Raw genomic sequence first — 52,817 nt, 5'->3', positions numbered from 1 at the left:
CGGCGAGATGCCACCATTGGCAGGCGCACAAGCTCGGCAACCATCACCGCCACGCCTCCGAACCGCAGTATCTCTTCTGCGCTGTCGAGGACTCCATCCTCGTTCTCACTGTGCACGAATGTCACCCGGCCCATACAGAGCCCTGCCTGCGCAATGGCGGGGGCGAACAGATCATCTCGCACCACGCACCACAGCACTGGCCCTGTGGTGCGTCCAGCTATCCCGGCAGCGAACACAGGTGCAGTAGCGCCAGTTACCGCGTCGATGCCGCCGCCCGCTATCTCGTGCGTCGAGCCGAAAGCTAGGCCGCCGTTCAAGCGGTCATCGATCTCAGGAATGCCAAAAGGCAAGCGTTTCCGTTTCCGAGCATGACCGCCGGCAATCTTGTCGATCTGCTCTTGAAGCTCGGCGATAACGGCCGCGTTCTGCCGCATCCTATGCGCCTTTCTCGTCAGGCGACCTATTCCGATCGGCCTGGGGACGCCAGCCCCTCGTGAAGCCCCGGCTCATCGCCTTGTCGGCAAGCTCGACCTGTTGGCGCAAATGTCCACAGTCGGCCAACAGGGTCTCGATAGTGGCTCTAGCGTCTCCATCGTGCCAGGCGAGCGCCTCATCAATCGGATTTGCGGTGTCATTTCCTCGTTCGAGCGGGCGCAATTCGTCATTCTCCTGTGTCGTGCCACAGCAGGCATCAAGTTCCCTGATTGTCAGATTGGCGTCCGCATCGCCGGTTCGTTCTTAGTATGTTCCGAGCGAGAGAAGAGTCAATGCCTCATCGAAAGCACGAGGTCCACTCTTAGTGAGGCATCAGAATATTTTCGCTGCGACTGATACGCTACCACACTCTCATCCGTGCCCCCGACCCTTTGGCAAGCCTATGAAATGCAAAGTCCATGCGAAGGTGGACACCAGCACATCCACTCAAGACATAATGCGTCGCCACGATGGGTCGCTTAGAAAAGTCAGCCTAAAGCAGCGGACATGCATATTAACCGCCCGCATTAATATTAATACGAGGCGATCAGGCGCTAAACTTTCCTTGAATACAGAGCGCATACTAAAGATAGCTTGTCGATGACAACCAGTAGCAACGCATCGCGACAGGCGAATAAAGACTCTGAAGAAAAACGTGAATGGGGGTTCACATGATGAAAAATGCGCTCCTGGTCTCTTTCGAAATCGGTTGGGGGCAGTCAATTCAGGAAAGGGAGGATTATAACCGGATATATTCCGCATGCGAAAAGGCCATACAGTCGGGTATTGGTCCTGCCGACTATTGGAATGAGAACACAACATTTGTTGTTGTCAGAAGCAAAGAAGACGCCGCGGAGTTTCTTGCACGCGTGTGGCATGCGGCAGGCATGCGTCGCGACAAGGATCGGTTGATCGTTCTGGACAATGCCAAGGACACTGGGCAAGTGCGTGGCGCTGTTCGAGACAACGCGCTTTTTGAGATCCTGCCCTTTTTGACCGCATCAAACCTGAGCGATTAAACAAAATTACTATTCAGTAGGCCCTGTGTGCTCGCATGGGGCCGCAATATCATAAATTGGCCGGAGACCTTCGCAGCAAGGCGCCATGTGGATTTCGAGTGAGTGAGCGGCCGCACGATTTCCTCTTCGACGACATGGAGATCTCAAAAATTCCCAGAGTCGCCAACAGCTAACCATCAACAATATCAATAGCTTAGGTTCATAATATCAGTTATGGAACTCGTCAATCGTTGCGTACTTCATCGCGGCACGGCCAAAGCGCACTCTCCGCGCGCAGTGATCGTCGGAGGCTGGCCTCGCATTGTTCTGTTGTGGAGGTGGCCGGCTCGGTCTCGTGTTGCGACCAATTCCTTTCGAACGGGCACCGTGAGACGATCGACGCTATTGGCATTGTGTGCAAATCTGGGAACATTATGCCGTGCTAGCGCGAGGCGAAATCAAACATTAAGCCTGTGGAGCTGGCTTTTCGCGAAACCGCCCGACATTCTTGTTTTCGACATTTATGCGCCTAGATCGAGTGTATGGACGCTCGCCGAACATCAGCGCCTTCAACGAAGAGTGGGGTTTCCTCCCTTCAACGGCCAACGCCGACCGTCATCGGCGAAGTCGACCGCCTTCTTGCAGGGCGCACGCGCGACATTCGCTTGAACTCGGAACTTTCCCGCCTTTTCCACCTACGATCATGGCCTCAACTCTCGAAGATTATCCGCGCCTGGATGATCTGGGTGGTGGTGCTGGACGCTCTGACACTTGCGGTCAACGCCGCGCTGCTCCCGACCGAAGTCGTTGTCGCGATGCTCAAGCCAGCGTCAATCCTCCCGCCCGCCGCACTTGCCACAGCGGTCGTCTTCCTGGAGCCGCGCTCGCGCTGGATCCAGGCCACCGCTCTTCATCTCGGCGTTCTTCTCATCCTGCTGTCGGTCGCACTGGTCGGCGTCGAAGCTGGTGGTCAATATTACGAACGCCACCTCACGATCATGCTGTTCGTCGCCGTGAGTGCAATCATCATCTTCCCAGTTCCACTCGAGTGGACAATTTCGGCTGCCGCAGCTGCACTCGGGCTTTATCTCGTGCTGCAAGTGCAAAACCCGGATGTCGCACGGGGGAGCGCACTCGCCGGCGCGCTGTTCTTTGCAAGCGGCGTCGCGGCAACGGTCGTCGCTCGCCGCACCGCTAACCTTCTCGCCCACAAGACCTTTCTACTTGAACTGCGTGATCGCGCTCGCCTGGCCGATTTGATGGACGCTAATGCACGACTGGAACTGCTGGCAAGGACGGATGCGCTGACTGGAATCGCCAACCGCCGCTGGATGATGGAAACGCTTCATCGTGTTGGAACCGGAGAATTCGAGCAGGCTAAGGGGACAGCGATCCTGATGTGTGACGTCGATCACTTCAAGCAGCTCAATGACAGCCTGGGCCATGCCGAAGGCGACCGCTGCCTTGTAAAAGTGGCAGGTATTATCCAAAGCAGTTTGCGTGACGAGCGCGATCAGGTCGGGCGCTACGGCGGTGAAGAGTTCCTCGTCCTTCTTCGCGGAGCCAGCGATCAGGACGCGGACACGGTCGCAGAGCGAATTCGTAGCCGCGTCGAGGCCGCCTCCCTACCCAACCCCCGGTCTGCGGTCGCACCATATGTTACAGTCAGCATCGGGGTCGCGATCGTAGACGGAGGGGCAAATGGTCTATCTTCCGAGGCGCTGCAGCAGCGTGCGGACGAAGCCCTATACGATGCAAAGAAGGCTGGCCGGAACCGTGTTATCGCTTACAAGCCTAAGTTATCGACGGCATCCACGTAAGCTTGACCTCGGCTGGTTTCACATTTGCACTTTTCGCCTTTGTTGCGCTTGTTCGCCATGCTGATAACTCTCAAATTGTTTGGCATGTAGCCGACGAGCGCTATTTCAGCTTGCTGGAAGCCCAGTCGCGGCCCTCGTCTCCGCCCCAGAGAAGCCAGGCAATGTAGCCGGCGGACGGATTGTCGTCGTCGCCGAAATTCTTGGCGCGCTTGTCGACCTTATGCCGCGCAAAGTAGCTCTTCATCCGTTTTACGGTGGCGAGGCTGAGTTCACGTTGGTTCTTCAGATCGCGAGCCCGCGCCACGCCGATTTCGGTCCCGCCCCGCTTGAACTTCTCGCGCAATCCCAACCCTTTTGCCGCCTGCTCGGCCATTGCTGCTGTTGGCTTGAAGGTATCAGTCATCGACGGCCCTCATCGAACATGTCAGGATCTGCGAGTAAGGCGGGCATGGTCTGCCCGCCTGCGCTGTCACATCTCAACCTTGGCATTGTCGTCAAGATTTGGTCTTGTGTTGGTAACCGCCGCCGCCGCCATCTTGATATAGCTGATCACTGTACCAGGGCTGTCCCAGTATTCGGCAGAGTTCGGCGTGACCTTCAGGATGCGGATCAACGGATCGTCGGCGCTGTCCCACCAAGCCTTTGCGGGCGTCGACCACAGGTCGCGGATCTTCTCGCGGTCGTTCCGCACCTCGGCGACGCCGGAGATGGATACATATTTTTGCCCCTTTGAGTCCGCAAACGCCAGGCAGACCTTCGGGTGCTCAGCGACCTCATCATCCTTGTGACTATCGACGTCCGTCAGGAAATAGAAGGCATTCTCGATCCGCTCTCCATGAGCGGACATTGGCCTTGCCTTCAGGTCTGAACCGGATTGGGTGGTAAGCATGCAGAACCCGATTTTTTTGGCGAGCTCCCAGACTTTTTCGTTTTCATCTTCGACATTCGCCATGCGTTTTCTCCTATAGTGGCTGGAGAAAACGGTCGATAATGCAGGAAGTTCCTTGAAGGTAGCCAGCTGCAGGTCAGATTGGCGCTCTCTGTCGGAAGACTTTCTCCAGGAATGGAAGCCACTGTGGGCCGTCATTCATCGCCACTGTAAAAACGAGCCGCTGATCCCGGTATTCGCCCTGACAGAATTTCGTCAGCGCAGCGCGCTGTTTTAGGGTGGGATTACCTGAAAAGCTCATCGCCAAGCCGCGAGGCCCAGCATCGATCCTGCAGACACTATACGCAGCGGCCGCAACGCGAAGTCTGGCAAGGCGGATGAGTGTGGAGACCTCATCAGGCAGCTCGCCAAAACGGTCGTCGAACTCGTCTTCCAGTTCATCCAGGGCACCCTGATCAATCGCGCGAAGCAATCGAGTATACAGGTTCAGCCGCACCGTGCCGTCCGACACATAGTTTTCGGGTATCGATTGGGTGATGCCAATATTGATTGCAACATCCTGTTGTTCACGAAATCCCTGCTTTCCGCCCGCCAGCACCGCGCGTTCTAGGAGTCTTTGATATAGACTGACGCCAAGCAGTTTCATGTGCCCTGCCTGATCGTCTCCAACAATATCGCCGGCGCCGCGCATGTCGAGATCCTGCATGCTTAAGGCAAAGCCCGCGCCCAAGCGATCGTAGGCTTCCATGGTCGAGAGGCGCGCGCGCGTTTCTTCCGAGATGTCGTCCTCTGACAAAAGCATTGCAGATCCTTGGGTCCGACCACGTCCGACTCTGCCCCGAAGCTGGTGTAACTGAGCCAGGCCAAATCGATCGGCCCGCCAAATGAAGATGGTGTTCGCACGCGGGATATCGAGCCCGCTTTCGATGATATTGGTGGACAGGAGAACGTCCCCATCGCCGTCGCCAAATCCGACCATGACCTCGTCCAGGTCTGCAGCCTTCATTTTACCGTGTGCGACGCGGACCGATAGCTCGGGAACGAGGTCTTTCAGCGTTTCGTGAACGCCGTCGATGTCTTCGATTTGCGGTACAACAACGAAACTCTGCCCGCCGCGGCGAAACTCGCGCAGCAGCGCGACACGCATGGAAGCGCGATCGAATGGCCCAAGTGTAGTTCTGACCGGCCGACGTTTTGATGGCGACGTCGCAAGGATGCTGACATCCTGGATACCGATCATCGCCGATTGCAACGTCCGGGGGATCGGTGTCGCTGACATGGCCAGCAGATGCAATGCGGGCGAAAGCGATCTCATCGCCTGTTTGTCGCGCGCGCCGAACTTGTGCTCTTCATCGATGATCAGCAGCCCGAGCCGGGCGAATTGAACATCCTCCGCAAGAACCGCCTGCGTAGCGATGACGATGCCGACGTCACCTGACGCCAATCCGGCCTTTACGTCCGCTGCCGTCTTCCGATCGACAATCCTCGACAGCATCTCTACCTTGACATCCGTGTTGGCAAACCGACGCTCGAATGTGAGATAATGCTGACGGGCCAGAACCGTGGTCGGCGCTATGACAATTACCTGCGCGCCACACAAAGCGACTGCGGCCGCCGCCCTCAAGGCAATTTCGGTCTTGCCGAATCCGACATCGCCGCAGACGAGACGATTCATCGGCATTCCAGAGCTTAAATCCTGCAAGACCGAGCGAATGGCCGATGACTGATGTGCTGTCTCCGCATAGGGAAAGCGCCGCACGAAGTCGGCGTAAGCCTTCTGTGGGGGAATGAACATTTCCGCGGTGATTTGGCGACGCAGCTTGGCAAGTCGACGCAGGTGCCTCGCTGCTTTTTTAATGTCCGTATCAATTGCGGTCCGACGTTTCGCCCAAGCCCCGGTTTGCAGGCGGTTCAGTGTGACTGTTTCGGGCGACGATCCGTATCGCCACAGCTTACCGAACTCGACCATCGGCACGAGGATGGAGCCGCCATCCCGATATTTGAGCCGCGCCGCGTCCTGACGGATTCCCTCGACATCAAGCGTTTCGAGCCCCTGCAAGATCCCGACACCGTGGTCCTCGTGAACCACGACGTCACCAAGCTGGATTTGCGGCTCATTCAACAATGACGACGTATCGATCTCATCGGTCTCTTCGCCCAGCACGTCCGCAGTCGTCACGACCTGAATGTGGTCGATGGCAAAGCCTCGGTCCAATTCGCAGTTCAGTGTCAACACGGATCCAGCCGGCGCTGAAACGCACGCCTTCCAATCATTCACTGCCATCACATCTGATGTCTGTGCCACGGCGCGCACCAGATTTCCCATTGAGCGACCGCAGCCGGCGAGCACCACAGATTGGCCCGCTTTCTTCCGCTGATCAACAAAATTGACCAAGGCTTTTCGGCGATTGCGCCCTTCAATCGAGCCTTGTGGACGAGCGTCGGCGTAATCGATGTCAAATCGGTCAAAACGTGCGATCTCTCGAAGGAACTCATCCCGGTGAAGGTAAAAGGTACGTGGTTTGCGGCGCGTGCCCAACTTTGACGGTGCACGGGCCTCTGTCGCGTCCTGAACGGTCGCAATGAGTTCGTCGAGTTTGCTTTCCCATCCTTCCTGTAAGGACAGCAAACTACCATCGACGGCACTAACGAGCTTCGGCATTGTGCCGTAAGTTTTCAGCAGTTGCTCTTCGACAGATACGGGACGACTATCGGCGGCGTCTGTGAAGCTGCTGAGGATCAGCTCGGAAGCCGGCCCAAATGTCATCTGATCGACCGTTTCAGTGGTTCGCTGAGTCTCAGCGTCGTAAAACCGTAGCTCCTCGATCCTGTCATCGCCGTCGAGCACGATCCGCATCGGAACTGGGCTACCAGCGGGAAAAATGTCGACAACGTCCTCGCGGAACACGAGCTCGCCAGGCTCGTCGGCAAGCGCCTCCTCCGAGTAACCAGTTCTAAGCGCGAATTTTCTGAATAAGTCACGATTAAATGGCTGCCCAACCTCGAGAGTGACCTCGCTTTCCCGCACGACAGAAAAAGGTGGGATTGGCTGCAGCACCGCTCTCAATGAGGTGATGAGCAGCCTCGGCTTAGACGAGGGTTGCAGCCAGACACGGAGCGCATCCATACGCAGACCCATCACCTGTTTGGACGGCGCGACGCGATCGTAGGGAAGACAGTCCCATGGCGGCAGTAGGACAATCTCGATATCCGGACCGAAACATCCGGCTGCGTTTGCGATCCGCTCTGCCCTACCTCCCGTCAGCGCGATGTAGACATGCGGGCGCGGATCGGAATGCATGATTTCGACCAGTTTTGAGGCGATCAACGCGTTTGAGATTTGGACAGGGGCGGATAACGCCTGATTTGTGAAGCTTGAATACTCGGACACGCGCAAGCCAATCTCCAGTTTTTGTTCGGAGCAAAAAATGGTTTACACCAGCAGAGCTATGCGAAATGTCGAGCGACGGCATAGCCGCTCACGCTTGCAATCGCTGTCAGCACAGTCCCCCAGATCATATCGACGATGCTGCGTGAGATCGGCCAATTCTTCAGTGTCGACAGATTGGTGATATCGTAGGTTCCATAGGCCGCCAGACCGAACACGGCGCCGTAGCCCGCTGCCGTCCACAGCGATCTAGCCTCAAGCCCGGGCCAAACGGCCAGCACGACGATCGCTGCAGCGAAGAACAGGTAGAAAACTGCGGCGACCGCAAAATTAGGGGATGGAAGCATCAGATCGCCGAGCTGCTCTTCGTAAAATTCGCGAGCCACGACGCCGAGCCAGATGGCGTCGATGGCCAGGAACGACACGAGGGTTGCAATATAGGCAATTCCGAATGTTCTCACTATTGCACCTTTCCGTGTTACGACGCTGGCTTGCGGGTGTATCCGGAGGGATGCAAACCCAGCCTTCGCCGCTCTATATTATTCGTGATATCTCGCTCTGCGCGATAACTCGTAGATCGATTGGGTGTTCCTCCAACATTCAGGAATTGAGCGCGCTTGTTAGACCGCGGTTCAAACCTGTCGACCAGCTGGCTTGTCAGGTACGCGCTGCAATGATCACGTTGCTGAAACGTGTAAGACCTCGCCTCGAACTGGTTTCTCCGGCACTAAGATTCCTTAGCGTCGACAAACCCAAGGCAGGGCCTACTAGTCATCACCGCGGTTGGTGTCGTGAGCGTTCAAGTCGCCTCAGACAGCGAGCTTGCCACTATCTTTGCAGTGTTTGAATTCAGCAATCTCTTGCCACCCCGCTCGGGTCTTGAAAAGATCTGAACCGTTCATTCCTAAATCAGGTTTCTCCAGCGCCGCGAGAACCGCACCGTGAACGCCGGTTCCCGGTCACCTCCGTGGTGGCGCAGGCTGGAAAGACGATTTACCCTCAAGGATCGCCTGGCAGGATGCCCGCTCGATCAAGGCACAACCCACTTTATGAACACGATGTGATCCCTTGGTGGGAGACGTTCTGCCCAGTTGCCGCAGAGCCCAGGCTCCCATCGGTCGGTGTGGGAGTTCAAGCGTCGTGAGCTGCGGCCTCAGGTGACGGGAAAGCTCATCGTCATCGTAGCCGACGACGGAGATGTCTTGGGGGATGCGCAGCCCGGCTTCTGCGACGGCGCTGAAACAGCCCATCGCCATCTTGTCGTTTTGGCAGAAGATCGCCGTTGGCCGATCGGCGAGCGCCAGGAGTTTCTGCGTTGCGTCGAACCCCGACGTGGGGGTCCAGTTTCCCTCCACCACGAGCCTGTCATCATAGGGGATCTTCGCCTCCGCAAGGGCCTCCCTGTAGCCGAAAAGGCGATCCTGCGATGCTTCCATGAAGGTCTCGCCAATGATCGTGCCGATACGCCGATGCCCAAGCCCCACCAGCGAGGCGGTGGCCATTCGCCCGCCGTTGATTTCGTCGGGGACCACCGAGGGAAAGCGATGGTCACCGGTATAACAGTTGAGCAGGACAAGAGGGACCGGAAGGTCGTTGAAAACCGGGTCCAGCGAGACGCGCCGAGTGAAAATCGACATGTAGACGATGCCCTGGGCGCCGGCCTGGAGCAGCCGGGCCAAAGCCTTCTGTTCATGTTCCGCCCTGCCCTGGGTCTGTGCCACGAGAATGGTCACGTCGTTTTCCCAGGATTCGTGACGTGCGCCCTCGATAGCATTGACCGCCTCTGGCGTGGTCGCGAGCTGGTCCACGATGAAGCCCACGCAACCGCCGCGCAGATCGTCCAATCCAACGCGCCGGATTGGACTTCCCACGCCGTAGTTCATGGATCGTGCGGCATCGAGCACCCGCGTCCGGAGATCTGGGGAGATCTTGATGTCGGTGACACTGTTGAGGACAACCGACACCGTGGCCTGCGAACACCCCGCGGCCTTGGCGACATCCATCATCGTCACACGCTTGTTCGTCTTCCGACCGCTCATGGCTATCCCCACTGCACGGGTCGGATTTCTACATCAACTAATAAAATTCTTCCATTGACTAATATTTATTAGTTGCGCTAGCGTGCTTGCCATCGAGGAGGACATCGTAATGACCGCACAGAAATCGTTCGAGTACGATATCGCCGCACAGATGGCCCAACTTTCCGAGGACGGCATCATCGGATTGAAGAATGCTTTCTCGCCGGAATGGGCGGACGGAATGCGCGAGGACATGATGACCGCCTTCTGGTCGGCCATCCAGCGGCCAGGCGGCGCGGTCGGCCGCGGACCGCGGCGCTGGTATGTGGAGATCCATCCGCAAGCTTTCCGGGGCTTCGTTGACCTGATCACACATCCCTGGCTTTTGGACATCTGCACGAATGTGCTCGGCCCGGATTTTCAGATCGTTGAAATCGGCCTTGATGTGCCGTTCCAAGGCGCGAAATATCAGCCCTGGCACCGCGATTTCCCTTCACCCGTCGATACCTATCGAGACCGCAAGATCACCTCTCTCGCCTTCAACCTGACCGGCGTCGATGTGACAGAGGACATGGGACCGTTCGAGGTGGCGCCCGGCACACAGTATGATGACGGCAGGGAGTGGAAGCACGAAATGTTTCCGGACAAGTCACTCTGGGAACGTTTTCAAGAACGGGGAACGCGAAAATATCCACGACGCGGCGACATTTCGTGCCGCTCCGCCTTGACGGTTCATCGCGGTACCGAACACCGCTCGCCAATCGCGCGTCCCGTCATGGTTCTCGGCGTCGATGCGCCGGGCGCGGGACATGCAGCGTTACACGATATGATGGTGACGCCCGATTGGTACGATGCCTTGCCAGATGTGGCGAAGAAACATCTCGTCTGCCGCGTCGTCACCGATCTGGTGCCGATCACCCAGAAGCACGACATCGAAGGTCTCGTCATGGGTGCTGATCCGATATGACATTTTACTTTGCAGGGGACGTGCCTGGCGCCCTCAAGGGCGCAGCCGTTGGGCGGGCCGCAATGCTGCCGTGAGGAGCAGCAAGAGCACGCCCGCTCCCATCGTCCGCAAATCTTGCCTGGGCCGTCGAAGCGGGACACGTGCATGGATCTGTTCGCGTAGCACATCAAGCTGCCGACGGAGGTCGGCCAGTTCCTGGGCGACCGCCGGTCCTTGCACCTCGATCAGGCTGCTCGAGGCAGCCGCCTCTTCAATTTCGGCAAGGTACTCCCGCCACTGGGTGTCGCTCTCAAAACCGTGCTTACGAATGTCCGTCATCAAATAGCCTCCTCATTTCAAATCATGATCCCGCCGCCGGTGACAGGCACCACGGCGCCCGTCATGTAACTTCCGAGGTCGGACGCGAGCAGCACATAAGCACCGGCAAGTTCGGCTGGCTGCCCCGCGCGGCCAAGCAGAGACTGCTTGCCAAAACTTTCCGTCTTCTCGGGCGGCATCGTTGAGGGGATGAGCGGAGTCCAGATCGGCCCAGGCGCCACCGCGTTCACGCGAATGCCTTTATCGGCCACCATTTCGGCCAAGCCGGCCGTGAAGTTCGAGATTGCACCCTTTGTCGCGGCATAGGCCAGAAGCTGGGGTGAAGGCTTCCGAGACTGGATCGACGTTGTATTGATGATTGCACTCCCTGGCTTCATGTGCGGAACCGCGGCACGCGCGAGAAAAAAGGGAGCGTAGATGTTGGTGCGAAAAGTCGTATCCCATTCCTGCGTACTGATATCGCCGATCTCTTCATACGTTCGCTGAAAGGCGGCATTGTTGACGAGGATGTCCAGTCGCCCGAAATTCTCCAGGCACTGCCGAACCAAATGCTCACAATGATCCTCGCTCGTTATATCGCCCGGCAGGACAAGCGCCTTGCGTCCCGCCGTCTCCACCCATTGCGCCGTTTCATTCGCATCTTGATCTTCACTGAGATAGGAAATGGCGACATCGGCACCTTCACGTGCAAATGCGATCGCGACAGCTCGACCGATCCCGGAATCCGCGCCGGTGATCAGCGCCACCTTTCCCTCCAGTCGACCCGAGCCGATATAACTTTCCTCGCCATGGTCGGGGACCGGCTTCATCGCCCCCGTCAGTCCGGGAGGGTTCTGTTCTTGAGGCGGCTGCGGGGGCAACGGACGGCGCGTCTCGGTTTCGGTCATCTCAGTCTCCAATCGGACGTCTCGGAGGCCAAAACTCGAACCGAGCGCCGATGTTCCCCGGATCTCTAGGGTGTTTAGATCGGCTTGCTCAAATAGGCCGAACCCGGCATTGCGAAGCGCCATAGCCGATCGGCTGCCTTGCTGATACCGATCCGACCGCCGCTCATTGCCACGCAAACTTGCGCGGGGAGCTCCAAGGAAAAGGGCGGCGACAGGAGGGGAAGGCCATTCATGCCTCCGGTGATGCCGAGTGCCCTGCACAGGTTGCCTGGCCCCGCACAGAGTCTTCGCAGCACCACGCCCGCGCGGCGCTCTGCCATCACCCCAAGGCCATGCGTCGGTTCCAGTGCGCGGATCAGGACTGCGCTCCCGGGCTCGCAAACCAGATTGAAGCACCAGTGCAGCCCATAGGATCGATAGACATACGCGGTTGCTGGCTCGCCGAACATGGCGGCATTGGCAGGTGTCGGACCACGGAAGCTGTGCGAGGCCTCATCTTCCTGTCGGTAGGCCTCCGTTTCCACGATGATGCCGCCCAAGCCGTCGATCAGAAGGCGCGTACCTATGAGATTCGCGGCGACCGCGACGGCGTCTCGTCCGAAAAAACTCTTATCCATGACGCATTGTTAAATCCGAATTGCCACCACCGGAACACGTTCTCTGACAGCGTCGTTGATGGCAATCTTGATCAGATTTCTTGGGCACCGTGGGGTATCGCCTCCAGCACGAGGCGGAATGTCAGTATTGGTACGCGGTTGGCATCCTGAAGCTCGACTGAAATGCTGTCGACGGGTTCATTCGGCAGACCGTCGACCGCCATCTCGGCGAGCAATGTCTTTGCTTCTTCCTTGGCTCTTTGCAGATCAGAAAATTCGAAACCGCGGTCCGGCTGAAGGACGCCGTCCTGATCCTGGATCTTGAAATAAAATCGCTCCATTGGCCGCCTCCGCATGACTGTTGTGCGACAATGGCTTTTGTCACCAAACGTTCCCCGGCCTCCACCGATTGCGTCGCCGCACGGCGAACTTTCAGAGATCGCCTTCGAAGCGAGTGCTAGCCCGGAACGTTGTCTCAACCTAAGAATTAGATCCCCGTTGGAAAGTGGGGTCCTATGCGAAAAGTTCTTGTGGTGGAAGACGAGGTCCTGATCCGTCTCACATTGGTCGACGCGTTGCTGGCTGCAGGCTTCGACGTCGTTGAAGCGGGTTCCGCCGACGAAGCCGCCGACATTATCGACGAACAGACGATTCATCTGCTTTTCACGGACATTCAGTTGCCAGGTACGATGACGGGGGTGGATCTCGCCCATGCGGTCGCCAGGCGTTTTCCAGATGCAGGAATCATCGTCGCGTCGGGCCGGCTAACCCCAGGCGCCAATGAACTGCCATCGGGTGCCGAATTTTTACCCAAACCCTATCGGTTCGAGGAAATCGTCACCCGCCTGAGCGCAATGTCACACCCGTAGAAACTGTGCGGGGCGTGGATGCGCGCGGGAATGCCGGATTCCTCAAATGGCCATATCAGTGGCATAACGTCGGCACCACACGTTACAGGACGCGCTGATGAAGATTGCGATGGCTACTGACAAGATCTCCTCGCGCGAGCGTTTCCTCGAAGCAATCGTCCAGAGCGCCATCGACTACGCCATCATTTCCATGGATCTTGACGGCCTCGTCACCAGTTGGAACGAGGGCGCGCGAAAGATCCTGGGCTGGTCGGCCGATGATATGATCGGCAAGCCGGCAACCGTCTTCTTCACGCTGGAGGACAGGGAACGCGGCGTTCCCCAAAAGGAAATGACGGCCGCTCTCAATCGCGGCAGGGGAAATGACGAACGGTGGCACTTGCGTGCGGACGGCACGATGTTCTGGGCGTCTGGCGAGATGATGGCTCTGCGTGCACCCGACGACACCGTCATCGGCTTCATCAAGATTCTCCGTGACAGAACCGAGGAGCGGGAGCGTGTCGATCGCGAGCGCCTGCTGATGCACGAACTCGGTCATCGCATGAAGAATACATTGTCCGTTGTCCAGGCAATCGTGACGCAGTCGTTGCGAAATGCGGCGTCGCTCGATGACGCTTCAGAGAAACTGCAGTCGCGTATCGCCGTTTACGCGCGGGCGCACGAAATCCTCCTCCAGAAGGATTGGGTCAGTGCAACGCTTGCAGACGTGCTCGACGCCGCCAAAACAAATATCGGTCTGCAAGGAAGCGAGCGTCTCCGATCAGTCGGGCCCGACGTTCAATTGGGACCGCAGGCGGCCCTTTCCTTTTCGATGGTCTTTCACGAACTGCTGACAAATGCCTCCAAATACGGCGCTTTATCGAATGCAGATGGGCGCGTTGACGTTGCGTGGGACATCGAGCGCCGCGCGGGCACAGACGTTCTCGTGGTTTCCTGGCGGGAAGCGGGTGGGCCACACATTCCAAGTTCCGAACCCGATCGCAAGGGATTTGGATCTCGCCTCATCATTTCCAGCCTTCGGGCCTTTGGGGAAGCGGATATATCTTACGAGCCGGGAGGTGTGGCACTCGTTGCCGCGCTGCCACTCGCCCGGATTCAACTACGCAACGATCTGTCGGAGATCGACAAAAACGCGACCTGAAGACGCAGCGGCAAGCTGCTTCGGGAATCCATGAACCCGGATTATTGAGTTTGGCTACGCAGTTGCCGAAAAGGGCTGCATTCACTCGCCGCTGTAACGCGCAAAAAGAAAAAGGCCGGCAAATGCCGGCCTCCTCCTGGATCGCTTTAACGCCTGTAGCGCAGACGTTCCTGTTCGATTTCAGCCGCATCATAAGGCTTCTGAGTGTCATCGAAGCGCGTCCAGCCGCCCTCGGCATAGGCCGCGCGCCGCTGCTCCGGATCCACCCAGTTCGACTTGCGAAGGATGGCTTCGGCTTCGGCCTGGAGGCTGTCGTCGACCTTCGCGGTCACCAGCGTGCCGCCGCGGCGCACACCTTCGGCATAGACGTGCGCGTGTTCTTCGGACACGCCGGATTCGGTCAAGGCGCCGATCAGGCCGCCGGCCGCACCGCCTGCCACCGCACCGGCGACCGCACCCGCAGCCGTGGCAGCGAGCCACCCGGCGGCGACCACCGGCCCGACACCGGGAATGGCCATGATGCCGAGGCCCGTCAGGAGGCCGCCGACGCCACCGACGGCAGCGCCGATGCCCGCGCCGGTTCCAGCGCCTTCAGCGGCATTGGTTTCCTTGCCATGGCGTTCGTCCGCATTGTTGGAAACGATGCTGATATCGCTGGACGGCACGCCGCGTGCCTCCAGGGCGCTGACGGCGGCGCTGGCATCGGAGTAGTCGTCAAACAGTCCGGTAACGGTTTTCATGGGAATCTCCTGAAGTCTGAATTTACTTGGCGACGATGTTGCCCTGGTAGTCGAGCGCGACGGTCACGGCCTTGCCGTCCTTCATCGCCTTGGCCTGCCAGATGCCCTTGTCGTCCAGGGCAAGGTCGGTGACCTCAGCATAGCCGGCCTCGGCGATGCGTTCCTTCGCCTGGTCCTCGGTGAAGCTGTTGGCACCCTCGACCGGCGCCGTCGCATTCTTGCTGTCGGGCGTGGCAACCGCGGGTGTGTCGCCATCAGTCGTCGGGGTCGTGGACGTCTGAGCAAAGGCGCCAAAAGTCGAGGCGCCCAAAAGCGCTGCGGCTAGTAGAAGTTTTTTCATGATTCTATCCTCGTTCAAGCCTGAGAGCAGGCTGGATAGGAACACCGTGCCGCCCCCATCGTTCCACGAGGAGAAAAATAGAAAATGGTGATGATGGTCCGTGGAACATCAGCCGTTTCAAAGAGTTGACGCGCCATGCGGCGAACATTTTGCGATTTTGCCTTTTTCAGCACAACAGCGGCCCTCCACTCGGCCATCATCAAAGAGACGGCGTCCAGTGCAGCTTTCGCATCGAATTCATCGGCTTTCTGGTCTTCACCACGTCATCTCTGGTCACCACACAGAGTTTATTTTCGAACCGCAGGAACGTCGTCCCTGATCAACGGTTTCTTGAGTCCAACTTCTCGAAAACGTGATCGGAAACTTCAATGGCTTCGGAAAAGACTCTCAACGACCTCTTCCTTGATACGCTCAAGGACATCTACTTCGCCGAAAAGCAGATCCTGAAGGCATTGCCCAAGATGGCGCGTGCGGCCCAGTCGGAAGAAGCCAAAGCCGGCTTCCTGCAGCACCGCGACGAGACCCAGGGCCAGATCGAGCGCCTCGAGCAGGTGTTCGAACTGCTCGGCAAGCCGGCGCGCGGCAAGACCTGCGAAGCCATCCAGGGCATCATCGCGGAAGGCGAGGAGATCATGGAGGACTACAAGGGCACCGCGGCGCTCGATGCCGGCCTCATCTCCTCGGCCCAGGCCGTCGAGCATTATGAGATCGCCCGCTACGGCACGCTCAAGGCCTGGGCGGCGCAGCTTGGCCTCAAGGACGCTGTTCCGCTTCTGGACGCCAATCTCCAGGAGGAGGTTGCAACCGACCGGAAGCTGACGGCCCTCGGCCAATCCTCGGCAAACGCCAAGGGTTCGACGAAGAAAGCCAGCTAGACTGGTCGCAAGCAGATCAGGCCGCCTTGCAGGGCGGCCTTTTTGTTTCCGCGCAACCTTGCCCTCAAACGAGTTCACCAGGAGCCGCATCCATGGCCAAGAAAAGAACCGCCGCCGCGCCGAGAGACGCAACCGACACCGCCACGATCCACGACGTGAAGCTGCGACGCGGTGCGGGTGGCGAGCTTCACCAGACGGCAGAGGGCGACACGCCCGTGCTGACGACTGCCCAGGGCGGGCCTGTCGCCGACGACCAGAATTCACTTCGCGTCGGCCCGCGCGGGCCGCTTGTCGTCGACGACTTTCACTTCCGTGAAAAGATCTTCCATTTCGACCACGAGCGTATTCCCGAGCGCGTCGTCCATGCCCGCGGCTATGGCGCGCACGGCTTCTTCGAGACCTACGAGTCGCTCGCCGCCTATACCAAGGCCGACCTCTTCCAGCGCGCGGGCGAACGCACGCCGGCTTTCGTGCGCTTCTCGACGGTTGCCGGCAACAAGGGCTCGGCAGACCTTGCCCGCGACGTGCGAGGCTTCGCAGTCAAACTCTACACCCAAGAGGGCAACTGGGATCTCGTCGGCAACAATATTCCGGTGTTCTTCATCCAGGACGCCATCAAGTTTCCGGACCTGATCCATGCCGCCAAGCAGGAGCCCGACCGGGCGTTCCCGCAGGCACAGACGGCCCATGACAATTTCTGGGACTTCATCAGCCTGACGCCGGAAAGCATGCACATGGTCATGTGGACCATGTCGGACCGGGCCATTCCGCGGTCCCTGCGCTTCATGGAGGGTTTTGGCGTTCATACCTTCCGCTTCGTCAATGCCAAGGATGAGTCGACCTTCGTCAAATTCCACTGGAAACCGAAGCTGGGCCTTCAGTCCGTCGCCTGGAACGAGGCCGTCAAGATCAACGGCGCCGACCCGGACTTCCACCGCCGCGACCTCTGGCAGGCGATCCAGTCCGGCAACTTCCCCGAATGGGAATTGCAGGTCCAGCTTTTCGACCAGGAGTTCGCCGACAGCTTTGATTTCGACGTGCTCGACCCGACAAAGCTCATCCCGGAGGAAATCCTCAAGCCGGAGCCGATCGGTCGATTGGTGCTCGATCGCATGCCGGAGAATTTCTTCGCCGAGACCGAGCAGGTCGCCTTCATGACGCAAAACGTGCCCCCGGGCATCGACTTCAGCAACGACCCGCTGCTGCAGGGCCGCAACTTCTCCTATCTGGACACGCAGCTGAAGCGCCTCGGCGGCCCGAACTTCACCCATCTGCCGATCAACGCGCCGAAGTGTCCCTTCGCGCATTTCCAGCAGGATGGACATATGGCGATGCGCAATCCGGTCGGCCGGGTGAATTACCAGCCGAATTCGTTCAACGAAGGTCCGCGTGAATCTCCGACGCGCGGCCACCGCCCCTTCCCTGCCGAAGAGCAGGGCACCAAGGCCCGGCTGCGCCCGGAAAGCTTTGCCGACCACTATAGCCAGGCCCGGCAATTCTTCATCAGCCAGACACCGCCGGAGCAACGCCACATCGCAGCCGCCCTCACCTTCGAACTCAGCAAGGTCGAAACGCCGGCTATCCGAGAGCGCATGGTGTCGCACCTTCTGAACATAGACGAGACGCTCGCGACGACGGTGGCCCAGAAGCTCGGCCTCCAGCCCATGCCGAAGCCGGCCGATGCGGCTGTTGCGACGCGCCAGGATCTCGAACCCTCGCCCGCGCTCAGCATCGTCGAGAACGGGCCGAAGCGCTTCGAAGGCCGCAAGCTCGGCATCCTTGTCACCGACGGCGTCGATGCCAAGCTGTTGAACGGTCTGATCACAGCGGTCAACAAGGAAAAGGGCACGTGCGAACTGATCGCGCCCAAAGTCGGCGGCGTCACGGCATCGGATGGATCGTTGGTCAAAGCCCACCACATGATCGACGGCGGGCCGTCGGTCCTTTTCGACGCGGTCGCGTTGCTGACCTCTGCCGAGGCGATCGACGACGTGGTGACGGAGGCGACCGCGCGCGACTTCGTGGCGGACGCCTTCCAGCACTGCAAGTTCATTGGTTACGACCAGTCGGCCATGCCGTTGCTGGCCAAGGCCGGGATCGCCGATGCGCTCGATGAGGGTATCCTTGCCCTTCCCGGCGAGGATGGGCTTTCCGGTTTCGTGGCGGAACTGGGCAAGTTGCGCGTATGGGGCCGAGAGCCATCCGTGAAGCTCGGCAAGGCATCGCAGCCTGCCAAATAAAACTCGGCAAGGGACGCGCCGTCCTATTAAGGAGGGCGCGTCCTACCGGCCAAGGCGCTCTGGCGTCGTCCGCCACATGCTTAGGGACGGAGGCGACGATATCGCTCAAAGAAAGCCCTCAGGAGCAAAATCGATTTCCCAACGGGCCCTCCCCATCCTGCTGATCCCGCTGAGCGGCTGCACGGTCTTGCAGTCGGCGCTCGACCCGGCTGGAGAGGAGGCCGCGGCGGTTTTTCAGCTCTTTCTTTTCATGGTGGTGGGTAGCGCTCTGATCTGGGTCGCGGTGGTCGGCCTCCTCTTCCATCCTGGGCGGCGGGGCGAAACGCCGTTGTCGGCGGAGAAGGCCGGGCGGCTGATCGCCTGGGGCGGGGTCGCCTTTCCTGTCGTCGTGCTTCTGGCGCTGCTTGCCTAAATTGGAGTGGATGATCATCGACCGTCAATGTAGCCGCGTGGGGGAGAAATTCATTCGACTGGCCCCCATATTGGCTAGCCACGCCAACCGACCAACGGACTTCGCCCAGATTTTTACGACGCGCGAAAGCGTGCGTTAACCCGGACTTTTCATCGTCTGAGCCCGATTCGCGCACCAATCCGCTGCCGGCGATGGACGCGGTCGTCTAGCGAAGATCAATGCCCACAGTGAGCGACCCTTCGGAACGGACCGCACCAGCAATGATAATGGCCGCGGCGTTTGAACCGCTTTCGACAAAGTGAACGCCAATTCCCTAAGTCGATTTAAAGAAACGCGCCTTCCTTCACGCTCTGCGGTCAGCAGCGATCAACATAGCGGCGGCCATACTGGTCACGGTAATAGCAACGGCCTGGTTGGCCCGCTACATTGCCGATGAGTGCCCCTGCGACACCGCCAACTGCCGCGCCGACCGCGGCCCCGCGCACGTTCCCCGTCGCAACGCCGCCAATGACAGCGCCCGTGGCAGCGCCCACACCCGCCCCCTGTTCGGTAGCGGTACAAGCGGCTAAGGATAGTGCGACGCAGCTCAAGACGATAATTTTCTTCATTGTGACCTCCCGTTTTCAACCCTCTCTTAATCCGGTCGCTGCTTCTAAGTTCCGCCAAAATTTTGCCTTTCCGACAAAGGATTGGGCGCAGCGGTCAGCACTACAGCGGAAATCTTGAAAACTGGCATGTTTGAAGATGACGAGTTGGGGGCGCCCCGCCTCCTGAGTCGACACGATCTCGGGCCACTTGATGTGGTTCGAGGTCGAGCACCGGAGGAATCTCCGGTTTTTTGCTCTGCCATAGCTGGATCCCTGCAAAAAGCAAATTTGCTATAACGATGCGCGCGGTCCTTGCGTTCCTATCTCAACCTTCGGTTGTCGATGGCGTCGGGATACCTGAAAGTCCTGCTCTATGACCTGCCGAAGAAGTTGCCGTTTTTCTTCAAACCCTATGAAATTAGCCGCGTCATAAACCATATACGAGGGCATCTGACGCAAGAGGCTGGTACTGATTGCTTTGGTTCGACCTTTACGCCATAAAAATACGATTAATAAGCCGCCTCGAAGTGTGCAGCCGTCTCTTTCCTTGCATGCTTGCCCTGAGGCTTTCTGAGATATTGGATTATCCATGGCACTGGTGAAGACATCTCAACTGGGCGCGAAGGCTACGTCGGCCAAAACCAGTCAGGTCGAGCCCCTGGCTCTCAATGATGGTAAGGCCGCCACCACCCGCCGATCGCAGGACCGCACTCGCCTCCGCCGACAGAAAGCGGCAGAGCGTATCGGCGCAGCGACAGAGGAACTCGCGACCGGGGTCGCCGAGGCCGCATCGGCAGCTGAAGAACTTCGGCGCGCACTAGAGCAGATCGCAAGCGGGGCGGAAGAGGCGGCAGGCGCAGCCCATGAATCCTTCTCCGCAACGACCCACCTCTCCGAACGGTTTTCCGAAGCCCGCTCCGAAGCCGAAACCTCGCGAGGTCGCACCGACAGGCTTCAAACGTCAGTCTTCGAATCCGCCGCGCAGATCGAGTCGTCGATCTCGGCGATCGAAGCAAATGCCGCCCGGCAGATCGCATCTGTCGCCGTTATCGCCAAGCTTCAATCCCAGGCGGAAAGCATTGGTACGACGACTGTCGCAGTCGCCGACATCTCGGATCGAACGAACCTGCTTGCTCTCAATGCGGCAATTGAGGCTGCGCGCGCCGGTGAGAATGGTCGCGGCTTTGCCGTCGTCGCGGAAGAGGTGCGCGCGCTTGCCGAAATTGCCGAGCGCAGTTCTCGCAACGTCAGCCAGCATGCCGAAACGATCGTCGGCGGTGTTACTAGAATCGCTGCAAGAATTGCCGCCGCAGCCGAGAAGGCTCAGACCCAGACGAAGGCTGGACGGACGGTCTCCGAGGAACTTCATGCGGTTCGCACTGGTTTGACGAGCCTCTCGGCGAACAGCCAGTCCATCCTGATCGCGGCGATTGAGGCCGAAGTCGCCACACGCGAGGCGCAGAAAGGTGCCGAGACCGTTGCTGCCGCCGCCGAGCAGCAGTCGGCCGCGGCAGCGCAGTCGCAAAGGGCGGTCGTTCAGCAAAGTTCCGCGCTTGAAGAGAGCCGCCAGACCGCACACGCACTCGCCGTGCTCGCCGATGAACTGATGAGCGAAACCAGCCGGGGTTCCAGAGCGGAAGAACTCAGTTCAGCCGCGGAAGAGCTATCTGCGACGGTACAGGAGCTGTCGGGCGCGGCAGGTGAAATCCTCATCGCAATTGAGCAGATCAGCCGTGGAGCCGAAGCACAGGCCGCTGCGACCCAGCAAGCCAATGCCGCAATGACACAGATTGATAAAAGCGCCTCGCAGGCCCAGGAAAACGCGAGGCAGGCGAGCGCGCGGGCGGAAGAAATTAGGTTGCTGATTGGCAAAAACAAAGCCGGCCTCAATGAAATTGCGGCCGGTATACTCGACGCGCTTGCGGATACATGCGATGCACTGGTCGACTTGACGTCACTGAGCGAGGTCGGTTTCCAGATCGAGCGCACGGTAGATCGGATCGTTCTCGTCGCGGTGCAGACGAGCATGCTTGCCGTTAGCGGCTCGGTGGAAGCTGCACGGGCTGGCGACGCGGGACGGGGCTTCGCGATTGTCTCGACGGACATCCGCAGACTTGCACAGGACGCGGCGGAAAACATCGATGGCGTCAAGGACATCGTGCGTCTGCTCCAGAAACAGATCGCGGTCGTTCAACGCGAACTTGAAGCAATCGTCACGGCTTGCGAGGCGGAAATTGCCAAGAGCAATCTCATCCTGGAACGCCTTGTCGCCGCCGAAGCCGATGTAGAAATGCTGGCGCGGGGCAACGCTTTGATCCTCGAGGCCACGCAGTCTATCCTTGTCGCTGCCAAACAGGTGCAAGCGGGAACGCAGCAGATTGCTTTGGTTGCGCAGGAGGCCAGTGCCGCTTCGCAACAGGCTGCAACGGCAGCACGCGAGCAATCGCGCGGCTCGGAAGATCTTGCGGCTGCCGTCGAGGAAATCGCATCCCTGGCAGACGAACTGCAGATTTCCGGAAGCTGAAATCATGACAGCATTCTCTTCCTCGGCCGGACTAGACGATCGGCGCTTGGTCTTCCAGGTCGGAGACAAGCGCCATGAGATCGACGCGCGGCGGGTGTTCGAGGTGGTCAAGGTGCCTGCCATTACCCGGGTGCCGCATGGCCCGGACGCGCTGGCCGGCATTGCCAACCTGCGCGGCCGCCCCGTACCGGTGCTCTCGATGCGCAGGATCCTGGATTGCGGCCCGGACGCGCGCCAAAATGATGGTAGGATCATCGTCTACGATCACGGCGGAGCGGTCGGCCTGCTTGTCGACGATGTCCTTCGCGTTTCCGCCGACCACGCCTCAGCGCCCTTGCAGGGACTGGGGGATTTGCTCGACGCGTCCTTCAAGGTCGCCCGACGAAAGCCGGTCGACAGAAGCACGCTTGCCACGGCTGAGACCGAAGACAGGTCGACCGAGACGCTTACCGCCTTGTTATCGTTTCGCGTGGCCGGTCAGCTTTACGGCCTGCCGCTCACGGACATTCGCGAGGTCGGTTTGCTTGCAGGGGAAGTTGCAGCCATCCCCAATGCCGCGGGTGCGTTGATCGGGCTTGTACAGCTGCGTCACGGCGTTCTGCCACTGGTTTCTCTCGCTGCACTCCTTGGAATCGGGCGCTCGGGGGAAGATGGCTGCTACATGATCATCGTCGAGCATGAGGGCGACCGCATCGGGCTCGTCGTCGACGAGGTCGATGTCATTCGACGGCTGCCGGAACAGGCGATCGATGTCGTGCCGGCGGTGCTGCAGCGTGGACGCGGAGACGGACAGATCGCCGCAATCGGCCGGATAGCGAACGAAGGGTTGCTGATATCGATCCTGTCCCCCGATAAGCTTTTCGGCCACCATGACGTATCGCAGGCGATCGAACAAAACACAGGAGCAGAATCCGTGGAGGTGAGGCCGGGCACGCAGGATGCGATCGAGCAGTTGCTGATCATCCAGCTCGGCGATGAAGTCTATGGTCTGCCGATTGCGGCCGTGGACGAAGTTATCAGGGTTCCGAGCGAGATCACGCGCATGCCCGGGGCGCCGGATTTCGTGATGGGCGTCATCAACCTGCGTGGCAAGGCCATCCCGCTGATCGACCAGCGCACCCGCTTCTCGACGTCCGCAGCACTTGAGACGATCAAGGCGCGCGCGATCATTCTGACGCTCGGAGCCCTCCAGGCGGGCTTCGTCGTCGATGGCATTTCGGAAGTGAAAGCCGTTTCATCGGCCGCCCTGTCCGCAGCACCGGAATTCTCCTCCGATCAAACGGATGTCTTCGATCGCATCGCACATATCGAATCCGATGGTCGCATGATCCTTCTGATCGATCCGCAAGCGCTCCTGACCCGGGCGGAGCGGGACATCGTTGCCGCGATCACGGATGGCAACACTCTGGCAGGCGGTCCGTGATCCGTCTCTTGATCGTCGAGGATTCCGCCCTGATGCGGAAACTGATGGGCCAGATCTTCCGGGCAGAAGGGGATTTCGAGATCGAATTCGCCCGCGATGGCGTCCAAGCCCTCGATATCCTCCCGCGCTTCCGACCCGACGTCGTCACGCTCGATATCCATATGCCCTTGATGGACGGCCTGACCTGTCTCAATCGCATCATGCTCGAGCACCCCTGCCCCGTGGTCATGGTGTCTTCGCTGACAGCGGAGGGCGCCGAGGAGACCCTTACGGCCCTGGAGATCGGCGCCGTGGATTTCATCGCCAAGCCGACCGGCGCGATTTCACTCGAGATCGACGCGCTGACACCCCGGCTTGTCGAGAAGGTTCGCACCGCCGCAACCGTTCGCATTCGCCGCAGCTTGCGGCTGGCCGAGCGCGTGCGTCTCGGACGAAAGGCCGCAAGTAGGCAGTCCGCCATCGTGCGTCTTCCCAGCGCGGAACGCATCGACCCTACGCGGCCCGACAAGCGGGGTCTTGTGCTGATCGGCGCATCGACCGGTGGACCACCTGCGTTGGACGCGGTACTGGCCCACCTGCCAGAGGACTTTGGGTGGCCCATCCTTGTGGCGCAGCACATGCCAGGGTCCTTCACCGGTCCCCTCGCCCGACGCCTGGACAAGTTGTGCGCGATGAAGGTCAGGGAGGTGACCGAGCAGACACGCATCGAGCCCGCGAACATCTACATTGCAAAAGGTGACGCCGATATCCTCGTGTTGTGCCGAGGGGGGTCTCTCGTCGCAGTGCCGGCCCCGAGCGATCCCAACTACCGATGGCATCCGAGCGTTGATCGGATGGTTCTGTCGGCGATGAAGCACGTCCCGCCGGGCGATCTCGTTGGCGTCCTGATGACCGGCATGGGCAACGACGGTGCGACCGCGATGACGGCCTTGCGGATGGCCGGCGGCTATACAATCGCCGAGGCCGAAGAAACTGCTGTCGTTTGGGGCATGCCGGGCGAACTGGTGCGGCTCGACGGCGCGAGCGAGGTCAAACGTGTCGATGAGATCGGCGCCTGCCTTGCGGATCGGGTTTGCTGATGGCACCTCCTCCGCTCGTGCCGGCTGAACACCCGTCGAGGCTCTCAGCGGCGGACCTCGAGGAAATCTGCGCCATAATCTATAAACGGAGCGGCATGGTCTTCGGGGAGACGAAGCGCTACTATATCGAGCGCCGCGTCACCGACCTGATCCATCAGCGCAAGGCACAAACGGTGAGGAACTATATCTCGCTCCTGCGCAGCGACATGCGCGAATCAGAACTTTTGATCAACAGCTTCACGGTAAATGAGACCTATTTCTACCGTGAGCAGCACCAGCTGGCCTGCCTGAGCAATTCCATCTTGCCGGACATCATCCGCTCGAAAGGTCCGGGTGATCGTATCCGAATCTGGTCCGTGCCTTGTTCGAGCGGCGAGGAGCCCTATTCAATCGCACTGTGGCTGCTTGAGAATTGGCGGCTGGTGGACGCTTACAATATCGAGATCGTCGGATCGGATATCGATACCGCCATCTTGCAGCAGGCGATTGAAGGATACTTTGGCCAGCGATCCCTCTCGCGCCTTCCGGCGGATATCCTCGAGCGATATTTCGAACCGGAAGAGGACCAGCAGCGGCGACTGATCAGCGACCTCCGCGAATCCGTCATCTTTGCCAAGGGCAATATCATCGACCGGCAAAGCGTCGCAGCGCTTGGTCGTTTCGACGTGATATTCTGCCGAAACCTCTTGATCTATTTCGACGAGGCCGCTCGCGAGACGGCCGCCCGCAACCTGCATGGGTTGCTCAATCCCGGTGGCTATATCTGCCTTGGCCACACGGAGTCCATGTCGCGCATTTCGGAAACCTTTGAGCCGGTGCGCTTCCAGGATGCCATTGTTTACCGAGAGACGGGGACGGGTGAATGGATGAGTTGATCGCCCAATTCGCCATCGAGGCGCGCGAGCTCGTGCAACAAGCATCGGACGATCTGCTGGCGCTTGAAGGGAATCCTACGGGTCGTGACAGGCTGGAAGGCGCGTTCCGGGCGATCCATACGCTAAAGGGCTCTGCCGCTCTTTTCGAGTTCGGCCCGATGCTGCGCGTTTTGCATCGGGCTGAAGACCTCCTGTCCCAGGCCCGCGCCGGAAAAATCCTTATAAACGCCAATCTTCTCGAGCCTCTTCTAGCGGTGATTGCATGGATTGACGACAGCATTGACGGCATCGCGCAGGCGGGGCTCCTGCCGGATGCGCAGGAGAGGCAGGCGCCCCGTCTGCTCGGGCTTCTATCGGTGGAAACGGCAGATCATGACGCCGACGCCGTAGGAGACGCTCCGACATCCATTCCCGATTGGGCCACGTCCCTGCATCAGCGCTTCGCATCGTCGGGTAACGACGAGACCGTCGTTGCCATACGTTACGAACCGCACGCTGAATGCTTCTTTAGCGGCGACGATCCAATAGCGACGATGGCACGACTGCCCGCGATCCGGCATCTCTCGGTTTCCCTCAAGGAGCCTGCTCCCTCGCCCGGCGCCTACGATCCCTTCCGCTCCAATCTGCTGATCGAAGCCATCTCGGCCGGTTCGCTTGCCGAGGTCGTTGCCGTCTTCCGCCTCATCCCCGACCAGGTGAAACTGGAGCCTATCTCCGGGCCGGCCGGCGGAGCCGGGCCGACAGCCGTTTCGGATAACACATCCGTGCGGCCGAGTTCGATCATGCGCGTCGACTCAGCACGGATCGACAGACTGATCGAAATTGCCGGCGAACTAATCACCGCCAAGAACGGGCTCGCTCCCCTCGTGGACGATGCCCGCAACCACGGCAACGGCCCCCTTGCGAGGCAGATCGCGGCGAGCCACACCGACATCGAGCGTCTCGTCGCCTCGCTCTACAGCGCCGTGACACAGGCGCGCATGATCCCGCTCGAACACACGTTCCGCCGGTTTCCCCGCCTTGTCCGCGAAACAGCGTCGAAGCTTGGAAAGACGATCGACCTGGTCATCGAAGGCGAAACCGTCGAAGCCGACCGCGAAATAGTCGAGAGTTTGTTCGAGCCGCTGCTGCATCTCATCCGAAACGGCCTCGATCATGGCATTGAGGCGGAGGCAGACCGCGTCCAGCAGTCCAAGCCGGCGAGAGGCCACTTGGTCTTGCGCGCGCGCCAACGCGGCGACCAAATCGAAATCGAGGTCGCGGACGATGGCTGCGGAATGGATCCACAACGAGCAAAGGCAACGGCCATCGCCCGAGGCCTAGTGAGCGAAAGCCAGGCGGCAACGCTCTCGGAACGGGAGATCTTGCAGCTCGCCTTTGCCCCCGGCTTCTCCACAGCCGCCGCGGTGACGGACCTGTCGGGACGCGGCGTGGGCCTCGATGTCGTACAGCGCTCAATTCAATGCCTGGGCGGCACAGTCGACCTGCGGAGCACAGTCGGATCCGGCACCACGTTCACCCTCAGGCTGCCGATCAGCTTTTCGATGACGCAGTTGATGGTCGTCGAGGTTGGCGATGAAAGGTATGGCGTCCCGATCGCCGACGTCATCGAAACACAAAAGTTGCCGATGCACGCCATCCAGCCGGTCAAGGCCGGGCGTGCCTTCATGCTGCGCAATCGCACCATCCCCCTGCTCAAACTGTCGGACCTCCTGCATTTGCCTCTGCCAGACGCCACCCCCGGCGACCTCAAAGTCCTTATCGTGAAGGTGGGACCCGATTTGATAGGCATCGGCGTCGATGCAATCGCCGAGCGGGCAGAAACGTTGACGCGGCCTTTGACGGGCCTTCTCAAAGGTGTTTCCGGCATCGCGGGCACGACACTGCTGGGGGATGGAAAGGTTTTGCTGGTGTTGAACCTTGAGGAACTCATCCAATGACAGTCACATTGCAGGACGATGCAATCACATTGACGGGAGCGTGCGGCGTCGAAGAGGTCGAAAACCTCGTCGGATATCTTGAGCGTCGACAGGACCTGCCTGTGGATCTCGCCGGGGCCACGAGCATCCATACGGCTCTCTGGCAGGCCCTTATGGTGTTCAAACCGGTCGTGACTGGCACACCTGCGTCATCCTTTACATCTGGTCAGGTGCTGCCGGCGTTTCGCGCCTATCTTGAAGAAAGCCAAGAATAGCGGACGTAAATCTTGCGAACGTTTGGTCATGCAAATATGTGTAGTTCAGGCTCGTAGCCGGCAGACTACGACGACTATTTGGAGTGCGAAATGACGATTACAGTCCTGCTCGTGGACGACAGCAAATTGGCCCGGATCGTGGCGGGCAAGGCAATCGCAGCGCTCCAGCCCGAGTGGCAGCGCGTTGAGGCCAACAATGCCGATGAAGCCCTGGCAATCGTTGCGGAGCAGCCGATCGACGTCGCCGTGCTCGACTTCAACATGCCGGACAAGGATGGGTTGGAACTGGCGTCGGAACTTCGCGCCCTCCGTCCCAATATGCCGATCGCCGTGATCACCGCCAACGTTCAGGACGAGATCATCGCCGGTGTTCGCGCGCTAAATGCAACGTTCGTTGCTAAGCCGGTCACACAGGAAGCACTCGCCGGTTTTCTATCCGGAGCGGCGCTTCGGCTGAAGAAGGCCGGAGCATGAGCGGCAACACCTTGGAGCTCGATGAACTTGAGCGCGACGCGCTGACGGAGCTCGTCAATATCGGGGTCAGTCGAGCCGCGGCAAGCTTGCGTAAGATGGTCAACAAGCAGGTCATCCTGTCCGTGCCGTCTGTCGAAGTCGTGACCCGAAAATCGGCAGCTTCCTTGATCGGCCAGCGTGAAAGCGAGACCTTGATTGCCGTCCAACAGCAGTTCGAAGGCCCCTTCTCCGGCCGGGCGCTGCTCATTTTCCCCGAAAGCAACGGCCTGTCTCTCATTCGCGCCATCGTCGGCGACGACATGACGGAAGCCGACCTGATCGAGATGGAAGACGAAGCGCTTGCTGAAACCGGCAATGTCATCCTCAATGGCTGCCTCGGTTCGATGGCGAACATGCTGCAGCACACGCTGAAAATGTCTCTGCCTAACGTTCGCCGTGGGGACAGCGCGCTACTCTTCGAGACCCTGGTCAGCGGCGGCGAAGAGAGCTTCGTGTTGTTCCTCTATATCAACTTCTCCGTCCGGGAACGCGACATTCGTGGCTACATCGCCATGATCATGGACCTGCCGTCTCTGGAGAACCTAAAACAGCTCATCGCTGCATTTATCGATCGCGTGATGACGGAAAACGAATGAAGGACGCGGATGCGTATCGGCGTTGGTCATGACTGAGGATATGAGCGAGGCAACGGACGCATTGGTTCAAATCGAAGCCGAACTCGAACGTGCGCGCCGCCGTTTGCAATTGACCCTGGACGCGGCCGGTGAGACTTGCGGATGGGAATGGGATATCCCGCGCAAGCGCTTCGTTGCAGATGCACGATTTGCGGCGATGACGCAGCAAGACCCCCTCACGCTAGCAGACGGAACCTCTCCCGACCGGTTTTTCACCTCGATCCATCCAGACGATCTCAAGCGGGTAAAGCTCGCCGTTGCCGGCATGCTGGCGGGATCAGAGGTCTTGTCCAAGGAATACAGACTTCGCCGAAATGACGGTGGATACCGATGGGTTCATGCCAGCGGTCAGACTATCCTTGATGCAAATGATGATCCTCTAACGTTTTCCGGCATGTTGGTCGACATCACCGAGCAGAAGCGTGTCAGTGAGCAGCTTCGGATCGCCCAATCTGCCGGGGGGATAGGTACCTTCGAGCATGTCGTCGGATATGGCACGATCAGCGTTTCGGAGCAGTTCTGCCGACTATTCGGCCTGCACCCGACGCGCGTCCTCCCCATCGGCACGTTGAATGATCTCATTCACCCGGACGACGAGCGGGTGATCGACCTCAGCGATCCGAATGCCCTCCAGAATGATCGGCATATCGAGTTTCGCGTCACACGCGCCGACGACGGCGCCGAGCGCTGGCTGGCACGCCGCGGTGAATATGTTGATGACATCAAGAGCAGCGGTCGACGTTATGTTGGGGTAATCTTTGATGTCACCGATGCCAAGCGGACCCAGGAAAGCCTGCACGCGGCCAACGACGCCCTCGCCAAGCTTGCGCAAGAGAGCATGCGAGAGCGAAATCGCGTCTGGAACAATTCGCGTGACCTCCTTGTGGTGCTCGACACCGCCGGCGTATTTCGGGACGTCAGCCCGGCGTGGGCAGAGATACTTGGCCACGATCCGGACGACGTCATCGGCCGGCCGATTGTCGAATTTGTGTGGCCGGAGGACGTTGATCTCGTCCGCGCAGAGATGCGCAAAGCGGCCGAGAATGTCTACAATGATCTCGAAATCCGTGTATCCAGTATCGACGGTGCGCCGCGCACCATCTCCTGGAGAACGTCGCGGGAGGACGATCGGATATTTGCCTACGGTCGCGACGTCACGTTGGAGAAGGAACAAAAGACTATTCTCGAGCAAACCGAAGCGCAGTTGCGCCAGGCGCAGAAGATGGAAGCGGTGGGGCAGCTTACAGGTGGCATCGCGCACGACTTCAACAATATGCTCACCGGCGTGATCGGAGCCTTGTCGCTCATTAAGAGGCGCATTGCAGCAAACCGTCTGGACGAATTGGACAAATTCATCAATGCGGCGACGTCCTCAGCCGAACGTGCGGCAGCCCTGACCCATCGTCTGCTGGCCTTCTCCCGCCGGCAACCACTTGACCGCCAACCGGTTGATGTGAATGGGCTGGTGACATCGATGGAGGATCTTTTCCGTCGCACCTTGGGCGAGCAGGTGGAACTGCTTATCAATCTTGCGCCCGATACCTGGGAGGCCGTCACAGATCATAATCAGCTGGAAAGTGCCGTTCTCAACCTTGTTATCAACGCGCGTGACGCGATGCCGGAAGGCGGCAAACTTACCGTCGAGACAAGTAACGTCGTCCTTTCAGCATCCGATCTGGCTCAAGGAGAAACGTTGAAGCCGGGGAGCTATGTCGTGCTCGCCGTCAGCGACACCGGCATAGGCATGTCGCAAGCGACAATCGAGAAGGCGTTCGACCCGTTTTTCACCACGAAGCCAATTGGCCAGGGAACCGGCCTCGGCCTCTCGATGATTTACGGTTTCGCCCAGCAATCAGGTGGACATGTCCATATCTACAGCCGTGTCGGTTTGGGAACGACAATCAAGCTCTACCTGCCGCAAAGCCTCGATGAGAGAATATCGGATGAGGGCCTGATTAAACAAGGGGCCGCCCCTCCGCGCGGAGAAGGGCAAACCGTGCTGGTCGTTGAGGATGACGATTCGGTTCGCATGCTCGTCGTCGATCTCCTGAAGGAACTTGGATATCGCGTAATCGAAGCTATCGACGGCGTAGAGGCGATGCCCGTTATCGAGGGCAAGGGACGCCTTGACCTCCTGGTCTCTGACGTCGGACTACCCGGCCTAAACGGCAGACAACTGGCAGAGATTGCGATCGCGACCCGCCCCTCGCTCAAAATTCTCTTTATCACCGGTTACGCAGCAACCGCGGCATCGCGCGCTGATTTCCTCGCACCAGGCATGGAGATGATCACCAAGCCATTTGCAATCGACTTGCTCGCAAGAAAGGTAAACGAGATGCTCAGCACCGGTCCGTAGACCGTTCGCGCTTTCGCTACGTTCGTGAGTAGATTGGGTCGTCGCGGTGCACCGACGGCAAATCGACTACGAATGAAAGGCCGGCGATTGCCGGCCTTCTGCTTGAACGCTTTATCGCCTGTAGCACGGGCCTTCTTGGTCACCGGACCGTAGGATCTAATGTATCGTGAAAGCGCGTCCAGCCGCCTCGATGTTGAGATCCTTTGCACCCAGTTGAATGGATAGACCCTCCGCCAGCGCGCCTGCCGAAAACTGGTGGCAGATGCTTGTTGGCCTTTACTTGTACAAATCCCTAAATTTTCGCAAACGTCACGAGAGGAACCTAGCCGAAATCCGTTATGTGATCCCCAATCGTGATGATCGTAGGGCGCGGCCGCAGAAGTAATCTATCAATCAGAAGGTTCGACAGACCAATAGGATTGGAATGTATTTCATCTACCGACTTGAAATATGGGTCCATCAGCGGAACCTGTGGTCAATTCCGAGGTTAATAGACAGCTCAACCTAGGGAGAATGAAAATGAATAAGTCTGTCTCTATCGCACTTGCATCCCTTTTTGCCGTCGTCCCCCTTGGCGGCCTTGCCTATTCGCAGGACAACTCCGGGGGCGACACGGGGCGTGATACGGTGATTGAAAATGGCAAGACCGTCACCACCGACGGATCTGATCCGACCGGCCAAACCACTGAATCGGGTTCGGTTGCAGGAGATAATGTTGCAACGATGAGTAATGTTGAAGTTGTGCAGCTTTCGACGCTCGAGGCCGACAAGAGCGCGAGCAGCGAAGCCGAGACGTTGAAGCTGAAAGTTAACGATCCCGTCACGATGAAAAAGGTTCAGGATGAGCTGTCGACTGATCAGGCACTCGTCGATGCACTCACCGCGAAAAACGTCCAGATCCAGAACGTGATCGACGTTAAGACCTCTGCAACCGGCGGCAAGATCGTCTATGTGAAGTAACGCGCGCCCACCGTTCCGGAAACGTCAAAACACCCCGCGAGGTAAGCTGGCGGGGTGTTTCCGCTAATACGACTGCAGACATGTGAGCTAGCGCGGCCCTGGTGCAGATAAAATGACCACTTTCGTCGGGTCGGCCATCACACTACTCCGCCCGATGTCGCTGGGCTAACTAGTCTGCCACCAACCAACGAATCTTTTCCCGCGCCACCATAAAGCTTATCATTGCCGCACTGACCCCACATGCGGTCGTTGCCATAACTACCCCACAAACGATTACTGCTTCGTCGTCTGTCTGCGCCTCGCCCATGATCGACCATTTCTGCGGATCCATTGCCTGCCCGTTGTTCCAATCCAGCTAAGAGTGAGAGCCTTACCGAGCCCGTCACCGCGAGGCTTGGCATCCGAACATCGTACTAGCCCGCGAAGCTGGGACCACACCAGCGATCACGCACCTCTTATGATCGAGATCGAACCGCCCGCGGATGGAGGTCAGGCCGGCGCCTGCTGCATCGCCCGGCGCTCGCGCGCCCTCACGGCTCGCCTTGCCACGCGCAACTCTTCGAGGGTCGGCAGCCACCAGCCGCGCTGGCGCTCGTCGTCGCCGGGTTCGGTTCGCGAGGGCCAGGTCTGCACCAACTCATCCAGCGACGGCATTCGCCATGATCCCCAGACATGATCGTCGGCGATGCCGGGATAGAGGTCAGCGATCTCGTCGTGCTCGACCAGTTCGCCGGTGATGTCAGCCACGACGATAATCCCGTACGGTGTCGTCGCGATCGGCCGGTCCGACGGAGGCAGGTCATGGGCGGGGAGCGGGATGCGACGACGCTTGCGCTCGGCCGCTTGCCGACGGGTCGTTCTTTCCTCTTCGGTCCCCTTGCGCGCCGCAGCGCGTTTGCGCCTTTCGTTGGGCTCACACCGCTGTGCTTCCATCTCGATGGCCTGCCAGTGGTCGACAAGATCGTCATAGGAGGAGAAAGGCACCCGCCAGACCTTGTGGTGGCCGTCCCAGCGGGCGAAGGGCACCTGCCGGATTTCCTCGACAAGTTTGCGGGAATAGGGCGTCGTGATGCGGAGCCCGCTTTTATCGACGCCGAGATAGGGGCTGAGGATCGGCTCGAAAGCGAAAGCATCCCTGCCCTTCGCCTCTGCGTAGGGATCGGCACGGGATTCTTCCTTGGCCATCCAGCGATCGATGCGTCGGCGCGCCGTCTTGCCGGGAACGATCCACGCCTTTCGCCGGTCGCTCCAGCGGGCGCGCGGAAAGGTCTCGCGAAACCGCTGCACTGTCATGCGGTCGAACGGGAAGGAGACAGAGGCACGCTCGCCGCCATCTTCGGCTCCATCGGCAATCTCAACATCTTCCATCATAACATCATCGCTCGCGGCCGAGGCGACCGAGACCTCAGCGTTTTGTGCGCCGATCACCGCGCTCGCGTTGCCGGGCCAACTTCAGTCTCCGCCGTCTTGCATCCCGCCAGGTTGCTGTCCCGGAAGAACGCACTCGCACCGTAAAAGATGCAGCGAATCAATGGCGTATTCGCGACTCGCAAAAAAGAAGGCGAGGAGCACCTAAGTTATTGATTTCCGATTCTTTTCGACTCGGAACAAATTCCTTCCTGATTCGCTTGACTCGTTTTGGTTGCGTCGAGTCGGGAGTGTTCAAGATGGCCGGTCATCGTGCTCAGTGGAAGGGTTTCATCAAGTTTGGCGAGGTGAGCTGTGGCGTCGGCCTTTACACGGCCGCAAGCACCTCCGAGCGGATTTCCTTCCATACGATCAATAAAAAAACCGGCAATCGCGTCAACCGCGTTTTTGTCGACAGCGACACCGGCAAGGAGGTCGAGCGCGAGGATCAGACAAAGGGCTTCGAGATCGAGAACGGCCAGTACATCATGATCGATCCGGAGGAGGTGACGGCGACCATTCCCGACAGCAACAAGACGCTGACCATCGAGGCATTCATCGCCTGCTCCGATGTCGACGACGTCTATTTCGACAAACCGTATTATCTCGTGCCTACTGATCGGGTTTCGTCGGACGCCTTCACCGCGCTGCGGGACGCCATGGAAAAGTCGAAGGTCGCCGCAGTCGCACGTACCGTCCTGTTTCGCCGCATGCGCACCGTGTTGATCCGAACGCATGGCAAGGGCCTGATCGCCACGACGATGCAATATGACTACGAGGTCCGCTCTTCGGAGAAGGCGTTTGAGGAGGTGCCGAAGCTGCGGATCAAGGGCGAGATGCTGGATCTCGCCAAGCACATTATCGCCACCAAGAAAGGAACTTTCGATCCCGCCGCGTTCGACGATCGCTACGAGACGGCGGTCGCTGAACTGGTGAAGGCAAAAATCGAAGGCAAGGCCCTGCCGAAGCGCAAGGAGGTCAAGGTCTCCAAACCGGACGATCTGCTGGCTGCGCTACGCGAAAGTGCCAAGATGCTGAAGGCCAGCAATGACAAGCCGAAGCCCGCTGCTGCCAATGCCAACAAGGGCGCCGGGCGCAAGCCCGCGGCGCGTGCGACGGCATCGAAGGCGCGCCGCTCGACGGCAGCACAGCGTAGAGCCGGTTGAGGAGAACGATCATGGCGCCGCGTCCCTATTGGAAAGGCTATCTGAAGCTCTCCCTCGTCACCTGCCCGGTCTCCATGTCACCGGCGACCTCGGAGAGCGACAAGGTCCGCTTCCACACCTTGAACAGGGAGACTGGAAATCGTGTCGTCTCGCAATATGTCGATACCGTCACGCGCAAGCCGGTGAAGGATGAGGACGAGGTCAAGGGTTATGCCCGCGGCGAGAACGACTATGTCCTGCTCACCGACGAGGAACTGGACGCCGTCGCGCTCGATACGGTGAAGACCATAGATATCGACAAGTTCGTCCCGCGTGACAGCATCGAGTGGATCTATCTCGAAAAACCGCATTATCTCGTGCCGGACGATCCGGTCGGCCATGAGGCCTTCGCGGTTATCCGCGACGCCATGGCGTCCGACGAGGTGTTTGGGGTGTCGCGCCTGGTCATCGGTCGACGCGAACGGGCGGTCGTGCTCGAACCGCGCGGCGAGGGTATTGTGCTCTGGACGCTGCGCTTCGGCGACGAGGTCCGGCCGGAAGAGTCCTACTTCGAGGACATCGACAACAAATCGGACCCCGACCTCATTTCCCTCGTTCAGAAATTCATCAATCAGCACACCAAGGAATGGTCGGCAGATATGGTTTCTGACCCTGTGCAGGAAGCTCTGCTGGGCATTATCGCGAAAAAGAAGAAGGCGCTGAAACCCTCGAAGAAGGGCAAGGCCAAGGATGACGGCGCGGCCACCGAAAGCAATGTCATCGACATCATGGACGCGTTGCGCAAGAGCCTGGCCGCCGGTGGAAAAGGCAAGCGTGCATGATCTTCAAAAACGTCACCTATGTTCGAACTCTCGCATGTGATGGATACCGATGAAACAAAAGCGCCGGTCTGCCATACCGTTGTACGATGAGTCCGGCGAGACACTGCAGTCTCGCCCGGTTCGCAAACGCGATGCTGAGCAGCCAAGCCTTCCTTTCGATCCGATGCCCCATCGCGTCGAGCCCTGTCTCGCCCTTCTTGGTCCAACACCGCCGGAGGGGCCGGAATGGCTCTACGAGATCAAATGGGACGGGTATCGCCTGGCCATCCACATCGAGCCCAACGCGGTGCGAATCATCACCCGCGGCGGCCATGACTGGACACATAGGTTTCCCAAGATTGCACAAGCGGCCAAAAAGCTGGGCTTCGGGACCGCCATCCTCGACGGTGAGGCAGTGGTTCTCAACAAGGAGGGCTACGCGGATTTCGGGGCGCTGCAGCGCTCGCTCGGCGGTCGCGGCGGCAAGCGTGCCTCAACGGAGGCCGTCTTTTTCGCTTTTGATCTCCTCTACTTCGATGGCCACGATCTGACGAAGACGGAGCTTTTGGTTCGACGGCATCTGCTTTCGGATTTCCTCGAGGGCGCAGTCGGCGCGGTACAGCTTTCGGAGGAGGCTTGCGGCGACGGCGCCGAACTGCTCGCGAATGCCTGCTCGATGGACCTTGAAGGCATTATCGCCAAGCACCGCGACCGGCCGTATCGTCCCGGCCGCACCGGCGATTGGGTCAAGATCAAATGCGTCCAGAGTGAGAGCTTCATGATCGTCGGCTACGAGCAATCCTCTGCGGCGCGTGGCGGGATCGGTAGCCTGCTTCTTGCTGCCCGCAAGGGAGACGGTTGGGTCTCGGTCGGGTCGGTCGGGACCGGGTTCAAGACGGCGGATGCCGAATACCTGCGCAAGACGCTGGACAAGCTGAAGACGAAGAAACCAGTCGTGCCGCTCAAAGGTAAGAACTACGTCTTCGCCCTGCCCACCCTGGTCGCCGAGATCGAATTCCGCGGCTGGACCGACGACGGCAACCTGCGTCACGCCTCCTACAAAGGCCTGCGCGAAGTCCAGGACAATGCCGCGGTGTTCGATATGGATACTTTGGCCGGCAAGTGATCGTCCTTATCGATCGAGATCTGCGTGGTTGAGACCGAAATGATCCAACACCAGCTGCAGATTGCGGCGGTTGGATTTGAAATAGACGTCGAAGACGTCGCCCAGAACCGGCACGCTTCCCGCGACCGTATCGAAGCCGACATTGACCAGCATCTTAACGAGCTTGTCATTCGGCACGCCGAGACGGCGAGCCTCGTTGACGATGACGAGACTGACGGCCGCCGCCGCAAAATCACCGACGCCAGGGACAAGGCCGAGGACCGAGTCCGCACCCAGCGAAATCCGCGTTCCGGGAATGCGTAGCGCAGTATCCATCAGTCGCACTAGTCCGCGGATACGCCGCAGACGCGCTAGGTTTTCCACGGGGAGAGTGTGGTTTTTCATGCTTCCTATTTGGTCCCGACGCTCTGCCGTTCAAAGGTTATGCCGCAGCCTTGTGCTTGGCGAGCCGCTTGATCGCCTGTTCCAGCGAGCGCTCTCCGTCGCAATAGTCTGCCCAGGCGCTCGTCTTTGCCAGCAGCGCCGGTACGGTCCGCACGGTGAACCGGTTCGGATCGAGATCGGATTTGACTTGCGTCCAGGTCAGCGGCATCGACACGGTCGCGCCGGGCCGAGCCCGTGGCGACAGGGGAGCCACCGCCGTCGCCATGCGATCATTGCGCAGATAGTCCAGAAAGATCCGTCCTCCCCGCAGGCTCTTGGTCATCTTGATGAGGTAGGCGTCGGGATTGTTGCGCGCCATTTCCTCGCAAACGTCGTGGGCGAAGCCCTTGGCCTCCGCCCACGAGAGCGGCTTGCGTGTATTGATCGCGAGCGGCGTGACGACGTGCAGCCCCTTGCCGCCGGTCGTCTTGCAGAAGCTGATGAGGCCGAGGTCGTCCAGCCTGTCGCGCATCTCGCGCGCGGCCGCCACCACCGACGCGAACGGCACGTCAGGGCCGGGGTCGAGGTCGAACACCAGCCGGCCAGGCACTTCGGGTTTTCCCGGTTCGCAGTTCCACGGATGCAGCTCGATGCCGCCGATCTGCGCGATGGCGATGAGGCCTTCGATCCGGTCAACTTGCAGGTATGGCTTCTTGTCGCCGAAGACCTTGACCAGTTCCAGAAGGTTCGAGGTACCCGGCATGGCGTGGCGCTGGAAGAATTGTTCACCGCCGATCCCATCCGGCGCGCGGATGATCGAACACGGTCTGCCCTTCACATGCTCGATGAGCCATGAACCCACGGCCTCATGATACCGGGCCAGATCCTCCTTGGTAACCGGTTTATTGTCACCCGCGTCCGGCCAAAGCGGTTTGTCCGGATTGGAGATGAAAACGCCCATGACCTCCGCTTTGGCGCCCTTGCGGCGCGCGGGTCTTGCATTGGATTCCGGCGCAGGCTCGGGCGTCTCCGTCTTTGCTGGCGGGGCCGGCTTCTCGGCTTCGACCTCTGCTGCCGGCTTGTCTTCCCGAAGGCCTTTGAAGGCGGCCTGGCGAACCAGACCGTCGGCTGTCCAGCCGGCGAATTCGATCTCTGCGACCAGCTCGGGCTTAAGCCAGAAGACTTCCTTCTCTCTTTTCGGCGCCCCGATACCGGTGAAGGGCGATTTTGAAGTTTCGAGGGCCTGCAGTTTGGGCAGAAGCGTTTCGACCTTCTTCGCGCCATAGCCCGTGCCGACCCGGCCGACGTAAACGAAGTGGTCGCCACGATTGACGCCGACGAGGAGGGAGCGGAACTTTCCGTTCGTCTTGGCGTAGGCGCCGATGACGACTTCATGCCCCGCCCGGCATTTCGATTTCGCCCAGGTGTCGGTGCGCCCGGATCGATAGGGCGCATCCGCCTGTTTCGAGACAATCCCCTCAAGCGAGAGCTTGCAAGCCGAGCGGAGGACCGCATCGCCGCCGGTGTCGAAATGCTCGACAAAACGCAGATGCGGATCCTTGGGCGCGTCCACAAGCAGCTCCTGCAGCCGAGCTTTCCGGTCGACCAGGTGCTTTTCGCGAAGGTCTTCCCCGCCATCGAACAGAAGGTCGAACGCGAAATAGACGAGATTGCGGGTGTTGCCCTCCGACAGCGCTGCCTGCAATGCGGCAAAGTCCGGGGCGCCGTTGTCGTCGAGCGCGCAAATCTCCCCGTCTATAATACAATCGGGAAGCGCCGCGGCTGCTTGCGCGATCTCAGGATACTTCGCGGTCCAGTCCAGGCCCTTGCGGGTTTTCAGCGTCACCTCACCGTCGGCGACCCGCATCTGTATCCTGTACCCGTCGAACTTGATCTCATGCAGCCAGTTGTCGCCGGCCGGAGGGCGTTGGAGTGTCTGGCAGAGTTGCGGCGCGATGAAGTCGGGCAGGTCTGCGGCTGTGGATATTGCTACATCCTTGCGGGCCTTCTTTTTGCGCTCATCGGCCGCGAGGCCGTGCTTGCTATCCCAAACAGCATCGGCCTCGACGTCCCCGCTCGCCATCATAAATGGCCTCGGCTTCGGACCTTTGCCGCCGGCGATCTGCTCCATCCTCCGGCCGGATGCGACCGAGGTCATGTTGTCGGTCAGGATGGCCGCGCCGTTCTCATCGACGGCGTGATCGTCGTGATGCTTGATCAGCAGCCAGTTGGTCCGCTTTCCACCGTCGCGATCGTTGCGCATCCGCACGAGAACGAAGCTGCCATTCAGGCGCTTGCCATGGAGCACGAACTTGAAGTCACCCTTCTTCAAAGCTTCTTCGGGGGTCTTGTTGCCCTCTTGCTCCCAGTAGCCACGATCCCACAGCATGACCGTACCACCCCCATATTGGCCTTTCGGGATGGTGCCTTCAAAGTCGCCATAGTCGAGCGGATGATCCTCGACTTCGACGGCCAGCCGCTTGTCATGCGGATCGAGCGATGGGCCCTTTGTCACAGCCCAGGATTTGAATACGCCGTCCAGTTCAAGGCGCAGATCGTAATGCAGCCGTGTGGCGTCGTGCTTCTGGATAATAAAACGCAGGCGGCTCGAGGATTTGACGGCCGTCGAGCCACTTGGCTCCTGCGTCTGCTTGAAATCCCGCTTCTTCTTGTAGGTCGAGAGCTTGTCGGCCATGACCCGCCTCACCAGATCCTGCCGTCAATCTGCGAGGCGATCATCGGCACGGCGGCCGCGCCGGGCCCGCCAAGACGGAGACGCTGCACGAGCCTGCCGAGGAGATAGGTCGTGGCGGCCGTGGCCAGAACCCTGAGCCATGGGTGTACGTCGCCTCGCGAAGGCCGCGCACCCATCCCGTCGGTCTGCTTTCGGATTGAGGTTAGCCGAGCGCGCAGATCGGCAACTTTCCGCCGAAGGGCCTCAATCTGCTGCTGGGCTGCTGGATGTTCGTTCCCAAAGTCCGGATCCTCAGCAGGGCTCTCCTCCTCCAGCTCGGCGAGATGTTCGCGCAGTTGGGCCGGGCTGCCGAAGTCCTTCGCTCGTATATCGGTCATTGCGTTTGTCTCCCGCCACGTCGATGCTTACGGCACCCGAGAATGGTTTGCCGGCGCCGACATGAAAACACACCTGCGCGATGGTTGTTCCGCGCGCGCATCAGCAGCGTGGTTGCGATCAAGATCGGCGACGAATATGGTCGGCGCGGCGCTCCCGCCGTTCAGTCTACGAGGCTTACATGGCAACCGGCACGGTCAAGTTTTTCGACCAGGACAAGGGCTTTGGCTTCATCACGCCGGACAACGGCGGAACCGATGTCTTCGTCCACGTTTCGGCCGTGCTGTCAGGTGGCCCGCTTCGCGACGGGACGAAGGTCAGCTACGACATTGGCCAGGACCGCAAGACCGGCAAGTCCAAAGCGGAAAACGTCCGCGCGATCTAACAGGCGGACGTCGCCGATCTTTCGTCGTTGACGCCGCTGGTGGCTCTATGCCGCCTTTTGCTGCGATCGCAGCTTCAATCTCCCGAATGACCTTGGCCGCTTCGAGCAGGATAGCCTTTCATCTCGTCCTCGTAGAGGTGCACGGAATTCCGACCGCCTGACTGAGGTCCATGGACTCGGCGGATACCCCAAGACACACAGATTCCCCCAGAACCCGCCAGCCTTCCCGTATCGTGACATAGGCGCGGCCGAGCAGGCGGAGCTTCTCGCCCTCGGAAAGGGTGTGCACGTCTTGTGCCACCCGGGTGACCTCGACGACGAGGTCCGCGATGCCTTTCACCTGTCACCCCAAATGCGCTGCGCCTACTGCCGCCGCGTTTGTCCCTCCGAGAGAGCTAACGCCCATTTTGAGCCAAACAAGTCGGATGCCCGATCCAGATCGACCGGATCTGCATCGAAATTCTGCTCGAAACCTTTTGCTCTTCAGCGACATTACCTGTTCGAAACCGGAGAACACTGCGTGGCCAGAGCATATGGAGACCCATCCGATCCCCAGACCGAATGGTCGGACACCGAAATCCTCGCCAAGGCGCACGACCTCGTCGAAACCTTTCTGACCTTCCTGCGGCTGGAGCGGCCGAAAAACGACATTCTCGACGCGCGTTGCCTGCCGGCAAGTAAATCTTCGCTCATCAACGCTTTCAGGCTGGTGATCGCCACGGAGCCCCGCGGCGACGTGCGCGGGGCGCTATCGTCTGCCGGTCATACGCTCGCCCAGTTTCAGGATCGCGTCGGAATGCGCATCTCCGTGGCGCCGGCCTGTGCGGCGAATGTCGATCCAACACACACAACGGCAGCGAACCTGCTCGAGGAGGTTCTTAGCCAGGTCGACGAAGACACCCGTCGGCTGCGCGATCTCCTGGACAAGGCGTCGTCGATCGCGGAGACCCGGTTCCAGCGCAGACATGCGCGAACGCCCTTCCAGGACGATGGAACATATACCTGGTACGGGCATGGCTGATACCTAGAGCGATGGAACGTCGGCTATTCTACGCCGCCGAGTTCTCGGAATGCGCGCCACTGGTCGTCGGTCGAAACCCCATCTGCAAAGACGCGAAACGCCTTTCCCTGAGCCTTCAATGAATGCGCGGTTTTCAGCGCGTCCGGATAGAGCAGTGTCGGCTCGTCACGCCGGTCCTCTCCGAAGGGGTCCACCGAGCTCAGCGCGATAACCTGAAACCTTGTTGCCATGATCATTCCTTTCGAATGCGCCGAGATCGGTCAGCCTTCATTTCCATCGGAGACAAAGTCTTTCGGGAGCTCTTCGCGGGCGGCTCGATGCGCCAGGGCCCGATCGATCGACCTTTCCCTCAAGACGACGTCAATCGCGAAGGCGACGTCCTCGGCGCCCCAGCCAGCCTCCTGCATCTCGCGCATGAAAGCGGTCAACTTCTCATCGATGATGCTGTGCAGCTCACCGTCTGTCGTTGTCGTGCTTTGGTTCACCATCGTCACCTTGGAATGAGTTGCCATAGACCAGACAACGCCGCTTCTGCCAGTAGGTTTCGTCGCCGGCAACGCCGGACCTGATTATGGCGATTTTCCCCTCCTGTGGAGCCGCAAGAGCGGGCTGGACTCCTGACGGCGCGAATGCTTCATTGCTCGCCCGGAGGACACGAGTATGGCGTATGAATGGGATGTGGGCCGTGCGCGGCGGGCGCAATTGATCAAGTCGGTATCGATGATAGCGCTGACCGCATCGGTGATCAGCGTGCCGGTCGCGGTGCTGCTGACGGCCTCGCCGTTCTAGAGTTCCAAAAACTGCACTTACGCGCTCGACAGCTCTGGATGTTGGCGCTGTCCCCGCCGGTTATCCAATAGGTGCCGGCAGATGCCATGCGCGCTTCGTCCGAGGCGAAGAAGAGTACCATTGGCGCGACGGCGCGCGGATCGATCGGGCGGACGCGGAACTGTCGTCTATCGGGATAGGTCTGATCTTTCATAAATGATCAGGCATCCTCGCCGATCGTGTCGGCCATGTACGCCCCGCGGCGACCCATCTCCTGCGGCGGACCGGTGGTGCTGTCGCGTGCCGTTTGGTGTTCAAGTTCGGCGTTGAGTTCAGCGCCGAGGATAACGATGATGACGGATACCCAGGCCCAGACCATGAAGCCGATCGAGGCGCCTAGCGCACCGTAGGTTGTGTCGTAGTCGGCGATGTGCCCCAGATAGAAAGTGATGGCGAGGGCGGCTGCAAGCCAGGCGAAAGTCGAGAAGACTGCGCCCCAACTCAGCCAACGCAGCTTTGCGGGTTCCCGGCTTGGTCCAAATCGGTAGAGCGCCGTGATCGCGGCGCCAATCAGCCCCAGTAGCAGCGGCCAACGCGCCAAGCGGACGATCAGTTCTGTCCATCGACCAAGCCAGAGGTAGTTCAGGATTGCCGGAACGACGCCAGCAAGTGTGATGATCAACACGACGAGAGCAAGACTGGCGAATGTGAAGAAAACGGAGGTGAGGTTCAGCCGGATCAAGCCGCGTTTCTCGTTCTCACCATAGGCGACGTTCATCGCCTCGAAGAGCGCCTTCATCCCAGCGTTGGCGGACCAAAGTGCAATCGCGAGACTGCCGAGCAATGTCAGGGAAAGGCTCGCCGGCGGCTCGGAGGTCAGGCTCCGCAATTGCCCAAGGATCAGTTCGAATGCCTCTTCCGGCATAGCCGACCCGAAGAAGGACAAGCGGTCTATGACCGATGCGGGATCGGCGACCAGCCCGTAGAGCGATACGAACACGCTGATGGCGGGGAAGATCGACAGAAGCAGATAGAAAGTCACGCCGGCTGAGATCAACAGGATTCGGTCGGAGGCGAGGCTGCCGTACAGCCGCCATGCCACATCGCGAAGTCCCAGCGCGGGGATTTCGCCAGGTGCGTCCGCGTTGCGCCCTTTCGGATCGGTCGATCCAGAATCTGCTTTCATGCCTGCCCCTGCCGTCCGTCATTCTAACAGTCCAGTAACGCACGGAAGCCAACGGAGTTTCGGGCGTTTGAACTCGTCGGCGGCGACAAATCGAGGGAATGTGATGCGCCGTCGGCAAGGGCCGTGGCGCCCGTGCCGCCGACTGGGGTACTATCGCTTAGAGCGGACGCGTTCCTGCTCGATTTCGGACGGGCGGTAAGGATCGCGCGTCTCGTCGAAGCGCGATTGGATTTTTCTTTTTACGCAGCCTATTTTTCTGGGAAACCTTTTGGTGTTCCGCACCTTACTCCCCGCGATGGCCGGCCGTTTTCAGATCCGTCGCATGGAGGCTCCTATGACACAATCCTTACCCGTCAGATTTTCACCCGAGCTTGAGACCATCAAGCCAGACGAGCATGAAACCGTCGCGGGGCTGAACGAGCAGTTCGATATCATTCTGGAGAAAACCGCCGAGGATTACGGGCATGCCGTTCGGTCGGTTCATGCCAAGGCCCACGGCATCATCGAAGGCAAGCTTACCGTGCTGGATGGATTGGCCACCGAACTCGCCCAGGGGATGTTTGCAACACCCGGTGAACATGCCGTCTATATGCGGCTTTCCACCAATGCCGGCGACATCCTGCCGGATGCGATCGCCTTGCCTCGCGGTCTCGCGATGAAGGTCGTCGATGTGGAGGGCGTGCGGCTGCCGGACGCTGAAGGCGGCACCCAGGATTTCGTGATGGTGAACGGGCCGATCTTCCAGGCGCCCAATCCGGAAAAGTTTCTGTCCAGCCTGAAGCTGCTTGCGCGCACGACAGACAGGATGGAGGGGACGAAAACCGTCCTGTCGAGCGTGTTGCAGACGGTCAACAAAGGGCTCGAAGCCGTCGGTATCGCAAGCCCTACCGTGCAGGGACTGGGCGGCGCGCCAAATGTTGATCCGCTTGGCGAGACCTATTTCAGCGTCACGCCGTTTCGCTATGGCGACTACGTTGCGAAGTTCCGCTTGAAGCCGATCTCGCCGGGTCTGACAAAGCGTACGGGTACCGAGATCGACGCCAGCGTGCGCCATGATGCTATCCGCGAAACCGTGCAGGCCGAGATGCAGACGACCGTCGGCGAATGGGAATTCCAGGTGCAGCTCTGTCGTGACATCGAAGCACAGCCGATCGAGGACCCGACCGTGGAATGGAAAGAGGACGAGGCGCCTTTCGTCACCGTCGCCAAAGTCAGTGCCGCGCCGCAGGACAGCTGGAGCGATGCCAAGGTCCAGAAGGTCGACGAGGAGATGCGTTTCAGCGTCTGGACCGGCCTTGCGGATCATCAGCCGCTCGGCAGCATCAATCGTGCGCGCAAGGACACCTATCGGCACTCGGCGGACTTCCGGGCGAATTTTAACGGCTGTCCCTTCCACGAGCCGCGCCAATAAACGCAGGCCAATGAACCGGCGCCTAAGCGGAACTCGGCGCCGGTTTTCGATCGACTGATACTATTGCGGGGCGCCCAATGGCCGACATCATCGCCAATCCAGAATCCGAAGGTCCTTCAGGTGGCTGGGGCTCGGTCAAATCGATCGCCCGCATCCATGGTGATACCCGACCCCCCGTAGCCGTTTTGGAGGCATTGACGCACCAAAACAAACCGGGCGGCGTGATGTGCGTATCTTGCGCCTGGCCGAAGCCCGTCAACTATCATCCGTTCGAATTCTGCGAAAACGGCGCCAAGGCGACAATGGCAGATCTGACCAGTGCCCGTTGCGGCCCGGATTTCTGGAACGACCACACTGTCACCGAGCTTCGCGACTGGAAAGACTACGATCTGGAGCAGACAGGGCGGCTGACACACCCTTTGCGCTATGACGCCGGGACGGATCGTTATGTCGAAGTGACCTGGGATGAGGCATTCGAAAAGATCGGCGATACGTTGAAAAGCCTGCCGAAGGAAAGCGTCGTCTTTTATTCGTCCGGCCATGCCGGGCTGGAGGCCTCCTACCTTTATGCGCTGCTTGCCCGCGCCTATGGCAATAACAACCTGCCACAAAGCTCCAACATGTGCCATGAGACCACCTCCGTTGGCCTCAACAAGGTGATCGGCTCGCCAGTCGGAACCGTCATCTGGGAGGATCTGGAAAAAGCTGACGCATTCTTCTTCTTTGGGCAAAATCCGGGATCGAATAGCCCGCGCTTCCTGCATCCTTTGCAAGAAGCGAAAAATCGCGGTGCGCGCATCGTCACCTTCAATCCGGTGGTCGAGCAGGGCCTCGTCTCCTTCGTCAATCCGCAAAGCCCGGTCGATATGCTGACCGGTCATGAGACGCAGATTTCCGACGAATATCTTCAGGTCCGGGCGGGCGGCGATATTGCCGCGATGCTTGGCCTCTGCAAAGTCGTCGTCGAGGCCGACGATCGAGCGGTCGCGAAAGGTTCGCAGCGTGTGCTCGATATTGCGTTCATCAACGAACATACCACCGGCTTTGACGCGTTCATTGCCCTCGTCAGACAAACAGGCTGGGCGGAAATCGAACGCGAAAGCGGGCTGATCGAGGCCGCCATCCGCCGCGCCGGCGAAATCTATATTGCTGCCGAACGTGTGATCGGCGTCTATGGCATGGGTCTGACCCAGCATTACCAAGGCGCGCTCAACGTCGCCATGGTCGTTAATCTCCTGCTTCTGCGTGGCAATATCGGCCGCGAGGGCGCCGGCTGCTGTCCGGTGCGCGGCCATTCCAATGTGCAGGGGCAGCGCACGGTCGGGATCGCCGAAAAAACCAAGCTCATCCCGATGGATAAGCTCAAACAGCTTTTCGACTTCGATCCGCCTACTAAGGACGGCACGGCCATTGTCGATGCCGTCAAGGGATTGATGGCCGGCAAGATCAAGGCGTTCATCTCGCTCGGCGGTAATCTGGTTCGCGCCGTGCCGGACCAGAACGCGATGCAAGACGTGTGGGCAAGACAGGATCTCACCGTCGTCGTGTCGACCAAGCTCAACCGGACGCATTTGTTTCCGGCCAAACAGGCCTACATCCTGCCCTGCCTGTCACGCTTCGAAATGGACGTTCAGACAGGTGGCAACCAGTCGGTTTCCACCGAGGACAGCTTTTCGCATATCTCGGGCTCGACCGGAAAGCGAACGCCCGCGTCGAAACATCTGAAGAGCGAACTCGCAATCGTCACCGGGATCGCGAAGGTAGCCCTCGATCCGCACCCCAAGCTCAAATGGGACGCATGGACGGGCGACTACAGCCTTGTGCGGGACCTGATCGAATTTACATACCCGAAGGATTTCAAAGACTACAACGCACGCCTGTTCCAGCCGGGCGGTTTCTATCGCGGCAACGATGCGCATGAGCGGGTCTGGAATACTGAAGAGAAAAAGGCAGTGTTTACCGCACCGAGGCAGTTGAATGCCCTGTCGTTTGGCGATGCCGATGGTCGTTTCCGCCTTTTGACCATGCGTTCCAATGACCAGTTCAACACGACGATCTACGGGTATTCCGATCGTTTCCGAGGTATAGAGGGCACCCGCGATGTCGTGCTGATGAGCGAATCGGATATCGACGCGGCCGGTCTCGTCGAAGGCCAGATCGTCAAACTCGTCAGCGATTTCGGTGACGGCGTCCGCCGCGAGCTGGGAGGGCTCAAGGTGACAGCGCATAATCTGCCAAGCGGCACGATCGGCGCCTATTATCCGGAAGCCAACGTCCTCAACGCGATAGACCATCACGACGAACTGTCGAAGACGCCGGCGTCAAAGGCAATTCCTGTCCGGATCGAGGTGTGAGATCATCCATCTCTCAACGCCGGCTTGCTTCGTAGTTTCGACCGAAACGGGATCGTTGCCCTTCAGCCCGCGGGGCACACGAGCCTGGTCTCGACAAGCTGACGAAGACCTTCGGCATAAGGCTCGTAGATAAGCTCGATTGCTCTCACCTCGTGCTTGAGGTCATTGCCCGCATAGTTCTCGTCATTTCCATGACCGCTCGGCACAAATGGCGCGCCTGCGCGTTACGTCAGTTATCTGAGATTTAGGTTCAGTGAATTGACACGACGGGAAGGCACCAGAATGACCATGACCGTGAACGGCAACACCGTATCGACGCCGAACGACCCGCGCGTATCGCTCTTGGATTTCCTGCGTGAACATCTTCACCTGTCCGGCACCAAGAAGGGCTGCAACCAAGGTGCCTGCGGAGCCTGCACCGTTCTCGTCGACGGGCAAAGGGTGCTTTCCTGCTTGACGCTCGCCGTTCAGTGCGGCGAGCGCGACATCACCACGATCGAGGGACTTTCGAGTAACGGCGTACTTCATCCCTTGCAGCAAGCGTTCATCGAACATGACGGATTTCAGTGCGGTTATTGTACGCCGGGCCAGATCTGTTCCGCGATCGGCATGGTGGAAGAGATGCACCGTGGTGTTCCGAGCCAGTTGACCGGCGATCTCTCAGCAGAAGTGGTCGCTTTCGATCGAGATGAGGTGCGCGAACGCATGAGCGGCAATCTCTGTCGATGCGGCGCCCATAACGGCATTGTCGACGCAATCGAGGATGTTTTCCGGGAGGCCGCAGAATGATCCCGTTCTCCTACGCCCGCGCAACCGACATGGCCGCCGCCCTTCAGTTTTCCGCCAACGGCGCCGCCAAATATCTTGGCGGCGGCACCAATCTCGTTGATCTCATGCGCGAAACCATCGAGCGCCCAGCGCTGCTGATTGATGTAACAAGCCTGTCCGACGCGATCGAGGAAACGGCGGATGGCGGCATCATGATCGGTGGCGCGGCTCGTAACACGGCTATCGCCGAACACCGGTTGATCCGCACGCGGTTTCCGCTCTTGTCGCGGGCCATCGTTGCCGGGGCCTCGCCGCAGATCCGCAACATGGCGACGGCCGCTGGAAACGTCCTTCAGCGCACGCGCTGTGCCTATTTCTACGACAATGACGCGGCCCGCTGCAACAAACGTGAGCCGGGCCAAGGCTGCGATGCCCTCGAAGGCTTCAATCGATATCACGCGATCCTCGGCGCTTCGTCCGCCTGCATCGCCACCCATCCGTCTGACATGTGCGTGGCGCTGGCGGCGCTCGATGCGGTCGTGTATCTCCAGGGCACGGAGGGCAAGCGGACCGTACCGCTCAGCGACTTCCACCGGCTTCCAGGCGACCGGCCCGACATCGAAACCGTGATGCGTCCGGGCGAACTCATCACCGCCGTCGAACTTCCGCCGAAGCCGATGGCGGTCAACTCCACCTATCGCAAGGTTCGCGACCGCGCGAGCTACGCGTTCGCTCTCGTTTCTGTCGCAGCCGCGATCAAGATCGAAGCCGGCGTGGTCGGCGACGTCCGCATCGCGCTGGGAGGCGTCGCCCATAAGCCATGGCGGGCGATGAAGGCCGAGGCCGCCCTGCGCGGTCAGCCAGCCACCGACGTATCATTCCGCGCGGCCGCAGAGCTGGAACTCGCCGATGCAAAGCCGCAAGCGCATAACGGATTCAAGGTGGAGCTGGCCAAGCGCACGATTGCCGCCGTTCTTGCCGATCTTTCGGGAGACGCCGCATGAGTATGTTTGAAAAAGCCAAGGAAACGGCCCAGGGCGTGATGCAGACGGTGATGAAGAAAGCGGTCGAGGTCGCGCCTGACAGCTGGATGCCGGGCGGTGTGCCCGATCCGCTGATTGCGGCGAAACACGGTCATATCGGCCGTCCTGTCTCGCGCATCGACGGTCCCTTGAAGGCGAAGGGTGCTGCACGCTTTGCGGCTGAATTCCGCCTGGAAGGCATGGTTTACGCGGCACTGTCCTACAGCACGATCGCCAAGGGTCGCATTGCCGATATCGACATTGCCACCGCGCAGGCGGCACCCGGCGTCGTGCTGGTCATGACCCATCGCAATGCACCGCGTCTCAACCCGCCGCCGAAATTCCTGTCGCAGAACAAGGCCGCCGGCGGCGACGATCTTCCGGTCATGCAGGACGAGCGTATCCACTGGAACGGCCAGCCGGTGGCGCTGGTCCTTGCCGAAACCCAGGAACAGGCCGATCACGCCATATCGCTGATCGAGGTGGCCTATGCCGCTGAGCCTGCGGCGACCTCCCTTTCGGAAGCGGTCGCCAAGGGCACCGAGACCGGTAGCTTCATGGGCGAGCCGCTTCACAACGAAATCGGCAATGCCGACAAGGCGTTTGCCGATGCTGCCTTCACGGTGGACAGCGTCTATCGTTCGCCCCGACACAATCACAACGCTATGGAGCCGCACGCGGCAACGATCGTCTGGGAGGGCAACCGGCTTATTATTCACGACGCCACCCAGGCGGTTGCCCATACGGCGTGGTCGATGGCGCAGATCTTCGATCTCGATGAAACTGATGTCCATGTCACCTCGCCCTATGTCGGCGGCGGTTTCGGCGGCAAGACCCTGTGGCAGCACCAGATCCTGGCGGCAGCGGCAGCGCGCCTGTCCGGCCGGCCGGTGCGGATCGCGCTGTCGCGCGAAGGCGTCTACCGCATCATCGGCGGCCGAAGCGAGACGGAGCAACGCGTGGCACTCGGCAGCGACCGTTACGGAAAGCTAACGGCGCTGATCCATAGCGGGATTACTCCGAAATCGCCGCACAGCGCCCTGCCGGAACCCTTCATCGTGCCGACCCGCAGCGCCTATGCGGTCGATAACATGACGCTGGACGTGCAGGTCTGTACGCTCGACATGATGGCCAATACCTTCATGCGGGCTCCGGGTGAAGCGGTCGGGACGTTCGCGCTGGAAAGCGCCATGGACGAGTTGGCGGAAAAGCTCGGCATTGACCCGATCGAGTTGCGCGCCCGCAACGAGCCAGACAAGGATCCGGTGGGCGGCGTGCCGTTCTCGTCACGCAATATCGTCGAGGCCTATCGCAGCGGCGCGGAGCGCTTCGGCTGGGACATGCGCAATGCCGCGCCCGGCAGCCGCCGCGAAGGCGAATGGCTGATCGGCATGGGTTGCGCGACCGCAACCTACCCCTATTACCGCATGCCGGGCGCCGCAGCGCGCATCACCTTGTCGGACAATGGTCACGCGACCGTCGATTTTGCCGCGCATGAGATGGGTATGGGAACCTCGACGGTCCAGACCCAAGTGACGGCGGATCGGCTCGGCCTTCCTCTGGACAAGGTCACCGTCCGCTATGGCGACTCGAGCTTGCCCGGCGTCATTCTCGCCGGCGGTTCGCAACAGACGGCCGCCATCGGCATGGCGGTCATGTCGGCTTATAACGGACTGGTCGGCGAACTCCTAAAGCTTGCCGGTAATGACTCGCCGCTGGCAGGGTTGAAACCGGATGAGGTCGTCGGGATCAACGGCGGTCTCGCCCACAGGAACAAGCCGGAACGTTTCGAAACCTATTCCTCCATCCTGACCCGTGCCAACCGCCACGAACTCGTCGCGGACGGCACGCCGCCCATGCCGTTCGAACTTCAGCACTGGTCGATGCATTCCTATGGTGCGATGTTCTGCGAGATTCGGGTCAACGCCATTACCGGGGAACCGCGCGTGAACCGTTTCCTCGGATCGTTCGACTGTGGGAAAATTCTCAACCCAAAGACTGCAGCGAGCCAGTTCCGCGGCGGCATCATCATGGGCATCGGACTCGCTCTGACCGAGGAAACGCAGTTCGATGAGCGCAACGGCCGGATCGTGAACCCGAGCCTTGCCGACTATCACATTCCGGTGCATCTGGACGTGCCGGAGATCGAGATCATGTGGACGGATATTCCCGATCCGCACACGCCAATGGGAGCGCATGGCGTTGGAGAAATCGGCATTACCGGAACCGGGGCGGCGATTGCCAATGCGGTGTATAACGCGACCGGGAAGCGCGTGCGTGACCTGCCGATCACGCTCGATAAGCTTTTTAGGTAAAGGGTGAAAGGTCGCGCCGCCCGACCCCGTTAAACGTTCGGCGTCGCAGCGTCCGCATGGACTAGGGCTCTGAATTTCAGTTCTTGGTGGAGTGAACCCTTCGGGTTGGACCAGCGAGGCGCTTCAAACTAAGCCGGCTGCTGGGCGAGATGGGTTTCAAATTCTGCTGGCGATATGTAGCCAAGGGCCGCGTGCAGCCGCTTGGCATTTTAGATCTCCTCAATGAACCTGGGCAATCCGCGGATGTCTCGTAGCCGGTGATGTAAACGTCCTCGACTTTCAGGGTTTTCATGAAGCTCTCTGCCTGAGCATTGTCATAATGGTTGCCGACCGCGCTCATGGAACCCTGCATACCGGCGGCATCGAGCGCTCGTCGATAGGTCTCACTCGCGTAGTATCCGCGGTTCGTGTGGTGGACGCAGCCGGGTGGAGGCTTTCTGTTCTCAAGCGCCTAACGCAATGCTGCTAATGCCAGGGGCCTATCCAGGCGTTTTGACAGGCCATAGCCAACGACTTTCCGGCTGCAAGCATCGAGAATGACGGCGAGATAGCAAAAGGTTCCCAAACGGCCTCTATGCCCAGGGGAAGTCCGCTTCAGCGCTGCGCTAGGGTCCGACTGCGAGCCACAGAATTAGGAAAGTTATTGCGGCTCGGCCCGCAAAGACACGACAACTTCCTCGTGGGCGAAATGGCGGAGGTGCAATTTTCGCCAGAGGTTAGCCATTAAAGTTTTGCGCTTTCTGCTCAATTCGTCGTCCCCTTGCGCCGGGCGATGTACTCAGCATTCAAAAGATCAACCAGGTCGTCGGCCTGCTCGTTGTCCAGTCCGTCTTGCGGTGTGCCGTTCACCTCAGCCGTTAGCCCGGTAAATATGTCGTAGACGGCCCAGAGTCCCGTTCCGTCCTCTCGTGTGGCATAGCGGTTTTCTGTTTTTCTCTTCATTCGCGCAACGTGCCATCGCGCCGCAGAGAGTCAAGATTGAAGCCGGCAGGAACTACCGAACCAGATGGCCGTTCTCATCGTACCTACAGGAGGACGAACCATGGCAATTGAGAACGCACCGACAGAAAAAGGTAAAGAAGGCGCAAGAGGGCTCCATAAAGCGGCCAAGGCTGAGGAGCGCCAGACCGAGGCTGAGAAAGGTTCCGACCTTGCGAAGGGGGCGGATCGCTTCGAGGAACGGTCCAAGAGTTCGGACGGAAAGAGTGCGGGGGAAAAGCAACGCTAACACTGCTCGCCTTCCGGCCGAGAGCGAAAACGTCGTTTCGCTCTAGAACAGCTCCGGTACCGCGACTTGCTTTTGATTCGTGCGCCCTAACTCCACGAGCAAATTAACGAGCGCCCCATGCCCCTCGGGCGCTCGTTTTTTATATCCCTGCTTCAAGCCTTGGTCCGGGCGGATTATTCGTCTTCATCGCACTCGACAATTTCGCACACCGAGTCAGTCGATCGGAAACGGCAGATGGGCTCCAGCTTTTTCACCAAAGGCACATTCGAGCCTGAGGAACTGGGAGCGCTCAAGTCGCTATTCGACGAA

53 protein-coding genes are annotated in these 52,817 nt (G+C 59.7%); 31 read left to right on the top strand and 22 right to left on the bottom strand.

The window, feature by feature from the left end:
* Window positions 1-434 (bottom strand): ImuA family protein (locus tag AC1Q6Z_RS33675; RefSeq protein WP_492650545.1); only part of this gene is annotated, 434 nt, incomplete at its 3' end.
* A gap of 711 nt (window positions 435-1,145) precedes the next feature.
* On the opposite strand from AC1Q6Z_RS33675, the gene AC1Q6Z_RS33670 reads away from it, so the two are divergent.
* Window positions 1,146-1,493, top strand: coding sequence for a hypothetical protein (locus AC1Q6Z_RS33670; RefSeq protein ID WP_492650544.1), 348 nt, complete (start codon window positions 1,146-1,148; stop codon window positions 1,491-1,493).
* A gap of 521 nt (window positions 1,494-2,014) precedes the next feature.
* Entirely contained in the window at window positions 2,015-3,292 is a 1,278-nt protein-coding gene (locus AC1Q6Z_RS33665) for a GGDEF domain-containing protein (RefSeq protein WP_492650543.1), read from the top strand.
* 100 nt (window positions 3,293-3,392) lie between these two features.
* Here AC1Q6Z_RS33665 and AC1Q6Z_RS33660 read toward each other — a convergent pair whose 3' ends face one another.
* The 5 genes from AC1Q6Z_RS33660 to AC1Q6Z_RS33640 all read right to left on the bottom strand — a co-directional run bounded on the left by AC1Q6Z_RS33660 (window position 3,393) and on the right by AC1Q6Z_RS33640 (window position 9,608).
* A complete protein-coding gene (locus AC1Q6Z_RS33660) occupies window positions 3,393-3,695 on the bottom strand; it encodes a hypothetical protein (protein WP_256121467.1) in 303 nt (100 codons plus the stop codon).
* A 66-nt stretch (window positions 3,696-3,761) separates the two neighbouring features.
* Entirely contained in the window at window positions 3,762-4,244 is a 483-nt protein-coding gene (locus AC1Q6Z_RS33655) for a pyridoxamine 5'-phosphate oxidase family protein (protein ID WP_492650542.1), read from the bottom strand.
* A 73-nt stretch (window positions 4,245-4,317) separates the two neighbouring features.
* Entirely contained in the window at window positions 4,318-7,572 is a 3,255-nt protein-coding gene (locus AC1Q6Z_RS33650; RefSeq protein WP_492650550.1) for a DEAD/DEAH box helicase, read from the bottom strand.
* Between the two features lie 56 nt (window positions 7,573-7,628).
* Window positions 7,629-8,030 (bottom strand): DUF2177 family protein, encoded by a 402-nt coding sequence (locus AC1Q6Z_RS33645; protein WP_492650541.1) that lies wholly within the window; start codon window positions 8,028-8,030, stop codon window positions 7,629-7,631.
* A gap of 498 nt (window positions 8,031-8,528) precedes the next feature.
* A complete protein-coding gene (locus AC1Q6Z_RS33640) occupies window positions 8,529-9,608 on the bottom strand; it encodes a LacI family DNA-binding transcriptional regulator (RefSeq protein WP_492650540.1) in 1,080 nt (359 codons plus the stop codon).
* A 109-nt stretch (window positions 9,609-9,717) separates the two neighbouring features.
* Between AC1Q6Z_RS33640 and AC1Q6Z_RS33635 the strand changes: the two genes are divergently transcribed.
* On the top strand, window positions 9,718-10,554 hold the full coding sequence (locus tag AC1Q6Z_RS33635; protein WP_492650539.1) for a phytanoyl-CoA dioxygenase family protein: 837 nt from the start codon (window positions 9,718-9,720) through the stop codon (window positions 10,552-10,554).
* A gap of 33 nt (window positions 10,555-10,587) precedes the next feature.
* Here the strand turns inward: AC1Q6Z_RS33635 and AC1Q6Z_RS33630 are convergent, their stop codons facing one another.
* The 4 genes from AC1Q6Z_RS33630 to AC1Q6Z_RS33615 form a co-directional block, all read right to left on the bottom strand.
* Window positions 10,588-10,872: a hypothetical protein gene (locus AC1Q6Z_RS33630; RefSeq protein ID WP_492650538.1), complete on the bottom strand. Its 285-nt coding sequence runs from the start codon at window positions 10,870-10,872 to the stop codon at window positions 10,588-10,590.
* Window positions 10,873-10,889: 17 nt separating this feature from the next.
* The gene (locus AC1Q6Z_RS33625) at window positions 10,890-11,759 is read right to left on the bottom strand and encodes an SDR family oxidoreductase (RefSeq protein ID WP_492650537.1); all 870 of its coding nucleotides are present in this window, start codon (window positions 11,757-11,759) and stop codon (window positions 10,890-10,892) included.
* Window positions 11,760-11,833: 74 nt separating this feature from the next.
* Complete coding sequence (locus tag AC1Q6Z_RS33620; RefSeq protein ID WP_492650536.1) at window positions 11,834-12,376, bottom strand: DNA-3-methyladenine glycosylase; 543 nt, start codon at window positions 12,374-12,376, stop codon at window positions 11,834-11,836.
* Window positions 12,377-12,447: 71 nt separating this feature from the next.
* The gene (locus AC1Q6Z_RS33615) at window positions 12,448-12,696 is read right to left on the bottom strand and encodes a DUF6894 family protein (RefSeq protein WP_256121458.1); all 249 of its coding nucleotides are present in this window, start codon (window positions 12,694-12,696) and stop codon (window positions 12,448-12,450) included.
* Window positions 12,697-12,870: 174 nt separating this feature from the next.
* Here AC1Q6Z_RS33615 and AC1Q6Z_RS33610 point away from each other — a divergent pair, with 174 nt between their 5' ends.
* Together AC1Q6Z_RS33610 and AC1Q6Z_RS33605 are read left to right on the top strand one after the other, a co-directional pair.
* Window positions 12,871-13,224 (top strand): response regulator, encoded by a 354-nt coding sequence (locus AC1Q6Z_RS33610; RefSeq protein WP_439631724.1) that lies wholly within the window; start codon window positions 12,871-12,873, stop codon window positions 13,222-13,224.
* Window positions 13,225-13,321: 97 nt separating this feature from the next.
* A complete protein-coding gene (locus AC1Q6Z_RS33605) occupies window positions 13,322-14,365 on the top strand; it encodes a sensor histidine kinase (protein ID WP_492650535.1) in 1,044 nt (347 codons plus the stop codon).
* Between the two features lie 146 nt (window positions 14,366-14,511).
* On the opposite strand, the gene AC1Q6Z_RS33600 is transcribed toward AC1Q6Z_RS33605, so the two are convergent.
* Together AC1Q6Z_RS33600 and AC1Q6Z_RS33595 are read right to left on the bottom strand one after the other, a co-directional pair.
* On the bottom strand, window positions 14,512-15,105 hold the full coding sequence (locus tag AC1Q6Z_RS33600; RefSeq protein WP_492650534.1) for a general stress protein: 594 nt from the start codon (window positions 15,103-15,105) through the stop codon (window positions 14,512-14,514).
* 22 nt (window positions 15,106-15,127) lie between these two features.
* A complete protein-coding gene (locus AC1Q6Z_RS33595; protein ID WP_492650533.1) occupies window positions 15,128-15,445 on the bottom strand; it encodes a PepSY domain-containing protein in 318 nt (105 codons plus the stop codon).
* Between the two features lie 368 nt (window positions 15,446-15,813).
* Here AC1Q6Z_RS33595 and AC1Q6Z_RS33590 point away from each other — a divergent pair, with 368 nt between their 5' ends.
* The 3 genes from AC1Q6Z_RS33590 to AC1Q6Z_RS33580 all read left to right on the top strand — a co-directional run bounded on the left by AC1Q6Z_RS33590 (window position 15,814) and on the right by AC1Q6Z_RS33580 (window position 18,972).
* The gene (locus AC1Q6Z_RS33590) at window positions 15,814-16,320 is read left to right on the top strand and encodes a YciE/YciF ferroxidase family protein (protein WP_435269790.1); all 507 of its coding nucleotides are present in this window, start codon (window positions 15,814-15,816) and stop codon (window positions 16,318-16,320) included.
* A 92-nt stretch (window positions 16,321-16,412) separates the two neighbouring features.
* On the top strand, window positions 16,413-18,560 hold the full coding sequence (gene katE, locus AC1Q6Z_RS33585) for a catalase (RefSeq protein ID WP_492650532.1): 2,148 nt from the start codon (window positions 16,413-16,415) through the stop codon (window positions 18,558-18,560).
* A 187-nt stretch (window positions 18,561-18,747) separates the two neighbouring features.
* Complete coding sequence (locus AC1Q6Z_RS33580) at window positions 18,748-18,972, top strand: hypothetical protein (protein WP_492650531.1); 225 nt, start codon at window positions 18,748-18,750, stop codon at window positions 18,970-18,972.
* A 356-nt stretch (window positions 18,973-19,328) separates the two neighbouring features.
* Here the strand turns inward: AC1Q6Z_RS33580 and AC1Q6Z_RS33575 are convergent, their stop codons facing one another.
* Entirely contained in the window at window positions 19,329-19,580 is a 252-nt protein-coding gene (locus tag AC1Q6Z_RS33575; protein WP_256120248.1) for a YMGG-like glycine zipper-containing protein, read from the bottom strand.
* Between the two features lie 568 nt (window positions 19,581-20,148).
* On the opposite strand from AC1Q6Z_RS33575, the gene AC1Q6Z_RS33570 reads away from it, so the two are divergent.
* The 10 genes from AC1Q6Z_RS33570 to AC1Q6Z_RS33525 all read left to right on the top strand — a co-directional run bounded on the left by AC1Q6Z_RS33570 (window position 20,149) and on the right by AC1Q6Z_RS33525 (window position 32,118).
* Entirely contained in the window at window positions 20,149-22,083 is a 1,935-nt protein-coding gene (locus tag AC1Q6Z_RS33570; protein WP_492650530.1) for a methyl-accepting chemotaxis protein, read from the top strand.
* 46 nt (window positions 22,084-22,129) lie between these two features.
* Window positions 22,130-23,506: a chemotaxis protein CheW gene (locus AC1Q6Z_RS33565; protein ID WP_492650529.1), complete on the top strand. Its 1,377-nt coding sequence runs from the start codon at window positions 22,130-22,132 to the stop codon at window positions 23,504-23,506.
* Window positions 23,503-24,585 (top strand): chemotaxis-specific protein-glutamate methyltransferase CheB, encoded by a 1,083-nt coding sequence (gene cheB / locus AC1Q6Z_RS33560; protein WP_492650528.1) that lies wholly within the window; start codon window positions 23,503-23,505, stop codon window positions 24,583-24,585. Before AC1Q6Z_RS33565 ends, cheB begins: the two co-directional genes overlap by 4 nt.
* The gene (locus tag AC1Q6Z_RS33555) at window positions 24,585-25,460 is read left to right on the top strand and encodes a CheR family methyltransferase (protein ID WP_492650527.1); all 876 of its coding nucleotides are present in this window, start codon (window positions 24,585-24,587) and stop codon (window positions 25,458-25,460) included. Before cheB ends, AC1Q6Z_RS33555 begins: the two co-directional genes overlap by 1 nt.
* Window positions 25,448-27,400 carry a chemotaxis protein CheA gene (locus AC1Q6Z_RS33550; protein ID WP_492650526.1) on the top strand — a complete coding sequence of 651 codons (1,953 nt, stop codon included), beginning with the start codon at window positions 25,448-25,450 and terminating at the stop codon, window positions 27,398-27,400. Before AC1Q6Z_RS33555 ends, AC1Q6Z_RS33550 begins: the two co-directional genes overlap by 13 nt.
* A complete protein-coding gene (locus tag AC1Q6Z_RS33545) occupies window positions 27,397-27,654 on the top strand; it encodes a hypothetical protein (protein WP_256120254.1) in 258 nt (85 codons plus the stop codon). Before AC1Q6Z_RS33550 ends, AC1Q6Z_RS33545 begins: the two co-directional genes overlap by 4 nt.
* 90 nt (window positions 27,655-27,744) lie before the next feature.
* Window positions 27,745-28,128: a response regulator gene (locus AC1Q6Z_RS33540; protein WP_256120255.1), complete on the top strand. Its 384-nt coding sequence runs from the start codon at window positions 27,745-27,747 to the stop codon at window positions 28,126-28,128.
* A complete protein-coding gene (locus AC1Q6Z_RS33535; protein ID WP_492650525.1) occupies window positions 28,125-28,763 on the top strand; it encodes a chemotaxis protein CheC in 639 nt (212 codons plus the stop codon). The genes AC1Q6Z_RS33540 and AC1Q6Z_RS33535 overlap by 4 nt, the downstream gene beginning before the upstream one ends.
* A 28-nt stretch (window positions 28,764-28,791) precedes the next feature.
* Window positions 28,792-31,158 (top strand): PAS domain S-box protein, encoded by a 2,367-nt coding sequence (locus tag AC1Q6Z_RS33530; protein ID WP_492650524.1) that lies wholly within the window; start codon window positions 28,792-28,794, stop codon window positions 31,156-31,158.
* 519 nt (window positions 31,159-31,677) lie between these two features.
* On the top strand, window positions 31,678-32,118 hold the full coding sequence (locus AC1Q6Z_RS33525) for a hypothetical protein (protein WP_492650523.1): 441 nt from the start codon (window positions 31,678-31,680) through the stop codon (window positions 32,116-32,118).
* 137 nt (window positions 32,119-32,255) lie between these two features.
* Here the strand turns inward: AC1Q6Z_RS33525 and AC1Q6Z_RS33520 are convergent, their stop codons facing one another.
* Together AC1Q6Z_RS33520 and AC1Q6Z_RS33515 are read right to left on the bottom strand one after the other, a co-directional pair.
* The gene (locus AC1Q6Z_RS33520; protein ID WP_492650549.1) at window positions 32,256-32,435 is read right to left on the bottom strand and encodes a hypothetical protein; all 180 of its coding nucleotides are present in this window, start codon (window positions 32,433-32,435) and stop codon (window positions 32,256-32,258) included.
* 172 nt (window positions 32,436-32,607) lie between these two features.
* Window positions 32,608-33,489 (bottom strand): hypothetical protein, encoded by an 882-nt coding sequence (locus AC1Q6Z_RS33515; RefSeq protein WP_492650522.1) that lies wholly within the window; start codon window positions 33,487-33,489, stop codon window positions 32,608-32,610.
* Between the two features lie 296 nt (window positions 33,490-33,785).
* On the opposite strand from AC1Q6Z_RS33515, the gene ku (AC1Q6Z_RS33510) reads away from it, so the two are divergent.
* The 3 genes from ku (AC1Q6Z_RS33510) to ligD (AC1Q6Z_RS33500) are packed head-to-tail and all read left to right on the top strand — an operon-like array spanning window position 33,786 to window position 36,617.
* Window positions 33,786-34,691, top strand: coding sequence for a non-homologous end joining protein Ku (ku, locus tag AC1Q6Z_RS33510; RefSeq protein WP_492650548.1), 906 nt, complete (start codon window positions 33,786-33,788; stop codon window positions 34,689-34,691).
* 11 nt (window positions 34,692-34,702) lie between these two features.
* Window positions 34,703-35,512, top strand: coding sequence for a non-homologous end joining protein Ku (gene ku / locus AC1Q6Z_RS33505; protein WP_492650521.1), 810 nt, complete (start codon window positions 34,703-34,705; stop codon window positions 35,510-35,512).
* 49 nt (window positions 35,513-35,561) lie between these two features.
* On the top strand, window positions 35,562-36,617 hold the full coding sequence (gene ligD / locus AC1Q6Z_RS33500; protein ID WP_492650520.1) for a non-homologous end-joining DNA ligase: 1,056 nt from the start codon (window positions 35,562-35,564) through the stop codon (window positions 36,615-36,617).
* Window positions 36,618-36,623: 6 nt separating this feature from the next.
* Here ligD (AC1Q6Z_RS33500) and AC1Q6Z_RS33495 read toward each other — a convergent pair whose 3' ends face one another.
* From AC1Q6Z_RS33495 to AC1Q6Z_RS33485, 3 genes are read right to left on the bottom strand one after another with little or no spacing between them, the layout of a single operon-like run.
* Window positions 36,624-37,001 carry a DUF4112 domain-containing protein gene (locus AC1Q6Z_RS33495; protein ID WP_492650519.1) on the bottom strand — a complete coding sequence of 126 codons (378 nt, stop codon included), beginning with the start codon at window positions 36,999-37,001 and terminating at the stop codon, window positions 36,624-36,626.
* Between the two features lie 37 nt (window positions 37,002-37,038).
* The gene (gene ligD, locus AC1Q6Z_RS33490) at window positions 37,039-39,675 is read right to left on the bottom strand and encodes a DNA ligase D (RefSeq protein WP_492650518.1); all 2,637 of its coding nucleotides are present in this window, start codon (window positions 39,673-39,675) and stop codon (window positions 37,039-37,041) included.
* Window positions 39,676-39,683: 8 nt separating this feature from the next.
* Entirely contained in the window at window positions 39,684-40,052 is a 369-nt protein-coding gene (locus tag AC1Q6Z_RS33485) for a hypothetical protein (protein ID WP_492650517.1), read from the bottom strand.
* Window positions 40,053-40,231: 179 nt separating this feature from the next.
* Here AC1Q6Z_RS33485 and AC1Q6Z_RS33480 point away from each other — a divergent pair, with 179 nt between their 5' ends.
* Both AC1Q6Z_RS33480 and AC1Q6Z_RS33475 read left to right on the top strand, forming a co-directional pair.
* Entirely contained in the window at window positions 40,232-40,435 is a 204-nt protein-coding gene (locus tag AC1Q6Z_RS33480) for a cold-shock protein (protein WP_492650516.1), read from the top strand.
* 520 nt (window positions 40,436-40,955) lie between these two features.
* Window positions 40,956-41,456 (top strand): hypothetical protein, encoded by a 501-nt coding sequence (locus AC1Q6Z_RS33475; RefSeq protein ID WP_492650515.1) that lies wholly within the window; start codon window positions 40,956-40,958, stop codon window positions 41,454-41,456.
* 23 nt (window positions 41,457-41,479) lie between these two features.
* On the opposite strand, the gene AC1Q6Z_RS33470 is transcribed toward AC1Q6Z_RS33475, so the two are convergent.
* Both AC1Q6Z_RS33470 and AC1Q6Z_RS33465 read right to left on the bottom strand, forming a co-directional pair.
* Complete coding sequence (locus AC1Q6Z_RS33470; protein ID WP_492650514.1) at window positions 41,480-41,686, bottom strand: hypothetical protein; 207 nt, start codon at window positions 41,684-41,686, stop codon at window positions 41,480-41,482.
* Window positions 41,687-41,716: 30 nt separating this feature from the next.
* A complete protein-coding gene (locus AC1Q6Z_RS33465; protein ID WP_492650513.1) occupies window positions 41,717-41,968 on the bottom strand; it encodes a hypothetical protein in 252 nt (83 codons plus the stop codon).
* Between the two features lie 148 nt (window positions 41,969-42,116).
* Here AC1Q6Z_RS33465 and AC1Q6Z_RS33460 point away from each other — a divergent pair, with 148 nt between their 5' ends.
* On the top strand, window positions 42,117-42,245 hold the full coding sequence (locus AC1Q6Z_RS33460; protein WP_492650512.1) for a hypothetical protein: 129 nt from the start codon (window positions 42,117-42,119) through the stop codon (window positions 42,243-42,245).
* 199 nt (window positions 42,246-42,444) lie between these two features.
* On the opposite strand, the gene AC1Q6Z_RS33455 is transcribed toward AC1Q6Z_RS33460, so the two are convergent.
* Window positions 42,445-43,410 (bottom strand): YihY/virulence factor BrkB family protein, encoded by a 966-nt coding sequence (locus AC1Q6Z_RS33455; RefSeq protein WP_492650511.1) that lies wholly within the window; start codon window positions 43,408-43,410, stop codon window positions 42,445-42,447.
* A 334-nt stretch (window positions 43,411-43,744) separates the two neighbouring features.
* Here AC1Q6Z_RS33455 and AC1Q6Z_RS33450 point away from each other — a divergent pair, with 334 nt between their 5' ends.
* The 5 genes from AC1Q6Z_RS33450 (at window position 43,745) to AC1Q6Z_RS33430 (ending at window position 51,280) form a co-directional block, all read left to right on the top strand.
* A complete protein-coding gene (locus tag AC1Q6Z_RS33450) occupies window positions 43,745-44,821 on the top strand; it encodes a catalase family protein (RefSeq protein ID WP_492650547.1) in 1,077 nt (358 codons plus the stop codon).
* 77 nt (window positions 44,822-44,898) lie between these two features.
* Window positions 44,899-47,175 (top strand): FdhF/YdeP family oxidoreductase, encoded by a 2,277-nt coding sequence (locus tag AC1Q6Z_RS33445; RefSeq protein ID WP_492650510.1) that lies wholly within the window; start codon window positions 44,899-44,901, stop codon window positions 47,173-47,175.
* 282 nt (window positions 47,176-47,457) lie between these two features.
* A complete protein-coding gene (locus AC1Q6Z_RS33440) occupies window positions 47,458-47,964 on the top strand; it encodes a (2Fe-2S)-binding protein (protein ID WP_492650509.1) in 507 nt (168 codons plus the stop codon).
* Window positions 47,961-48,947, top strand: a complete 987-nt coding sequence (locus AC1Q6Z_RS33435) for an FAD binding domain-containing protein (RefSeq protein WP_492650508.1) — start codon at window positions 47,961-47,963, stop codon at window positions 48,945-48,947. Before AC1Q6Z_RS33440 ends, AC1Q6Z_RS33435 begins: the two co-directional genes overlap by 4 nt.
* A 50-nt stretch (window positions 48,948-48,997) precedes the next feature.
* On the top strand, window positions 48,998-51,280 hold the full coding sequence (locus AC1Q6Z_RS33430; RefSeq protein WP_492650546.1) for a xanthine dehydrogenase family protein molybdopterin-binding subunit: 2,283 nt from the start codon (window positions 48,998-49,000) through the stop codon (window positions 51,278-51,280).
* A gap of 744 nt (window positions 51,281-52,024) precedes the next feature.
* On the opposite strand, the gene AC1Q6Z_RS33425 is transcribed toward AC1Q6Z_RS33430, so the two are convergent.
* Window positions 52,025-52,222: a hypothetical protein gene (locus tag AC1Q6Z_RS33425; RefSeq protein WP_492650507.1), complete on the bottom strand. Its 198-nt coding sequence runs from the start codon at window positions 52,220-52,222 to the stop codon at window positions 52,025-52,027.
* A gap of 100 nt (window positions 52,223-52,322) precedes the next feature.
* Between AC1Q6Z_RS33425 and AC1Q6Z_RS33420 the strand changes: the two genes are divergently transcribed.
* Window positions 52,323-52,508, top strand: a complete 186-nt coding sequence (locus AC1Q6Z_RS33420) for a hypothetical protein (protein ID WP_492650506.1) — start codon at window positions 52,323-52,325, stop codon at window positions 52,506-52,508.
* Window positions 52,509-52,625: 117 nt separating this feature from the next.
* Window positions 52,626-52,817: hypothetical protein (locus AC1Q6Z_RS33415; RefSeq protein WP_492650505.1), on the top strand; the 192-nt coding region annotated here is incomplete at its 3' end.

The sequence above is a fragment of the Shinella sp. GW835-FHT14H05 genome (genome assembly GCF_058793575.1).
The sequence above is the reverse complement of the archived record's forward strand: the minus strand, read 5'-3'. Positions and strand labels throughout refer to the sequence as shown.

What these genes read in the sequence shown, in the direction of transcription:
- AC1Q6Z_RS33670 (WP_492650544.1), top strand. Translation starts at nt 1,146, where the DNA reads ATGATGAAAAATGCGCTCCTGGTCTCTTTCGAAATCGGTTGGGGGCAG.
- AC1Q6Z_RS33665 (WP_492650543.1), top strand. Translation starts at nt 2,015, where the DNA reads ATGGACGCTCGCCGAACATCAGCGCCTTCAACGAAGAGTGGGGTTTCC.
- AC1Q6Z_RS33660 (WP_256121467.1), bottom strand. Translation starts at nt 3,695, where the DNA reads ATGACTGATACCTTCAAGCCAACAGCAGCAATGGCCGAGCAGGCGGCA.
- AC1Q6Z_RS33655 (WP_492650542.1), bottom strand. Translation starts at nt 4,244, where the DNA reads ATGGCGAATGTCGAAGATGAAAACGAAAAAGTCTGGGAGCTCGCCAAA.
- AC1Q6Z_RS33640 (WP_492650540.1), bottom strand. Translation starts at nt 9,608, where the DNA reads ATGAGCGGTCGGAAGACGAACAAGCGTGTGACGATGATGGATGTCGCC.
- AC1Q6Z_RS33635 (WP_492650539.1), top strand. Translation starts at nt 9,718, where the DNA reads ATGACCGCACAGAAATCGTTCGAGTACGATATCGCCGCACAGATGGCC.
- AC1Q6Z_RS33630 (WP_492650538.1), bottom strand. Translation starts at nt 10,872, where the DNA reads ATGACGGACATTCGTAAGCACGGTTTTGAGAGCGACACCCAGTGGCGG.
- AC1Q6Z_RS33625 (WP_492650537.1), bottom strand. Translation starts at nt 11,759, where the DNA reads ATGACCGAAACCGAGACGCGCCGTCCGTTGCCCCCGCAGCCGCCTCAA.
- AC1Q6Z_RS33620 (WP_492650536.1), bottom strand. Translation starts at nt 12,376, where the DNA reads ATGGATAAGAGTTTTTTCGGACGAGACGCCGTCGCGGTCGCCGCGAAT.
- AC1Q6Z_RS33615 (WP_256121458.1), bottom strand. Translation starts at nt 12,696, where the DNA reads ATGGAGCGATTTTATTTCAAGATCCAGGATCAGGACGGCGTCCTTCAG.
- AC1Q6Z_RS33610 (WP_439631724.1), top strand. Translation starts at nt 12,871, where the DNA reads ATGCGAAAAGTTCTTGTGGTGGAAGACGAGGTCCTGATCCGTCTCACA.
- AC1Q6Z_RS33605 (WP_492650535.1), top strand. Translation starts at nt 13,322, where the DNA reads ATGAAGATTGCGATGGCTACTGACAAGATCTCCTCGCGCGAGCGTTTC.
- AC1Q6Z_RS33600 (WP_492650534.1), bottom strand. Translation starts at nt 15,105, where the DNA reads ATGAAAACCGTTACCGGACTGTTTGACGACTACTCCGATGCCAGCGCC.
- AC1Q6Z_RS33595 (WP_492650533.1), bottom strand. Translation starts at nt 15,445, where the DNA reads ATGAAAAAACTTCTACTAGCCGCAGCGCTTTTGGGCGCCTCGACTTTT.
- AC1Q6Z_RS33590 (WP_435269790.1), top strand. Translation starts at nt 15,814, where the DNA reads ATGGCTTCGGAAAAGACTCTCAACGACCTCTTCCTTGATACGCTCAAG.
- katE (WP_492650532.1), top strand. Translation starts at nt 16,413, where the DNA reads ATGGCCAAGAAAAGAACCGCCGCCGCGCCGAGAGACGCAACCGACACC.
- AC1Q6Z_RS33575 (WP_256120248.1), bottom strand. Translation starts at nt 19,580, where the DNA reads ATGAAGAAAATTATCGTCTTGAGCTGCGTCGCACTATCCTTAGCCGCT.
- AC1Q6Z_RS33570 (WP_492650530.1), top strand. Translation starts at nt 20,149, where the DNA reads ATGGCACTGGTGAAGACATCTCAACTGGGCGCGAAGGCTACGTCGGCC.
- AC1Q6Z_RS33555 (WP_492650527.1), top strand. Translation starts at nt 24,585, where the DNA reads ATGGCACCTCCTCCGCTCGTGCCGGCTGAACACCCGTCGAGGCTCTCA.
- AC1Q6Z_RS33550 (WP_492650526.1), top strand. Translation starts at nt 25,448, where the DNA reads ATGGATGAGTTGATCGCCCAATTCGCCATCGAGGCGCGCGAGCTCGTG.
- AC1Q6Z_RS33545 (WP_256120254.1), top strand. Translation starts at nt 27,397, where the DNA reads ATGACAGTCACATTGCAGGACGATGCAATCACATTGACGGGAGCGTGC.
- AC1Q6Z_RS33540 (WP_256120255.1), top strand. Translation starts at nt 27,745, where the DNA reads ATGACGATTACAGTCCTGCTCGTGGACGACAGCAAATTGGCCCGGATC.
- AC1Q6Z_RS33535 (WP_492650525.1), top strand. Translation starts at nt 28,125, where the DNA reads ATGAGCGGCAACACCTTGGAGCTCGATGAACTTGAGCGCGACGCGCTG.
- AC1Q6Z_RS33530 (WP_492650524.1), top strand. Translation starts at nt 28,792, where the DNA reads ATGACTGAGGATATGAGCGAGGCAACGGACGCATTGGTTCAAATCGAA.
- AC1Q6Z_RS33525 (WP_492650523.1), top strand. Translation starts at nt 31,678, where the DNA reads ATGAATAAGTCTGTCTCTATCGCACTTGCATCCCTTTTTGCCGTCGTC.
- AC1Q6Z_RS33520 (WP_492650549.1), bottom strand. Translation starts at nt 32,435, where the DNA reads ATGGTCGATCATGGGCGAGGCGCAGACAGACGACGAAGCAGTAATCGT.
- AC1Q6Z_RS33515 (WP_492650522.1), bottom strand. Translation starts at nt 33,489, where the DNA reads ATGATGGAAGATGTTGAGATTGCCGATGGAGCCGAAGATGGCGGCGAG.
- ku (WP_492650548.1), top strand. Translation starts at nt 33,786, where the DNA reads ATGGCCGGTCATCGTGCTCAGTGGAAGGGTTTCATCAAGTTTGGCGAG.
- ku (WP_492650521.1), top strand. Translation starts at nt 34,703, where the DNA reads ATGGCGCCGCGTCCCTATTGGAAAGGCTATCTGAAGCTCTCCCTCGTC.
- ligD (WP_492650520.1), top strand. Translation starts at nt 35,562, where the DNA reads ATGAAACAAAAGCGCCGGTCTGCCATACCGTTGTACGATGAGTCCGGC.
- AC1Q6Z_RS33495 (WP_492650519.1), bottom strand. Translation starts at nt 37,001, where the DNA reads ATGAAAAACCACACTCTCCCCGTGGAAAACCTAGCGCGTCTGCGGCGT.
- ligD (WP_492650518.1), bottom strand. Translation starts at nt 39,675, where the DNA reads ATGGCCGACAAGCTCTCGACCTACAAGAAGAAGCGGGATTTCAAGCAG.
- AC1Q6Z_RS33485 (WP_492650517.1), bottom strand. Translation starts at nt 40,052, where the DNA reads ATGACCGATATACGAGCGAAGGACTTCGGCAGCCCGGCCCAACTGCGC.
- AC1Q6Z_RS33480 (WP_492650516.1), top strand. Translation starts at nt 40,232, where the DNA reads ATGGCAACCGGCACGGTCAAGTTTTTCGACCAGGACAAGGGCTTTGGC.
- AC1Q6Z_RS33470 (WP_492650514.1), bottom strand. Translation starts at nt 41,686, where the DNA reads ATGGCAACAAGGTTTCAGGTTATCGCGCTGAGCTCGGTGGACCCCTTC.
- AC1Q6Z_RS33465 (WP_492650513.1), bottom strand. Translation starts at nt 41,968, where the DNA reads ATGGCAACTCATTCCAAGGTGACGATGGTGAACCAAAGCACGACAACG.
- AC1Q6Z_RS33460 (WP_492650512.1), top strand. Translation starts at nt 42,117, where the DNA reads ATGGCGTATGAATGGGATGTGGGCCGTGCGCGGCGGGCGCAATTGATC.
- AC1Q6Z_RS33455 (WP_492650511.1), bottom strand. Translation starts at nt 43,410, where the DNA reads ATGAAAGCAGATTCTGGATCGACCGATCCGAAAGGGCGCAACGCGGAC.
- AC1Q6Z_RS33450 (WP_492650547.1), top strand. Translation starts at nt 43,745, where the DNA reads ATGACACAATCCTTACCCGTCAGATTTTCACCCGAGCTTGAGACCATC.
- AC1Q6Z_RS33445 (WP_492650510.1), top strand. Translation starts at nt 44,899, where the DNA reads ATGGCCGACATCATCGCCAATCCAGAATCCGAAGGTCCTTCAGGTGGC.
- AC1Q6Z_RS33440 (WP_492650509.1), top strand. Translation starts at nt 47,458, where the DNA reads ATGACCATGACCGTGAACGGCAACACCGTATCGACGCCGAACGACCCG.
- AC1Q6Z_RS33435 (WP_492650508.1), top strand. Translation starts at nt 47,961, where the DNA reads ATGATCCCGTTCTCCTACGCCCGCGCAACCGACATGGCCGCCGCCCTT.
- AC1Q6Z_RS33430 (WP_492650546.1), top strand. Translation starts at nt 48,998, where the DNA reads ATGAAGAAAGCGGTCGAGGTCGCGCCTGACAGCTGGATGCCGGGCGGT.
- AC1Q6Z_RS33425 (WP_492650507.1), bottom strand. Translation starts at nt 52,222, where the DNA reads ATGAAGAGAAAAACAGAAAACCGCTATGCCACACGAGAGGACGGAACG.
- AC1Q6Z_RS33420 (WP_492650506.1), top strand. Translation starts at nt 52,323, where the DNA reads ATGGCAATTGAGAACGCACCGACAGAAAAAGGTAAAGAAGGCGCAAGA.